Annotated in this window: 54 protein-coding genes, 2 tRNA genes and 2 pseudogenes (1 of these 58 only partly in view); 28 read left to right on the plus strand and 30 right to left on the minus strand. The window is 46.8% G+C overall.

The genetic code is table 11. The annotated features are described in order from the left end of the window. From ACKRDP_RS03890 to ACKRDP_RS03910, 5 genes are all read left to right on the plus strand, one after another. Window positions 1–285 (plus strand): Uma2 family endonuclease (locus ACKRDP_RS03890; RefSeq protein ID WP_409153446.1); only part of this gene is annotated, 285 nt, incomplete at its 5' end. A 38-nt stretch (window positions 286–323) separates the two neighbouring features. Continuing rightward, window positions 324–1202 carry a universal stress protein gene (locus tag ACKRDP_RS03895; protein ID WP_409153447.1) on the plus strand — a complete coding sequence of 293 codons (879 nt, stop codon included), beginning with the start codon at window positions 324–326 and terminating at the stop codon, window positions 1200–1202. Beyond that, window positions 1199–2836, plus strand: a complete 1638-nt coding sequence (locus ACKRDP_RS03900) for a tetratricopeptide repeat protein (RefSeq protein WP_409153448.1) — start codon at window positions 1199–1201, stop codon at window positions 2834–2836. The genes ACKRDP_RS03895 and ACKRDP_RS03900 overlap by 4 nt, the downstream gene beginning before the upstream one ends. Continuing rightward, window positions 2833–3681 carry an LptF/LptG family permease gene (locus ACKRDP_RS03905; RefSeq protein WP_409153449.1) on the plus strand — a complete coding sequence of 283 codons (849 nt, stop codon included), beginning with the start codon at window positions 2833–2835 and terminating at the stop codon, window positions 3679–3681. Before ACKRDP_RS03900 ends, ACKRDP_RS03905 begins: the two co-directional genes overlap by 4 nt. Window positions 3682–3752: 71 nt before the next feature. Beyond that, complete coding sequence (locus ACKRDP_RS03910; protein ID WP_409153450.1) at window positions 3753–3986, plus strand: hypothetical protein; 234 nt, start codon at window positions 3753–3755, stop codon at window positions 3984–3986. Between the two features lie 23 nt (window positions 3987–4009). Here ACKRDP_RS03910 and ACKRDP_RS03915 read toward each other — a convergent pair whose 3' ends face one another. Genes ACKRDP_RS03915 through pdo form a run of 3 tightly spaced genes read right to left on the minus strand, consistent with a single transcriptional unit; the run spans window position 4010 to window position 5719 of the window. Continuing rightward, window positions 4010–4771 (minus strand): DUF3108 domain-containing protein, encoded by a 762-nt coding sequence (locus tag ACKRDP_RS03915; protein WP_409153451.1) that lies wholly within the window; start codon window positions 4769–4771, stop codon window positions 4010–4012. Further along, window positions 4735–5058, minus strand: a complete 324-nt coding sequence (locus tag ACKRDP_RS03920; protein WP_409153452.1) for a tetratricopeptide repeat protein — start codon at window positions 5056–5058, stop codon at window positions 4735–4737. Before ACKRDP_RS03920 ends, ACKRDP_RS03915 begins: the two co-directional genes overlap by 37 nt. Then, the gene (pdo, locus tag ACKRDP_RS03925) at window positions 5045–5719 is read right to left on the minus strand and encodes a protein disulfide oxidoreductase (RefSeq protein ID WP_409153453.1); all 675 of its coding nucleotides are present in this window, start codon (window positions 5717–5719) and stop codon (window positions 5045–5047) included. Before pdo ends, ACKRDP_RS03920 begins: the two co-directional genes overlap by 14 nt. 146 nt (window positions 5720–5865) lie before the next feature. Here pdo and ACKRDP_RS03930 point away from each other — a divergent pair. The 3 genes and pseudogenes from ACKRDP_RS03930 to ACKRDP_RS03940 form a co-directional block, all read left to right on the plus strand. Next, window positions 5866–6444: pseudogene (locus ACKRDP_RS03930) on the plus strand (SDR family NAD(P)-dependent oxidoreductase); the annotation flags it as partial. Between the two features lie 59 nt (window positions 6445–6503). Further along, entirely contained in the window at window positions 6504–7406 is a 903-nt protein-coding gene (locus tag ACKRDP_RS03935; RefSeq protein ID WP_409153454.1) for an MASE3 domain-containing protein, read from the plus strand. After that, a complete protein-coding gene (locus ACKRDP_RS03940; protein WP_409153455.1) occupies window positions 7381–9381 on the plus strand; it encodes a putative bifunctional diguanylate cyclase/phosphodiesterase in 2001 nt (666 codons plus the stop codon). The genes ACKRDP_RS03935 and ACKRDP_RS03940 overlap by 26 nt, the downstream gene beginning before the upstream one ends. On the opposite strand, the gene ACKRDP_RS03945 is transcribed toward ACKRDP_RS03940, so the two are convergent. From ACKRDP_RS03945 to ACKRDP_RS03960, 4 genes are all read right to left on the minus strand, one after another. Beyond that, window positions 9356–9994 carry a lipoprotein intramolecular transacylase Lit gene (locus ACKRDP_RS03945; RefSeq protein ID WP_409153456.1) on the minus strand — a complete coding sequence of 213 codons (639 nt, stop codon included), beginning with the start codon at window positions 9992–9994 and terminating at the stop codon, window positions 9356–9358. The two genes, ACKRDP_RS03940 and ACKRDP_RS03945, sit on opposite strands and share 26 nt — an antisense overlap. Before the next feature lie 15 nt (window positions 9995–10009). Continuing rightward, window positions 10010–10978, minus strand: coding sequence for a hypothetical protein (locus ACKRDP_RS03950; RefSeq protein ID WP_409153457.1), 969 nt, complete (start codon window positions 10976–10978; stop codon window positions 10010–10012). A gap of 117 nt (window positions 10979–11095) precedes the next feature. Continuing rightward, a tRNA-Pro gene (locus tag ACKRDP_RS03955) sits at window positions 11096–11168 on the minus strand. Beyond that, window positions 11169–12464, minus strand: coding sequence for an amidohydrolase (locus ACKRDP_RS03960; RefSeq protein ID WP_409153458.1), 1296 nt, complete (start codon window positions 12462–12464; stop codon window positions 11169–11171). Here ACKRDP_RS03960 and ACKRDP_RS03965 point away from each other — a divergent pair. The 7 genes from ACKRDP_RS03965 to rpmI are packed head-to-tail and all read left to right on the plus strand — an operon-like array spanning window position 12463 to window position 18566. Next, window positions 12463–13191, plus strand: coding sequence for a zinc ribbon domain-containing protein (locus ACKRDP_RS03965; RefSeq protein ID WP_409153459.1), 729 nt, complete (start codon window positions 12463–12465; stop codon window positions 13189–13191). The two genes, ACKRDP_RS03960 and ACKRDP_RS03965, sit on opposite strands and share 2 nt — an antisense overlap. Beyond that, window positions 13175–14284, plus strand: a complete 1110-nt coding sequence (rodA, locus tag ACKRDP_RS03970) for a rod shape-determining protein RodA (protein WP_409153460.1) — start codon at window positions 13175–13177, stop codon at window positions 14282–14284. Before ACKRDP_RS03965 ends, rodA begins: the two co-directional genes overlap by 17 nt. Next, a complete protein-coding gene (hemW, locus tag ACKRDP_RS03975) occupies window positions 14277–15380 on the plus strand; it encodes a radical SAM family heme chaperone HemW (protein WP_409153461.1) in 1104 nt (367 codons plus the stop codon). The genes rodA and hemW overlap by 8 nt, the downstream gene beginning before the upstream one ends. Further along, window positions 15377–16639 carry a M48 family metalloprotease gene (locus ACKRDP_RS03980; protein WP_409153462.1) on the plus strand — a complete coding sequence of 421 codons (1263 nt, stop codon included), beginning with the start codon at window positions 15377–15379 and terminating at the stop codon, window positions 16637–16639. The genes hemW and ACKRDP_RS03980 overlap by 4 nt, the downstream gene beginning before the upstream one ends. Window positions 16640–16648: 9 nt before the next feature. After that, the gene (gene argJ / locus ACKRDP_RS03985; protein ID WP_409153463.1) at window positions 16649–17779 is read left to right on the plus strand and encodes a bifunctional glutamate N-acetyltransferase/amino-acid acetyltransferase ArgJ; all 1131 of its coding nucleotides are present in this window, start codon (window positions 16649–16651) and stop codon (window positions 17777–17779) included. Between the two features lie 31 nt (window positions 17780–17810). After that, window positions 17811–18329 (plus strand): peroxiredoxin family protein, encoded by a 519-nt coding sequence (locus ACKRDP_RS03990; RefSeq protein WP_409153464.1) that lies wholly within the window; start codon window positions 17811–17813, stop codon window positions 18327–18329. 33 nt (window positions 18330–18362) lie between these two features. Then, complete coding sequence (rpmI, locus tag ACKRDP_RS03995; protein ID WP_409153465.1) at window positions 18363–18566, plus strand: 50S ribosomal protein L35; 204 nt, start codon at window positions 18363–18365, stop codon at window positions 18564–18566. On the opposite strand, the gene ACKRDP_RS04000 is transcribed toward rpmI, so the two are convergent. From ACKRDP_RS04000 to ACKRDP_RS04010, 3 genes are all read right to left on the minus strand, one after another. Continuing rightward, the gene (locus tag ACKRDP_RS04000) at window positions 18563–19819 is read right to left on the minus strand and encodes an NAD(P)/FAD-dependent oxidoreductase (protein ID WP_409153466.1); all 1257 of its coding nucleotides are present in this window, start codon (window positions 19817–19819) and stop codon (window positions 18563–18565) included. The two genes, rpmI and ACKRDP_RS04000, sit on opposite strands and share 4 nt — an antisense overlap. Beyond that, window positions 19794–20513 (minus strand): Rieske (2Fe-2S) protein, encoded by a 720-nt coding sequence (locus ACKRDP_RS04005; protein ID WP_409153467.1) that lies wholly within the window; start codon window positions 20511–20513, stop codon window positions 19794–19796. Before ACKRDP_RS04005 ends, ACKRDP_RS04000 begins: the two co-directional genes overlap by 26 nt. A gap of 151 nt (window positions 20514–20664) precedes the next feature. Then, entirely contained in the window at window positions 20665–21993 is a 1329-nt protein-coding gene (locus tag ACKRDP_RS04010) for an FAD-dependent oxidoreductase (RefSeq protein WP_409153468.1), read from the minus strand. Between the two features lie 203 nt (window positions 21994–22196). On the opposite strand from ACKRDP_RS04010, the gene ilvB reads away from it, so the two are divergent. The 3 genes from ilvB to ACKRDP_RS04025 are packed head-to-tail and all read left to right on the plus strand — an operon-like array spanning window position 22197 to window position 26036. Further along, window positions 22197–23951 (plus strand): biosynthetic-type acetolactate synthase large subunit, encoded by a 1755-nt coding sequence (gene ilvB, locus ACKRDP_RS04015; protein ID WP_409153469.1) that lies wholly within the window; start codon window positions 22197–22199, stop codon window positions 23949–23951. Window positions 23952–23973: 22 nt separating this feature from the next. Further along, complete coding sequence (ilvN, locus tag ACKRDP_RS04020) at window positions 23974–24549, plus strand: acetolactate synthase small subunit (protein ID WP_409153622.1); 576 nt, start codon at window positions 23974–23976, stop codon at window positions 24547–24549. Window positions 24550–24572: 23 nt separating this feature from the next. Then, the gene (locus ACKRDP_RS04025; protein WP_409153470.1) at window positions 24573–26036 is read left to right on the plus strand and encodes a leucyl aminopeptidase; all 1464 of its coding nucleotides are present in this window, start codon (window positions 24573–24575) and stop codon (window positions 26034–26036) included. On the opposite strand, the pseudogene ACKRDP_RS04030 reads toward ACKRDP_RS04025, so the two are convergent. After that, window positions 26019–27151 (minus strand): annotated as a pseudogene (locus ACKRDP_RS04030) (DNA/RNA helicase domain-containing protein). The gene ACKRDP_RS04025 and the pseudogene ACKRDP_RS04030 sit on opposite strands and share 18 nt — an antisense overlap. Window positions 27152–27916: 765 nt before the next feature. Between ACKRDP_RS04030 and ACKRDP_RS04035 the strand changes: the two are divergent. After that, the gene (locus ACKRDP_RS04035) at window positions 27917–29302 is read left to right on the plus strand and encodes an NAD(P)/FAD-dependent oxidoreductase (protein ID WP_409153471.1); all 1386 of its coding nucleotides are present in this window, start codon (window positions 27917–27919) and stop codon (window positions 29300–29302) included. Here the strand turns inward: ACKRDP_RS04035 and ACKRDP_RS04040 are convergent. Both ACKRDP_RS04040 and pdxA read right to left on the minus strand, forming a co-directional pair. Next, entirely contained in the window at window positions 29299–30747 is a 1449-nt protein-coding gene (locus ACKRDP_RS04040) for a GGDEF domain-containing protein (RefSeq protein WP_409153472.1), read from the minus strand. The genes ACKRDP_RS04035 and ACKRDP_RS04040 overlap by 4 nt on opposite strands. Further along, the gene (gene pdxA / locus ACKRDP_RS04045; protein WP_409153473.1) at window positions 30738–31700 is read right to left on the minus strand and encodes a 4-hydroxythreonine-4-phosphate dehydrogenase PdxA; all 963 of its coding nucleotides are present in this window, start codon (window positions 31698–31700) and stop codon (window positions 30738–30740) included. The genes ACKRDP_RS04040 and pdxA overlap by 10 nt, the downstream gene beginning before the upstream one ends. 25 nt (window positions 31701–31725) lie before the next feature. Between pdxA and purS the strand changes: the two genes are divergently transcribed. From purS to ACKRDP_RS04070, 5 genes are read left to right on the plus strand one after another with little or no spacing between them, the layout of a single operon-like run. Next, a complete protein-coding gene (gene purS / locus ACKRDP_RS04050) occupies window positions 31726–31938 on the plus strand; it encodes a phosphoribosylformylglycinamidine synthase subunit PurS (RefSeq protein ID WP_409153474.1) in 213 nt (70 codons plus the stop codon). Next, window positions 31935–32615, plus strand: coding sequence for a phosphoribosylformylglycinamidine synthase I (gene purQ, locus ACKRDP_RS04055; protein ID WP_409153475.1), 681 nt, complete (start codon window positions 31935–31937; stop codon window positions 32613–32615). The genes purS and purQ overlap by 4 nt, the downstream gene beginning before the upstream one ends. Before the next feature lie 15 nt (window positions 32616–32630). Next, window positions 32631–34199: an MlaD family protein gene (locus ACKRDP_RS04060; RefSeq protein WP_409153476.1), complete on the plus strand. Its 1569-nt coding sequence runs from the start codon at window positions 32631–32633 to the stop codon at window positions 34197–34199. A gap of 32 nt (window positions 34200–34231) precedes the next feature. Then, entirely contained in the window at window positions 34232–35308 is a 1077-nt protein-coding gene (locus ACKRDP_RS04065; RefSeq protein ID WP_409153477.1) for an aminopeptidase, read from the plus strand. After that, on the plus strand, window positions 35266–35985 hold the full coding sequence (locus ACKRDP_RS04070; RefSeq protein WP_409153478.1) for a Crp/Fnr family transcriptional regulator: 720 nt from the start codon (window positions 35266–35268) through the stop codon (window positions 35983–35985). Before ACKRDP_RS04065 ends, ACKRDP_RS04070 begins: the two co-directional genes overlap by 43 nt. Here the strand turns inward: ACKRDP_RS04070 and ACKRDP_RS04075 are convergent. From ACKRDP_RS04075 to ACKRDP_RS04095, 5 genes are all read right to left on the minus strand, one after another. Then, window positions 35983–36055 (minus strand) — tRNA-Lys (locus ACKRDP_RS04075). The genes ACKRDP_RS04070 and ACKRDP_RS04075 overlap by 3 nt on opposite strands. A 32-nt stretch (window positions 36056–36087) precedes the next feature. Continuing rightward, the gene (gene glmU, locus ACKRDP_RS04080) at window positions 36088–37473 is read right to left on the minus strand and encodes a bifunctional UDP-N-acetylglucosamine diphosphorylase/glucosamine-1-phosphate N-acetyltransferase GlmU (protein ID WP_409153479.1); all 1386 of its coding nucleotides are present in this window, start codon (window positions 37471–37473) and stop codon (window positions 36088–36090) included. Between the two features lie 10 nt (window positions 37474–37483). Then, on the minus strand, window positions 37484–38275 hold the full coding sequence (gene lpxA / locus ACKRDP_RS04085) for an acyl-ACP--UDP-N-acetylglucosamine O-acyltransferase (protein WP_409153480.1): 792 nt from the start codon (window positions 38273–38275) through the stop codon (window positions 37484–37486). 1 nt (window position 38276) lies between these two features. Then, window positions 38277–38942, minus strand: a complete 666-nt coding sequence (locus ACKRDP_RS04090) for a CinA family protein (RefSeq protein WP_409153481.1) — start codon at window positions 38940–38942, stop codon at window positions 38277–38279. Continuing rightward, on the minus strand, window positions 38939–40519 hold the full coding sequence (locus ACKRDP_RS04095) for a dehydrogenase (protein ID WP_409153482.1): 1581 nt from the start codon (window positions 40517–40519) through the stop codon (window positions 38939–38941). The genes ACKRDP_RS04090 and ACKRDP_RS04095 overlap by 4 nt, the downstream gene beginning before the upstream one ends. Before the next feature lie 127 nt (window positions 40520–40646). Here ACKRDP_RS04095 and ACKRDP_RS04100 point away from each other — a divergent pair, with 127 nt between their 5' ends. The 3 genes from ACKRDP_RS04100 to ACKRDP_RS04110 are packed head-to-tail and all read left to right on the plus strand — an operon-like array spanning window position 40647 to window position 42911. Further along, on the plus strand, window positions 40647–40904 hold the full coding sequence (locus ACKRDP_RS04100) for an AbrB/MazE/SpoVT family DNA-binding domain-containing protein (RefSeq protein ID WP_409153483.1): 258 nt from the start codon (window positions 40647–40649) through the stop codon (window positions 40902–40904). Further along, window positions 40864–41538 carry a flagellar hook assembly protein FlgD gene (locus ACKRDP_RS04105; RefSeq protein WP_409153484.1) on the plus strand — a complete coding sequence of 225 codons (675 nt, stop codon included), beginning with the start codon at window positions 40864–40866 and terminating at the stop codon, window positions 41536–41538. The genes ACKRDP_RS04100 and ACKRDP_RS04105 overlap by 41 nt, the downstream gene beginning before the upstream one ends. A gap of 2 nt (window positions 41539–41540) precedes the next feature. Further along, window positions 41541–42911 (plus strand): flagellar hook protein FlgE, encoded by a 1371-nt coding sequence (locus ACKRDP_RS04110; RefSeq protein ID WP_409153485.1) that lies wholly within the window; start codon window positions 41541–41543, stop codon window positions 42909–42911. A 43-nt stretch (window positions 42912–42954) separates the two neighbouring features. On the opposite strand, the gene bioF is transcribed toward ACKRDP_RS04110, so the two are convergent. From bioF to ccsA, 5 genes are all read right to left on the minus strand, one after another. Further along, the gene (bioF, locus tag ACKRDP_RS04115) at window positions 42955–44070 is read right to left on the minus strand and encodes an 8-amino-7-oxononanoate synthase (RefSeq protein ID WP_409153486.1); all 1116 of its coding nucleotides are present in this window, start codon (window positions 44068–44070) and stop codon (window positions 42955–42957) included. Between the two features lie 48 nt (window positions 44071–44118). Then, a complete protein-coding gene (locus tag ACKRDP_RS04120) occupies window positions 44119–46725 on the minus strand; it encodes a hypothetical protein (protein WP_409153487.1) in 2607 nt (868 codons plus the stop codon). A 69-nt stretch (window positions 46726–46794) separates the two neighbouring features. Then, window positions 46795–47538 (minus strand): DsbC family protein, encoded by a 744-nt coding sequence (locus ACKRDP_RS04125; RefSeq protein WP_409153488.1) that lies wholly within the window; start codon window positions 47536–47538, stop codon window positions 46795–46797. A gap of 20 nt (window positions 47539–47558) precedes the next feature. After that, window positions 47559–48074 carry a shikimate kinase gene (locus ACKRDP_RS04130; RefSeq protein WP_409153489.1) on the minus strand — a complete coding sequence of 172 codons (516 nt, stop codon included), beginning with the start codon at window positions 48072–48074 and terminating at the stop codon, window positions 47559–47561. After that, on the minus strand, window positions 48064–48822 hold the full coding sequence (gene ccsA, locus ACKRDP_RS04135; protein WP_409153490.1) for a cytochrome c biogenesis protein CcsA: 759 nt from the start codon (window positions 48820–48822) through the stop codon (window positions 48064–48066). The genes ACKRDP_RS04130 and ccsA overlap by 11 nt, the downstream gene beginning before the upstream one ends. Window positions 48823–48837: 15 nt before the next feature. Between ccsA and acpS the strand changes: the two genes are divergently transcribed. Next, window positions 48838–49191, plus strand: coding sequence for a holo-ACP synthase (gene acpS, locus ACKRDP_RS04140; RefSeq protein ID WP_409153491.1), 354 nt, complete (start codon window positions 48838–48840; stop codon window positions 49189–49191). Here acpS and thiD read toward each other — a convergent pair. The 7 genes in view from thiD to ACKRDP_RS04175 are tightly spaced (each overlapping or abutting the next) and all read right to left on the minus strand, a layout consistent with a single transcriptional unit that may run on beyond the window. After that, window positions 49173–49973: a bifunctional hydroxymethylpyrimidine kinase/phosphomethylpyrimidine kinase gene (gene thiD / locus ACKRDP_RS04145; RefSeq protein ID WP_409153492.1), complete on the minus strand. Its 801-nt coding sequence runs from the start codon at window positions 49971–49973 to the stop codon at window positions 49173–49175. The two genes, acpS and thiD, sit on opposite strands and share 19 nt — an antisense overlap. Continuing rightward, window positions 49973–52306 carry an outer membrane protein assembly factor BamA gene (bamA, locus tag ACKRDP_RS04150; protein WP_409153493.1) on the minus strand — a complete coding sequence of 778 codons (2334 nt, stop codon included), beginning with the start codon at window positions 52304–52306 and terminating at the stop codon, window positions 49973–49975. Before bamA ends, thiD begins: the two co-directional genes overlap by 1 nt. Continuing rightward, window positions 52290–53291: a phosphoribosylformylglycinamidine cyclo-ligase gene (gene purM / locus ACKRDP_RS04155; protein ID WP_409153494.1), complete on the minus strand. Its 1002-nt coding sequence runs from the start codon at window positions 53289–53291 to the stop codon at window positions 52290–52292. The genes bamA and purM overlap by 17 nt, the downstream gene beginning before the upstream one ends. Beyond that, the gene (gene thpR, locus ACKRDP_RS04160; RefSeq protein WP_409153495.1) at window positions 53284–53841 is read right to left on the minus strand and encodes an RNA 2',3'-cyclic phosphodiesterase; all 558 of its coding nucleotides are present in this window, start codon (window positions 53839–53841) and stop codon (window positions 53284–53286) included. Before thpR ends, purM begins: the two co-directional genes overlap by 8 nt. Beyond that, the gene (mepK, locus tag ACKRDP_RS04165) at window positions 53841–54386 is read right to left on the minus strand and encodes a peptidoglycan L,D-endopeptidase MepK (protein ID WP_409153496.1); all 546 of its coding nucleotides are present in this window, start codon (window positions 54384–54386) and stop codon (window positions 53841–53843) included. The genes thpR and mepK overlap by 1 nt, the downstream gene beginning before the upstream one ends. Beyond that, complete coding sequence (locus ACKRDP_RS04170) at window positions 54383–55612, minus strand: L,D-transpeptidase family protein (protein WP_409153623.1); 1230 nt, start codon at window positions 55610–55612, stop codon at window positions 54383–54385. The genes mepK and ACKRDP_RS04170 overlap by 4 nt, the downstream gene beginning before the upstream one ends. After that, on the minus strand, window positions 55498–55668 hold the 3' end of the coding sequence (locus ACKRDP_RS04175) for a hypothetical protein (RefSeq protein WP_409153497.1). It continues 228 nt past the right edge of the window; the window shows 171 of its 399 coding nt (coding positions 229–399); its start codon lies beyond the right edge, outside the window; its stop codon occupies window positions 55498–55500. Before ACKRDP_RS04175 ends, ACKRDP_RS04170 begins: the two co-directional genes overlap by 115 nt.

Raw genomic sequence — 55668 nt, forward strand, 5'->3', positions numbered from 1 at the left:
CTCATGGTGCTGTGCGGAGAGATTCCTGAAAGGGTAGAAAGACCTCCAGAAATGGTTGTGGAGATAGTTTCACCCTCCAGCAGGCAAATGGATGAAGGGTTAAAGTTTGAGCTCTGCGAAAGGGAAGGTGTGAAGTATTTTGTTTTGGTTTATCCCGATGAGAAGGAGGTTAAAGTTTTTGAGCTTTCTGTGGGTAAATACAGAGAAAAGATGGACAAGAGATTTAGCCTTGGCAGGTGTGAAGTTGAGATAAATTTTAAGGAGGTCTTCGGTGGGTCTGGCTGAGAAGTATCCGGTAAGTTATTAAGCTGGAGGGAATAGATATGAAGTTTCTTGTGCCCGTTGACTTTACGGAGATAACTAATCCGCTGCTCAGAACTGTTAAACTGTTCGGTCAGGCCCACTCTGCAGAGGTCCATCTTCTCAATGTGGTCTCTCCAGTCCTTTACCTTCCATATCCGGAGAGCTTTGGGATGAGCACAGTGGACCTTCAGCTGCTTGCAGAACTTCAGGAGAGGAAAAAGGAGGAATCAAAAGAAAGGTTAAAGGCTCTTGCAGAGTTCCTGAAGCCTCTGAAGGTGGAAGTCTCTGTTGAAGTAGGAGATCCGGCGGAGGCGGTGCTTGAAAAGGAGAAGGATTTTGACCTTGTTTTTATGGGTAGCCATAAAAAGGGTCTTGTGGAGAGGATAATTGTAGGCTCAACCACAGAAAAGGTGGTAAAGTATTCCAGAAGGCCTGTGTTCGTGCTGAAAGGGAAAGAGCCTGAGAGCATAAAAAGGGTTCTGGTAGGATACGACTTTTCAGAGTATGCCAGAAAAGCCCTTGAATTTGCAGTAAGGCTTTTAAAGCCTCTTTCTCCACACATAGTCCTCCTGCACGTGGAAGAAACCATAGAGCTTCCCGTAGTTGAGGGTATAAGGGATGTTCTGAGTGAAAGATACAGGGAAGAAAAGATAAAACATATGGGGGAAATTGAGGGCTGGTTGAGAGATTCTGGGTTTGAGGTTTCTTCCTATGTGCTTGAAGAAAGGTCGCCTGCGGACGGCATAAAGAACTTTTTGAAGGAAAATCCCCATATTGACATGGTGGTTCTTGGAAGCAGGGGCCTGTCCGGTCTAAAGAGAGTGCTTCTTGGAAGCACATCCTCAGAGCTTTTGAGGTCTCTTGACATACCACTTCTTATACACAGGAGTATGGAATGAGATTGTTCTTTTTTTTGATATTTGCCAGCATATCGCTGGCTTACAATCCCTACACCGATTATGTTTTCTGCAGGCTGTATCAGGAGAGAGAGCCTTCAAAGGCAGAGGCTTACTGCCTGAGAGCTCTTGAAAGAGCACCCACACCTTCCCTGTATGTAGATACAGTAAGATTACAGCTTCAGCTGAGAAAGAGCAACATGGCCCTCAGGATTGCCAGCGAGTTCAAGTCAAAGTATCCCAACATACCAGACCCATACCTTCTCCTTCACAACGTATACAGTTTGAGAAGAGAAGGGGATAAAGCTCTAAGGGTGCTTGAGGAGGGATATTCAAAGAATCCTGAATCAAGGGAGATAATGGTTTTTCTGGCGGAGGAATACCTGAGAAGAGGTGAGCTTGTGAAGGCTCGCAGTGTGCTTCTTAAGCTGGCTAGTATTAGCCCTGACAACCCGCTGCCTTACTTTATGCTTGCGCGCATTGCCCTCTCTGAAGGTAAACAGCAAGAAGCCATAGACTACCTTGAAAAATCCCTCAAGGTAAAGGGCACCTTTGAGGCTGGCTTTATAACCCTCGGTAGCATATACGAGCAGAGGGGTGAATACTCAAGGGCTGAGGACCTTTATAAAGATATACTCAGGCAGGACCCCAACAACCGGAGTGCCCTGGAGAGGCTTGCAAACATATATACAATAACAGGGAGGTTTCAGGAAGCGAAGGAGGTCTACCAGAAGCTGGCTGAGCTTTATCCAGATGGGGGCTACCTGTATCAGTATAGCCTCCTTCTCATAAGGTCCGGAGAAGCAAAAAGGGCAAAGGAGCTTCTGGAGAAGCTATACAGGGAGAACCCGGACAATCCGGACATTGCTTACACATACGCACTTCTTCTTGAGTATGACAGGGAGACAGATAAAGCCCTGAGCATATACCTTGACCTTCAGAGGAAGGTTGGAAACAACCCCAAAATCATAGAGAGACTGGCAGGCATATACATAGATAAAAAGGAATACTCTAAGGCGGAAGAACTGCTCAAGACTGGGCTCGCAGTAGAGCCAAATAGCTATCAGCTCAATCTTCTCATGGCTAGCCTATACAACGAGAGGGAAGAGTTCCAGGAAGCCCTCAGATACATAAACAAAGCTCTGCAGATAAATCCTCAGGATTACAGGGGCTATTTTCTCAGAGCCATAGTTCAGGACAAGGCTGGCAGGATTATCTCCGCAGAGGAAGACCTCAGAAAAGCTCTTGAGCTCAACCCTGACGACCCGGAGCTGTTGAACCATCTTGGATATTCACTCCTTCTGTGGTATGAGGGTGCAAGGGTTGATGAGGCGGAAAAGCTCATAAGAAGAGCTCTGGAAAAGGAGCCTGAAAACCCAGCATACATAGATAGCATGGCATGGGTGCTCTATTACCGCGGAGATTACCTCAAGGCAGAGGAACTACTTCTCAAAGCTCTTGAAAAGGAAAAGGAAGACCCTGTGCTTTACGAACACATGGGAGATGTCCTGGTTAAACTTGGAAGGGAAAAGGAGGCTCAGGAATACTACAAAAAAGCTTATGAGCTTCTTATGGGGGGTAAGAAGGGGGAGCCAAACCAGAAGGAAAGGCTAAAGGGAAAACTCAAGCTTAGATGATATTCCGCTGGTTTTTCTGGAGGTTTTTGAGGCTTGGGATACTTATCAGCTTTTTGCTTACCTTTCTGTTCCTAATATTCCAGATAATCAGACTTGACCAGATAGTGTTCCAGTTGCCCTTAAGAGATTCCCTTCCCTTTTTTTTCCTTTGGTTTTTATTTTACTTTTCCTACATGCTACCGACTGCAATTTTCATATCCTTTGCCTTCAGTCTTTTTGAACTCAAAGAGAGCAAAAAGTTGCACATAATACAGTCTTTTGGACTCAGCCCCGCCAGCATCTATAAAAATAGCCTTTTAATGCTCTCCCCCCTACTGCTTGCCCTCTCTTTTGTGTTTTACATGCTTAGAGAGGAGGATATAGGCTTTGTGAGGAGACAGCTGATGCTGAAATACTATGCCCTGATAATAACCTCCATACCCCCAAAGAGCTTTCAGAGCTTTGGACAGTTCACACTGTATGCAGAGAAAAGAGATGGAAACCATCTTGAAGGAATATTTTTCAAATTTAATGAAGGCGTGGTCATAGCAAAAAAGGCAAAGGTGGGGGGTGGAGAAATAACCTTTGAGGGGGGGTCGCTTCTGACGCAGAGGGAGGGGAAAACCTTCGCCACAGACTTTAAGACTTACAGGCTGAGCCTCAATACAATAGTTAATGAAAGCAAAAAAACTTCTTCAAGAGACTACATAGCCGGAATCCTGAACGCACTGTCTCCCCTCTTTCTTATGGGTATAGCTTACAGGCTCGTGTGGTTTCTGGAACACCATCACAGTTTCTACTATTTTGTGGGTTTGACCTCCATACTCTATCAGATATCCCTTTTACTCCTCAAGCAGAAGCTGTAGAGTTTTCATGAAATTTTCATCTTCTTCCGTGTATTCTTTTAATCATCAAAAATCTAAAAGGAGGTTCAACCATGAGGAAGGTCCTTTCACTACTGCTTGCAGTAGCCTTCACAGGCGCAGCCATGGCACAGCAGGCACAGCCAGCAAAACCTGCCGAGCAAAAGCAGGAGCAAAAGCAAGAGCAGAAGCAGGAGCAGAAGCAGGAGCAAAAGGCAGAGCACAAAAAGAAAAAGAAGGCTCACAAGCAAGAGCACAAGAAGGAAGAGAAGAAGGAAGGAGCTGCTCCTGCAGAACAGAAGAAGTAATCTTATCTGGGGGCGCAAGCCCCCTACCTTTTTGCAGTCAGAAGATTTTTCAAAAGGTCTTTATTCCCTTCTAGCCTTTCAAGCCTTGCAGTGGCAGAACCTATAAGGAATTTAAGCTCCATCCTTACGGGCACCTCCGTCTCTTCATCTATCCAGAGATACCATACGCCCTTTGGTTTTAAAAGCCCTTTTGTTTCTATGTTTGGATGGACCTCCAGCTTCCTTGTATTGAAGGAGCCAATGGGGGTTTCTAATCTTTCTCTGCCAACCACACTGTAAGGTAGCCAGTATTCTTTATCATCGTAGAACATTTTTATAGTGCCGGCAGGGTTGACAGAGCTATCTCTGTAGAGAATAAGGCTTGCAGTGTATGGGTCTACAAAACCCCTGTATTCGTATTCCTTCTCTTCTTTCTTTTCCACCTCATCGCTTAACTTTACATACTTTATCTCTGTGACCTTAATCCTGCCATTGCCGAACCTGTATTCCTGATACCTCTTGAACTCACCCTCCTCCTGATAGTAAACAAAGTGTTTTGGTTTAAGTTCTGGCAGCTCTATAACTGCACCTCCCCTGTTGTAAACCCTCTTTACCACCTTTCCAACGTTTATCGTCCTTACATTGCTGTTTATCTTCAGGTTGTTGTTTTCCTGCCTGTATGTTATGCAGGTCTCAGCCACGGGAAGAAACAGAAGGTAAGCCCTGTAGCAGGCTTTAAGCTCCTGAGATATGGATAAACCGGCAAGTCCTAAAAGGACTGCAAGGACTTTAACTGCTCTACCCAAGACCTGAACTCCTCCGCCATACTGGGATGTTTGTATTTAAGGGCTTTCTGTATGCCTTCCTGGAGCACCTGTATAGCTTTACTGTAATCTCCAAGCTCTTCGTAGCACTTTGCCAGAATGCGGTAGCCTGCACCTTCATCCTCTTTCAGGCTAAGATATCTCTCCATGTGCTCAATGGTCCTCTCGTAATCCCTGAGCCTGTAGTATTCAAGGGCAAGGGAGTAGTGAATCATAGGATTTTCTGGCTGTTTTTCAAGAAGGCCTCTGAAGTATTCAAGCCTGTCCATTTTCTCTCCTCAGCTTCTCGTAGGCGGATATCACATAACCAAGAAAGTTGTTCTCCGGCTGTGCACCCACAAACTCAGCAAGCCCCCTGTTTATAACTATCTTTGGCACTCCTACCACCTGAAACCTCTCAGCCAGGTCCATGTTTTCGCTGGCGTCCACTATGAGTGCCTTTATGTTTTCGCTTGCCATGGCAAAGTTCATGGCGGTTATGGCTGCAGAGGGGCAGTATCCGCAGGATGTGGTGACAAAGACCATTATTTCCATGGGAAGGTCTATGCTTTTTAGCATCTCCACAGTTCTTTCTGAGAGCTTTGGCTCTCTCTTTGAGACCTGAACCACACCCTGAACAAGAGTGGTAAACTCAAGCCCTGCGGGAAGCCCTATGTATCTTATCCCGTAGTCTCTGTCGCCCTCTATCACTATGGTGGGCACTCTCTCAACGCCATACTGCTGGCTGATTTCTCTGTCCACCAGTGGGGAGTAAATCTCCAGCTTTATCTTTTCAGGCTCCACATCAGCAAGTTCTTTCAGAAGGTCCTCTGCAATCTGACAGGTTTCACATCCTATTGCCTGAGAAAAGAGCTTGAGATTTACCGGCTCTTTCAGTTCCTTGGAGAATATGTCTCTGAGCTGAGTTCTCACTTCAAGGTTCAAGAGCATGCTTTACCTCCTTAAGGTCTTTATTATATCCTTAAAATATAAGCATGGAGAGGAAAAGGGCGATAGTGACAGGTGGAAGCAGGGGCATAGGAAGGGCTATAGTGGAGAGGCTTTTAAAGGATGGCTGGTAGGTTTGCACATGTTCAAGGAGAGAAGAGGACCTTAGGAGGCTGAAGGAGGAGATTGGAAATCCTGACACCCTCTACATAAAAGCCTGCAATGTAGCAGACAGGGACTCCGCCAGGGAGTTTGTGCTTTTTTGCGTGGAGAAGATGGGCGGTGTGGACCTTCTTGTAAACAACGCAGGCGTGCTGGGCGAGAGGGTTCCTCTTCAGGACTATCCGGAGGATGTGTGGGAGGAGGTTATAAGGGTTAACATAAATGGCGTCTTTTACATAACAAAATACACCCTGCCATACATGATGGAGGACTCTTTTATTGTCAACATGTCCTCTGGAGCCGGCAAAAGACCAGCACCTTACTGGGGAGCCTATGCGGTATCCAAGTTTGGTGTGGAAGGTTTGAGCCTGCTTCTTGCTGAGGAGCTCAAAGATAGGGGCATAAAGGTCTATGCCCTGAATCCCGGCGCCACAAGAACCCAGATGAGGGCAAGGGCATACCCCCAGGAGGACCCAACAACTCTGAAGCCGCCAGAAAAGGTGGCAGATTTTCTTGTAAAATTGCTCAGGCATAAACCTCCGAGTGGTTCTTACGATTATGTATAATTGTCCCCATGGGCAAACATATAAGTATAGTTCTTATTCTCGGAGGGGTTTTTGTCTTCATGTTTTCCTATGTATACAGAGACCAGCTTGTCCTTGAAAGGACTGACTTTGCCTTCTGGATAGCAACTCTTAGAATAAGCTCTTTTGTGCTTCTTTTGTTCTTGATTATAACCCTCATCGCTCTAGGCAGACGATTCATATGTGAAAGGCTCTATATTCTCGGACTTTTTCTTATACCTTCCCTGATACCCGACCTTTTCCACATACTTTCTTTCGTTTTCTTTCCAGATTTTATAACAAAGAATACAAGAAATAAAGTTGCTTATTTGTTTCTCCTTTCAAGGACTTTAGTCCTTTTTGCATTTTATGCCTCCATATTCCATAAACACATATTTCAGCGCATTCCATTAAATTCATACAGATACTTGACTCTTTTTTCTGTTCTTGCTTCCTTTCTTATAGTATTGTTTCATCATAATTTACCACCGCTATACATTGAGGGCATAGGTCAACCGTGGTATAGAGATATGTATGATTTGGTAACAGTGGTTTTATATGCTTTTCTTGCCTTTTACACATTTAAAAATAGTATATTTGGGAAAGAAAACCGCCTGTATATGCTTACCGTCTTTGTGTTTTTGAGTCTTTCCTCTTTAAGTCTGGCTCTTTACAAGCATTTTTATGATTTTCTGATTGTTTTAGCCTCTGCCTATAGGCTTATCGCCTACGGGATTATCCTGTATGTGGTTCTTTATAAAAATATTAGGGAGGAGGCTGTAAAAATTATGGATGCATCTCGTAGACTCTTAACAGAAATGCCTAGGAAAAAGCCTGTGAAGGAAGACCATATTCTTCTTGTGCAGGTGGAAAAATCTCTTTCTTATTTAGTGACAGCTTTATTTCTTTATGACCTTAGAGAGAATAAGCTAGTAGCGATTGTTTGTAAAAATAAAGAAAAATAAAGAATGTAAAGCTCCTAACATTAACCTTTCTGAGGTAAAAAGGTTTGTCAGAGAACTTGGAGGGCAATACTTTGGCAGGGATTTTCACTACTACATATACGACGATTTTTTAATAATTAGTAAGCTTGAAGAGTATCCAGAGAGCCCTATAGGCAGATTGCATGTAATAAATGTGGAGAGAATCATACTTGATCATCTTCTGAATTGGATAAACTTCGAGAGGATTATAGAGGAAAAAAGCAAGGAACTCCAGAGGCTATACCTTCTTTTAGAGACTTCCGAATACGCCACTCAGGCATACAACAACATAGACACCTTTTCAAAACAGGTTCTTGAAAGGCTTGATTACACGCTTAAAATGGATGGGAGCCTTTTCTACATGTGGAACAAAAACGCAGAGCTTCCTGAGAGAGTGGTATTTTCAGGCGGTTTTATACAGAACTTTCCCGAATTCAAACTGCATCAGCTTTTGGAAAAGATAATGGAAAGCCCTGAGATGTATGGAACCGGAAACAATTACCTTTACTGCAAGTTTGAAAGCAACTCATATCAGTCAGGGGTGGTCGGGCTCAGAAGGGAGAGGGGTTTTGACAGGGAAGAACTGCTCTTTTTGAAAACTGTCAGCAATCAGCTCTTCCATGTAGTCAAGCTCATGAAGGTAATAGAAGACCTGGAAAAGGCTCAGGCAAACATAAAATTCCTCACAGAGTATGACCCACTTACCATGCTATACAACAGAAAAAGCTTTGAAAAGCTCCTTAAAGATGAAATGGAAAGGTCTGACAGCTCTGGAGAGCCACTCTGCATGCTCTTAATAGATGTGGATAACTTCAAGGTGATAAACGATACCTATGGCTACCATGTGGGTGATATGGTGCTCAAGCATGTTGCGGAAATTCTCAGAAAAAGGATAAGAAGGCTTGATACGGCGGGCAGGCTGGGTGGGGATGAGTTTGGGGTTATACTTCCAAAATCAAACAAGACTGTAGTGGAATACATAGCTGATAGGCTCAGACAAGAAGTCTTAAACACACCTCTTATCGTAGGCGATATGGAGGTTCATGCAAGCTTAAGCGTAGGTATAGTTTGCTATCCGGTGGATGCAAAAAGCAGGGAGGAGATGCTTTCTCTGGGAGAGGCTCTTATGCATGCCATAAAGAGGGAGGGTAAGGGAAAGGTCAAAATGGTGGAGGAATCCGTAAGAGAGCTATACACAACCTTCAGAAGGGTTGAGAGGGAAATACTGGAGAGCTTTGAGAAAAGGTCAATAGAGGTTTTCATGCAGGATATCGTTAACCTCAGCACTGAGAGGGTGGAAGGCTTTGAAGCCCTCATGAGGCTCAGAATAAAAGATGAACTCCTGCCTGCAGGCAGGTTCATACACATAGCGGAAGAGATGGGTCTCGTTCAGAAGCTTGACCTTGTCATGGTGGAGGAGGTTTTCAGGCGTGTATCTTCCTATAACAACCATAAGGACGTGTTTATATTTCTGAACCTTTCACCTCAAGACCTGACAGGGGAGTTCATAGAGGATGTAATACGCAAAGCAGGCGTATACAATGTAAAAGCTCAGAACATTGTTTTTGAGATAACAGAAAGGGAGGCAATACAGGACATAGGAAAGCTCAGCAGTTTCATAAAGGGGATGAAGGAAGCCGGTTTTAAGTTTGCCATAGATGATTTTGGTTCTGGCTATGCCTCTTTTCTTTACCTAAAATACATGCCCGTGGACTTTCTCAAAATAGAAGGAGAGTTCATAAAGAGCATGAAAAAATCCCATGCGGACAGAACCTTTGTAAAAAGTATGGTAGACGTGGCAAGGGGCCTTGGCATAAGGACAATAGCCGAATACGTGGAGGATGCAGAGACTATTGACATACTTCTGGACCTCGGTGTGGACTACGCACAGGGCTACTACATAGGGAAGCCTGGACCCGCAGAGGAAAAACTCAGGAGCTTTTTCTCCATAGAATAAAGCCAGTAACCTGAAGAAGGATATTTAAGCAGAAAACTCCAAAGGCGGTGTAAAGAGTTGCCTTAAACCAGAAATCCATGGGATAGACTCTCAGAAGCATATCTTCATCCCTGAATCGCCAAGAGTAAGGGTCAAAGAAAAGGTTGTGAAAGGCCTCAAAAAGCCACTCATAACTTATGGCAGAGAGGATTATCACAAGGATGATAAAAGCCTCAAGGAGAAGGCTTCCAAAAAAGAGAACCTTTCCCATTTCCTTCTTGCTTCTTATGGCGAAAAATCCCACAAGCCAGAGGGGAAGCCCCAGGTAGAGAAAATTAAAGAAAAAGCTAAGAAGCCTTTTCACATCCTCCATATGTCTTATTTCTCTCTGGTTAAAAAGTCCGGAGCTTCTAAACTCCTCCATACCCTCATCAGAAAGCACTGAACGCAATCCCATCTTGGCTATGCTCAGCCTCAGCTCATAGGGCATGGGGTCTGGTGGAAGGTCAACCTTTCTGTAGAGAAACCCCACAAAGGCTTCTGTAAAGGCAAGGCGAACAAGGAGGAGCGTTATAAAGAGAGGAAAGAGGGCCACCAGCACAGCCCTCAGAAAAAAGCCTTTACCCAGAGCCATAGGCTAAAGTATAAACTACTTGTAGCCCCTTATGCTCGTTGGTCCTGCATGACAGGCTACGCAGGACTTTTCCGTTCCAACAACCTTCACAAGTCCAAAACTCTCTGCTATCTGTTGGTGTCTGGCATGTATGCTCTCTACGGGTTTGAACCTCCTTACCTGAGGCACATTTACGCCCTGATGGCACTGATAACAGGTAAACATGGCCTCCTTCCACAGGGCTACAGCCTTTTCCTTGTCCTTTGCCTCTAAGGCTTTCGGAAGCTCGTTGTAAAGTATGTTGTTCCTGTGCCGGACAACGGCCTTGAGGTCATCCCCCCACTGGGCTACCATGGGACCGGCAAGAGCCATGTTCTTTCCACAGGCGGAGAGTCCCATGGGGCTTCTAATCAGTCTGAGACCGGCATCAAACTCTCCCTTTTCAATGTAGCCTCTGAGTGCAACAAAGGAAAAGAATGTCCTGTATGCCCCTGCCTTGAAATTGAGCCTTACATCTGCAAGGTATCTTCCTGCCTGAAGCACCTGCTCCTTGTTGGCACCACCCACTACAAGAATGTTTTTCCCATCCTTCTGCAGGAGCTTTACGGTGGGTTTGTCAAAACTGAGCCCAAGCTCCTTCACTATATCGTTGTTTGTCCCAACCACGATGAGGTTTTGGTAGTTGAGAGCCTTCAGTCTCTGGTCGCTCACGAGAAGCTCCGGCATCCTTGACTGCTTTACATCCTCAGCAGTGAAGCCTATGTCCTCAGTCCACTGACCAAGGTAGTAAGCTATCCTGCCCGCAAGGGCAACCACCTCAGGGTCTTCCTTTGAGCCATAGGCTACAAGGGTGTTGGGAATTGTGGCATCTTTTATCACCGCAGGCGTGCCAGTCCACACCTCCCCGTAGGTTACAAAGGGAAAGAGCCTGTCGGCAAACTGCGGGTCAATTACCGGCTGCGAGAATGCTACTCCCACTGTGCAAAGAATAAGAAGCCTCCTCATGCCGTTCCTCCTGTGATTTTTCAAAAAGATTTTATCCGCACGGACGAAGGACAACCATAAAAGTTTGTTATGTAGAAGCTAAGGCGTGTTTATTTAAGCATATAAGAATTTTTTAACTCGGGGTGAGGGGACTTGAACCCCTGACCTTCGGCTCCCGAAGCCGACGCTCTGCCACCTGAGCCACACCCCGTTATCTTAAAATTTTATCTTTAAGGAACTCCTGTATCTTCTCCTTCCATTTATTCGCGATGAATTTCACCTCTTCCTGGTCGATGGTCTTTAGCTCCCTATTCTCCATAAGCACCCTTCCTCTGCATATGACCGTGTCTATGTCCGAAGATTTGGCTGAATAAACAAGCTGCGCAACAGGGTCGTAGAGTGGTTGCAGGTGTGGTCTGTCTGTGTCAAGGAGTATCAGGTCTGCCTCATATCCCACTTCAACCCTTCCCGCCCTGATGCCAACGGCTCTGAAACCCTCTTCTGTGGCTATTTTGAAAGCCGTTCTTGCATCCATAGCCTTTGCATCAAGGTTTGCCCCCTTCTGAAGTTTTGCCATGGTGCTGAGCTCTTCCATCATGTCAAGGTTGTCGTTGGAGGCAGGTCCGTCAGTGCCCAGGCACACATGAATGCCCCTTTTCACATAGTCGCTTATGGGTGCTATGCCAGAGGCGAGTTTGAGGTTACTCTCTGGACAGTGCAGAACCTTTGCACCTTTCTCCTTTATCATTTCTCTCTCCTCTTCTGTTGTCCATACCACATGCGCCATGAGGGTCCTGTCTGTCAGAAGCCCAAGACTGTGAAGATGTTCCACTGGACGCCTGCCAAATTGCTGGAGGGATGCCTCCACCTCCTGCTGGGTTTCTGCGGTATGAGTGTGTATGTAAACACCCTCCTCAAGGGCAAGCTCAAGGGATTTTCTGAGGGTGTCCGGAGAGCAGGTATAGACTGCATGTGGGCAGATGGTAGGAAAAACCAGTTCTCTGCCCTTAAACTCCCTTACGAAATCTTTTGCCCTTCTTAGATACTCTTCTGGAGTTCTTGCCACCTTTGTAGGAAAGTCAAGGATACCAAAACCGAGCCCTGCCCTTATGCCTGCCCTCTGGGCAACCTCTGCCACACTCTCTTCAAAGAAATACATGTCCATAAATAGGGTTGTCCCTGAGCTTATGGCTTCCGCAATACCTATGAGGGCACCGTCTCTGACAAACTCTGGCGATACAAACTCGCCCTCAAGCACCCATATGACCCTCTGGAGCCAGTCCATAAGGGGCAGGTCTGCACCCAGCCCTCTGAGAAGGCTCATGGATATGTGAGTGTGCATGTTGGCAAAGGATGGAAAGAGAACCTTCCCCTCAGCCCTTATGGTGTGTCTTGCTTCCTCTTCCAGACCCTCTCCTATCTTTACTATCATTCCATCCTTTATGCCTACATCTGCCGGCTTGCCCCTTTCTGGTATCAGGGTGGACTTAATCAAAAGGTCAAGCATGGCTTATATTATATTCTCTGTGAAACCTGACAGGCTTCAAAGAATGCTTGAGCTTCAGAAGATTGAACTTGAAATGTTAAGAACAAGAACGGCCCTCAAAAAGCTTCAGACCCAGATAGAGGAGGTGACTAAAAGGATTGAGGAGCTTAGGAAAAAGAGGGAAGACACAAGGAGAAAAATGGAAGAGTTGAAAAGGGAAATAAAGAGGCACAGGGAAATGATTGAGGAGTGTAAAGATGGTGCAAAAAGGGCTGAGGAAAGGCTGAGCCTTGTCAGAAAAGCTGAGGAATATAAAGCACTTCTGAGGGAAAAAGCCAGACATGAGGATTGTGTCATAAAGCTGACAAACAGTCTTAAGGAGCTTGAAATTGAGCTGAAAAAACTTGAAGAAGGAGAGGAAGATAGAAGTCTGCTCAGGGAAATGCAAGAGCTTGAAGAGGAACTTACCGACCTTAGATACTCTCAGTCAAGACTTGCCAGCAGAATTGATGAGCTTGAAAAAAGGCTTCAGGAAATAAGGGAAAGCACAGATGTAGAAATAATTCAGGAATATGAAATGTTGAAGAAGAAGCACGGTCTGCCAGTAATACTTCCCGTTGATTCCTTTGGAGCCTGCACCAATTGCGGAACAAGGCTGCCCTCCGCTCTCTACTCAAGGCTTATAAAAGGAGATGTAGTGGTATGTCCAAGCTGTGGAAGGCTGGTTTACAATGAGGGGGAGACTTAAAAAAATCATAAAAGATTACGACCCTTACGTGATTTTATCCCTCTTTTTCATATGCCTTGTTGGGCTCGTGGGTATTTACAGCGCAACCTTCAAGGGTAGTCCATCACCTCTCTTTATAAAGCAGTCTCTTTACCTTGTTATGGGTTTGTTCATAATGTTTTTTCTCTCCAGACTGAACTTCAGAACTATCCTTGACATGGCACCAGCCATATACTTCCTCAATCTTCTTCTTCTGGTGCTTGTGCCCCTTGTGGGAAAGACAGTTTACGGAGCGAAGAGATGGATTGACCTGGGTCCAGTAAGTGTTCAACCTTCAGAGTTCATGAAGTTTTCCTTTCTGCTTTTTGCCCTCTACACTCTGGAACACACGAAGAAGTTCCTGAGCAGGGAAGGCTTCATACTTCTCATAGCCTTTCTGTTGCCGGCTGTTCTTACTCTAAAACAGCCCGACCTTGGCACCGCCGTGACTTACGGTCTTATACTTTTTCTTGTTCTCTTCCTTGGGGGAATAAGGCTCAAATATTTCATTCTTTCTGGCATTTCTCTTTTTCTCGTATCCCCCCTTCTCTGGCATTTTCTGAAGGACTACCAGAAAGCACGAATACTTGCAGTCCTTGACCCCTATGAGGACTACCATGGCAGTGGTTATCAGCTGATTCAATCGGTAATAGCCATTGGCTCGGGTGGTTTTCTGGGGAAAGGCTTTCTGCAGGGCACCCAGTCCCATCTTCTTTTCCTTCCGGAGAAACATACGGACTTTATATTCTCCGTTATAGCAGAGGAGTGGGGCTTTCTGGCTGGTTCTATTCTCCTGCTTGCGCCGTTTGTTCTCTTTTATAGGATTGTCCACTACGCTCTGGATGTGCCTCATCCTGCTGAGAGGCTATACCTCGGTGCCTTTGCCGGGCTATGGCTCTTTCAGACAGGCGTGAATCTCCTGATGACTATGGGATGGGCGCCTGTGGTTGGCATACCTCTGCCCTTTGTCAGCTATGGTGGTAGCAGTATACTCACCTTTTCTCTTCTTTTTGGTTGTGCTCTTTCCATAATCAGAGAGCACATGAACAGACCTATAAGGTTTGAGAATGGTTAAGGGTTTATACTTCCACATCCCCTTCTGCTCTTACAAGTGTCCCTATTGTGATTTTGTATCTGTGGTAGACCCGGTCCTTGACCCTTCAGAATACATGAACATGCTCCTTAAGGAACTTGAGCTATACAGAAATCTGCACATAAAACCCCAGACCCTTTACTTTGGAGGTGGAACGCCCTCTCTTATAAAGCCCGAACTTTACGAGTCCTTTTTTGAAAGGCTCTTCAAGTATGTAGATTCCTCTAACCTTGAAGAGGTCTCTATTGAATGCAACCCAGAAAACTACATCCTTGAGGACTACAGAAGGCTCAAAGACGCAGGCTTTAACAGGGTCAGCATCGGTGTGCAGAGCCTGAGAGAGGAAGGGCTTAGGGCTCTTGGCCGGCTCCATTCTGTTGAGACATCACTCAGGGCCGTTGAATTTGCCAGAGTGGCAGGCTTTGAAAACATAAACATAGACCTCATATACGGCTATCACGGACAGAGCCTCAAAGACCTTGAAAAGGAACTGAAAATCCTCAGAAGCCTGCCAATCAGCCATGTTTCCTTCTACCTTCTTACACCTTACGAGGACACACAGCTCGGAAGGCTGTATGAAAAGGGTCTTCTGGAGCTTCCAGAAGAAGATACTATAGGTGATATGTATGAACTCATATGTGAAAGCCTTGAAGGCTTTGGCTTTTTGCAGTATGAGGTTTCCAACTTCTCCCTGCCTGGCTACCAGTGCAGGCACAACATGCTTTACTGGAGCTATGAGGAGTTTCTCGGACTTGGTGTGTCCGCCTGGAGCTTTGTTGACAGGGTTAGGTTTGGAAACACGAAGAACCTCAGGCTATACGCCGAAAGGGTCAGCAATGGAGAAAAGCCCGTGGAATATGAAGAAAAACTTGAAGGTGATGAGCTTCTCTATGATTATCTGTTTGTTGCCCTGAGAACCTCAAAAGGTGTGGAAAAAAGCCTTCTATCAAGTATACCGCGGGAGCTTGAGGAGTTTTTTGAGGTTAACGAAGACAGGCTGAGGCTAAAAAGGAGGGGCTTCCTTCTCATAAACGAAGTTCTGTGGAGGCTCAGGCAGGCTATATTATTAAAAGCATGAGGCTTCTTTTTCTTTTGCTCCTTTCAGTCCTTGTTAGCTGTGCGGAAGTCAGTGCCAGAAGACCACTGCTTAACCTTCTTCCAGAAAGCAGGGAGATAGAAATAGGAAAGGCTTACATTCCATATGCCATAGAGGAGTTTGACGGTCTTTATCCGGACAGGGAGGTGCAGGAATATGTGAGAAATGTGGGGCTCAGCCTTGCAAGACATACAGAAAGAAGACTGCCCTATGAGTTTTATGTGGTGAATTCCTCAAAGATAAACGCCTTTGCCCTGCCTGGAGGACCTGTGGTAATAACAAGGGGGCTTCTTATGAAGCTCTCTTCTGAGAGCGAGCTTGCAAGCGTCCTGGGGCATGAACTGGGACACATCAACGCAAGACATCATGCAAGATTTCTTGAAAAGCAGTTTGGGCTGAGTCTTCTCCTTAACATAGGGGCGCTTCTCGTAGGGGACAAGCCCTATGGGCAGGCGTTGCTTCAATTCGGTCAGGTTGGCGCTGGACTTCTCAGTCTAAAGTTTAGCAGAGACCAGGAGAGGGAGGCAGACCAGTATGGCATACTCTACACCTACAGGGCGGGATACGACCCAATGGCAATAGTCAGGGTTTTTGAAATGTTTAAATCTATGGAAAGAGGGGGAAGACCACCTGAGTGGTTGTCTACTCATCCCCTTCCAGAGACAAGAATAAAGGAGGCAAACAGAGAAATAGAGAAGTTAAGACCCAGCGGTGCATTCATAACCGATACGGAGGATTTTCAGAGGTTAAAGGAAAGATTAAAGAAAACCCAGCATTCCTTTGAAGAGTTTGATAAGGGCAAGAAAGCTTTTGCTAGCAACAATCACAGGCTTGCTCTTGAGCACTTTCAGAGAGCACTTGAATTATACCCGGAAAACTATGTGGCAAGGGCTTATATGGCATATCTTCTTGCGGGAGAAGGAAAGCTTGAGGAGGCGGACAGAAACTCAAAAAGGGCTCTTCAGGCAATGCCCCATGTGTTCCTGACCAACTTTGTTCACGGTTATGTGAAGTTCCTGCGAAGAGAATATCAGGAATCTATCAGGCACCTTGAGAGAGCAAGACAGCTCATACCCGACCATGCAAGCACTCATTATTATCTGGGGAGAGATTATGAGGCGCTGGGGCAGTATTCCAGGGCTGTGGAACACTACAGAGCTGCCCTTGAACTCTCTCAGGGAAGGGCACCATGGGCAGAGGATGCAAGGGAAAGGCTCAGAAGGCTGGGAAGTATGTGGTAGAATTTTTACATGGATATTCTTATGGGAGTTGGAAGGGCAGGTTTAAAATCTGGAGGAAAGCCAGACCTTCTTGTTGTTCTCCTTCCGCAGACTTGCAGGGCTTCCTTTCTCTTTACAAGGAATCACTTCAAATCTGCGAGTGTCCTGTATTCTCAGAAGGTCTTTAACGGAAAAGTCAGGGCAATGGTGATAAACAGCGGAAACGCCAACTGCGGGGTTGGGAAAGATGGTCTTCTCCATGCAGAGCTTATGGCAAAAAGAGTTGCGGAAAGGCTTGAAATTCAGGAGGAAGAGGTTCTGGTCTTTTCCACAGGCGTAATAGGCAAGCCAATGCCAATAGGAGACGTTCTTAATGCAATAGATTCAGCCTGTTCGCTTCTTGAGCCTCTTGACCTCAAAAGAGCAAGCGAGGTTATATCCACAACAGACAGCTTTCCCAAGTATGACTTTGTAAAAAAGGGCAAGCTGGAAGCCTTTGGCTTTGCAAAGGGTGCTGGCATGATACACCCCAGCATGGGGACAATGCTTGCCTATGTGTTTACCAACGCAGACCTAGATGAAAATGTTATTGAGAGGTTACACAGAGACATAAACGAGAGAACCTTTAACTCTATTAGCGTGGATGGATGCATGAGCACCAACGACAGCTTTGGTTTAATTAGCCTTGGGCTTTTGAAGGAAGACCTGCAGGCAGTCAGCGATGCCATAGAGGAGGTTTCTCTCAGCCTTGCCAGAAAGATAGTGCAGGATGGGGAGGGTGCCACGAGGGTTATAAAGGTCCATGTGAAGAACACCTCCATACAGCTCAAGGCAAGGCTAATAGCCCAGGCCATTGCCACATCAAACCTTGTCAAGACAGCCATATTTGGAAGAGACCCCAACTGGGGAAGAATAGTGGCTGCTGCAGGCTCCACGCCCTTTCCAATAGACCAGTTTAGACTAAAAGTTTACATGGGAACCCATCTCCTCTACGATGGAAAAGTCCATCCCAGAGCTCTGGAAGGGGCAAAAAGGTATCTTGAAGAATCTCAGGAGGTGGAGATAACCCTTGACCTGATGGAAGGAAAGGAAAGCTGGACCTACTACAGCTCAGACCTAACATACGATTACATAAAGATAAACGCCGAATACACCACTTGAAAAGTAAAAGCACCATGGTAAATTAATAGACATGACGAAGTATGTTCCCTACATACTTGCGGGCATACTCTTTTTTATGGTTCTTTTCTTCGGACTCAAGCATAGAGAGGAAGAGCTTCTTCAGAATTCTTACAGACCGCCTGTGGAACAGTCTCTGCCAGACTTTACCTTTAAAACAACTGATGGCAAAGAACTAAAACTCTCCCAGCTTCGTGGAAAGGCAGTTCTTCTTAACTTCTGGGCTACCTGGTGCCCACCCTGTAAGGAAGAGATGCCAATCTTTGAGAGGGAATACAGGAGGTGCAGGGATAGAGGCTTTGAGGTGCTTGCGGTAAACATGGACAGCTCAGAAGGAGCTCTGGAAAAGTTTTTGAGGGAGAACAGATACTCTTTCACCATAGTAAGGCCATCGGAAGAGCTTGAAAAGGAGTTAAAGCTTATGGGATTTCCTACCTCCTACCTGCTTGACAGGAACGGTAAAATCTATCGTATAAGGCTTGGTGTCTACAGGGAGCTGGAAAAGGACCTGAAAGAGCTTCTTGGATGTTAACTGTGGTATAATGCTCTGTCTGGAGGTCTGCATATGGCAAAGGTGAAGATGAAAAGCAACAGGTCGGCAAAGAAAAGGTTTAAGGTTACCGCAACAGGAAAGATAAAAAGACAGAAGGCTGGCGGTTCACACTACAACACCCACAAGGCAAAGGACAGGAAGAGAAGGCTAAGAAAGGCAGCCCTTGTCCACCCCAGCTGGGAGGACAAGGTCAGGGGTATGCTAAAGGAGTTTTAGCCAAAGAGGTCTCTCCATAGGCCTCTTGCCCATTCTTCATACCTTTTTGCAGTGCTTTCCTTTCTCTGATTGTCCTCTCTGTGAGTGGGGACAAACCTCTTTGATACCGCGTCGTATCTGAAGGCAGTTTCCGTCATTATGGCTTCCCTGTCGCTCACCATTGCGTAGCATATCATCTGCAGATATTCTTCTTTGACTTCTTTACCCTGAATCCTTGCGTTTATGAGCTTTGCCACCATTTTACCTTCAGAGTGTGCCGCATAACCGCTCTTTGGAAGGTAGCTCTGACAGGCATCTCCTATGACAAAGACATTCTTCACGGAGGATTCAAAGGTGAGCGGATTGACCTCCACCCATTTCTGACCCCTTTTCAAAAGCCCAGCCTCTTCAAGAAGCCTGTTTGCTTTCATTGGCGGGATTATGCTGGCAAGGTCATACTTGAAGTCTCCGTGGGAAGTCTTTACCACCCTCTTCTGGACATCTACTTCCCTTACCTGTGCAGAGGTTATGTAGGTAGCTATATCCTTGTAGAGGTCGTAATAGGCGGATAGGAAGCCTTCGGAGTTTATTATAGGTCTTTCGTTGGCATCAATAAAATACATGTGGGCTTTGAGCTTGTTTCTTTTTATCATGCTGGCTATAAGGGCGGCACGCTCATAGGGTGCAGGAGGACATCTAAAGGGAGGTGGTGGGACGGTTATCACAATATCACCGCCCTCAAAATCCTCTATTAGCCTTTTGAGGTATATGTGCTCTGAGCCTGGTTTGAAGGCTGGAGGGTTGTAAACAAGGGATTCTCTGTAAAAGGGCGCATCTTCTATGTCGTAATCTATGCCAGGAGAAAGCACCAGATAGTCGTAGGCTATGTATCCTGATGATGTTCTTACAGCTTTTCTGTCAAGCTCAATTCCAAGGACTTTGTCGTTCAAAACTTTAACTCCATGCTTCACTTCCAGCACATTGTAAGAAAAGCAAAGGGGTGTAAGCTCCATGAGACCGGCCAAAAAGTGGTTTGACATGGGACAGGACATGAAAAAGGGCCTTTCCTCAATCAGTATTACATCAAGCCTTGGATTTTCCTTCTTCAGATACTTGGCGGTCGTCACACCCCCATAACCACCACCCACTATGACTACCTGAGCCTTCTGCCTCCTTGGGGTTTTTGCGTATACCATCATGGGTGCAGTCAGGCCAAGGGCTACAACCCCACTCAGCAACTCTCTTCTGTTAACACTTGACAACTGCCTGAACATATTTATCCACCTCCATAACAGTGCAATTATCTACAAGCTCTCTTGCCTTTACGGTGGAGCCATACTGCTGTCTTAACTCTGTCCTGTAGTTGTCAAAAAACTGCTGAAACTGGTCTTTGCCCAGAACGCCCACTGCGTAAATCTTACCTTCCTCTTCCTGAAGCACTATTGAGGCGAGAGGGAAGTCTGCCGGACCATCTATAACACTACCCCCATTTCTGGGGTCGTATAGGGCAAGATGGGCACAGCACTGGATTATACCCGCTTTCTTTGTGGTTTCTGAAGGAGCATCGGGTGGATAGTAGTTTATGAAGGAATACTGGGGAGTTGGATAGCTCCACTGATGGGCGCAAATGGCGGAGTATGCTACTATGCTCTTTCTGGAACCAATCCCACCACCCCACCTGTAGCTTTTACCGTCTTTGAGCCTTATCTCCGCAGGTGGGACCGTTTCACCGAGGTTAATTAAATAGCAGGGTGTGGCAGTATGAGGGTAGAAAAAGATGTAGTTTACATGAGGCCTTATATCCTCCTCCTTGAGAGGGGAGCCATCCTGCTTTACAAGCAACGCCTTTTTGTAAGCCTGAAACATACCATCCTTTTGCTGTGCAAGCACCTGAGAGAAAAAGCTGGCATCTAACATTGAGGCCACCGCTACAGTGCTGCAGGTTTTTATGAAATCCCTTCTGTCCATGTATTACACCTCATATTTTATTTTAAGTGTCCTCCTAAAGTGTATGCAAGCTGAGTGCCATAGAAAAAGCATGAAATATCCTTATTTTCAATAACCCATAATTGTTTTCCGGTGCAACATATGTTGCAACGGGGCGGCTGCCCCGCCCTCATCAGGAGAACATGTCCTTATACATGGCCCTTGCCCATTCGTAAGTTGCTTTTGCAAGAGCTTCCGACCTTTCGTTTATTGTTCTTGGTTTTGGGGTTATCTTGTTTTCTTGCCTGTTATACTCGTAGGTGACGTTTATAACAATTGCTTCCTGAGGTGAGCCGTTGACCATAGAGTAGCATGTGTTATCTGGCAACGCAAGAGGAGCCTCTTTACCCGCTATCCTTGATGCGATAACCTTTGCCACAATCTTACCCTGAGAGTTGCCCATATGTCCGCTCTTTGGATAGGCTACCCCAAGGGCTGGAGATATAACATCACCCACCAGAAAGACGTTGGGGTCAGCCTTTGCCTGGAAGGTGAGCGGGTCCTGGTCTGCCCAGCCGGTGGGCTTGCCCTCCTTGTCCTTTGCTATCAGGTCTGCCATCCAGACGAGTTCTCCAGCCTGCTGGGGTGGTATTATGTTGGCATCAGCAAACTTGAAGTCTCCAGCAGTTGTCTTTATAACCTTCTTTACGGGGTCTATCTCTTTTATGGATGCTTTTGTAACCACCTCCACTATGCCAAGATAAACCTGTTCATATGCCATTCTGAAGCCAGGACCCTTGGGGGCTATATCTTCCTTAGGGTCAAGAAGTATTACCCTTCCCTTCGCCTTGTTTCTCTTGAAAACTTCTGCCACCATACATGCCCTTTCGTATGGGGCGGGTGGGCACCTGTATGCTCCAGGTGGAACTGTTATGATGAAGTCTCCCTCTTCAAACTCCCATATTTTCCTCTTGAGGGCGAGGTGTTCTGAACCCGGTATGTATGCGGGAGGAAAGTTCATCTTTGTAAACCTTATAAGGTCCGCGTTGTCTCCAAACCAGGGAGCGTAGTTATAGCGTATACCGGGGGCAAGAACAAGGTAGTTATACTCTATGAATCCCCTTGTGGTATAAACCCTTTTTCTATCCCTTTCTATGCCTATAACCTTATCGTTTACAAACCTGTAGCCATACTTAGTAGCAGGCTGGAGATAATCATGGGATATAAAGTCCAGGTTTACCAGGTTGGCAAGCCATGGGTTGGATATGGGGCATGAGAAGAAGTTGGGCCTCTGTTCTATGAGGACCACATCTATGTTAGGGTTTTCCCTCTTGAGATACTTTGCTACAGTGAGACCAGCCCATCCACCACCGCAGACTACCACCCTGTTGCCTTTTGGTGGAGGCATGAGAGCTTCCATCTTTACAACCCTTTCTGCCGCTGCAAAAACAGGTTGTGATGAAACTCCGAGAGCAACAGCCCCTACTCCTACAGACTTTAAAAGGTCACGCCTTGTAACCATGCTTTACCTCCCTTAAAAGGTTTGATTAAAATCATAGCCTCTGAAAAGCAGGCTTGTCAATAAGAAAATGTTTGGTGAGTTATTAATTATGCTTATTTAAGCTAATTCTTATGGGCTTATACTTCAGGTGAAGAAGACTTAACAAAATTTAAACAGATGCGTATATTTTATATCCTTACAGATTTTTTTTATGGAGGTAAAAGATGCCTAGAAAGGGTGCAGATATTGTAATAGAGGCTTTGAAGGAAGAGGATGTGGAGTTGATATTTGGTCATCCTGGCGGTGCCATAATGGAGGTATATGATGCTCTTTACAGGGATGGGGGAATAAGACACATCCTGGCAAGACACGAGCAGGGTGCAGGTCATATGGCAGAGGGATATGCCAAGGCAACTGGAAAGGTTGGCGTTGCCATGTCCACCTCTGGACCAGGTGCAACCAATTTAGTGACCGCCATAGCAGACGCATACATGGACTCTGTTCCTGTGGTCTTTATAACAGGGCAGGTCCCAACCCATCTCATAGGCAACGATGCCTTTCAGGAGGTGGACATAGTAGGAATAACGAGGCCCATTACCAAGCACAACTTTCTTGTCAAAAGTATAGAAGAGCTCCCCCTTATAATCCGTCAGGCCTTTTACATAGCAAGGACCGGCAGGCCTGGGCCTGTGCTCGTGGACATTCCCAAGGACATAACCCAGAAGCTGAGCGATGTAAGGATTCCTTCCTCTGAAGAGGTCAAAGAATCACTGCCCGGTTACAGACCCCATCTTGAGGGCAATCTTCAGCAGATAAGAAGGGCAGTGAGGCTCATGATGGAGGCAAAGAGGCCCGTGCTCTATGTGGGGGGTGGTGCAGTTCATGCAGAGGCTCAGAAAGAACTTGTGGAGCTTGCCGAGCTTATGAAGATTCCCGTGACTACCACAAACATGGGCAAAGGTGCCTTTCCTGAGCTGCATCCTCTGTCTCTGCACATGCTTGGCATGCACGGCACCTACTATGCCAACATGGCTGTTTACAACTGTGACCTTCTGATAGCAGTGGGTGCGCGTTTTGATGACAGGGTGACAGGAAAGGTGGAAGAGTTCGCACCTCAGGCCAAGATAATCCACATAGACATAGACCCTGCTTCCATCTCAAAGAACATAGTGGTGGATGTGCCTATAGTGGGTGATGTGAAAATAGTGCTCAGAAAGCTTCTTGAGGAGCTGAAAAGAGAGGGTGCAAAGCTCTTTTTCCCGGAGGAAAGGCAGAAGTGGATTGAACAGATTGAGACATGGAAGAAAAAGCACCCACTCACCTACGGAAATTCCAGCACCATGATAAAACCCCAGTATGTGATAGAGCAGATATACGAGGCAACAAGGGGTGAAGCCATAATCACCACTGGTGTTGGACAGCACCAGATGTGGTCTGCCATGTTTTACAAGTATTCTTTCCCGAGGCAGTTTATAAACTCGGGGGGCCTTGGGACAATGGGCTTTGGCTTTCCAGCAGGTATAGGAGCAAAGCTCGGAAGGCCAGAGAGGGAAGTTTTTGTGATTGATGGAGACGGCTCTTTCATGATGACCATGCAGGAAATTATTACCGCAGTGCAATACAGAGTGCCGGTCAAGGTTGCCATAATAAACAACGGATACCTTGGTATGGTGCGCCAGTGGCAGGAGCTTTTCTATGACAGAAGATACTCAGAGGTAGACCTTTCCATCCAGCCAGACTTTGTAAAGCTGGCGGAGGCCTGTGGTGCGGTTGGCTTCAGGGCAGAAAAGCCTTCAGAGGTCAGAGAAATCATAGAAGAAGCACTCAAGGTTCAGGACAGGCCTGTTATCATGGACTTCCACGTGGACAGGGAAGAGAATGTGCTTCCCATGGTGCCCGCAGGAAAGTCCTACAGAGACATGATACTGGAAGATGGTAAGAAGTCTGTAGAGGCTGAGACCATGTATCTGGTAGGATAAAGTCCCAAAAGGAGGCATGAAGATGGCAGATACTCTTGGCACTGCACAGCTTGATGCAGTAAAGGCTCCCCTTTTCAGAGAAGTCAAAAAGGGAGAGGTTCGCAAGCACATAATAACTTTAACAGTCCGGAATGAGCTCGGAGTTCTCGCGCGCATAGCAACCCTTATAGCAGGCAAAGGCTACAACATAGAGGGGCTTTCCGTGGGAGAAACCCACGAGAGGGGCACCTCCCGCATGACCCTTGAGGTTATAGGCGACGATGTGGTCATAGACCAGGTGGTAAAACAGCTCAGGAAACTAATAGATACCATAAAGGTAAAAGACCTAACAGACACGCCTCACGTGGAAAGAGAGCTTGCCCTCGTAAAGGTTCACACCGCAACGCCAAGGGCAAGAGATGAGGTTCTCAGGCTTGTGGAGATATTCAGATGCAGGGTAGTGGATGTCTCTCCTGAGACATACACGGTGGAGATAACCGGCACAGAGGACAAGGTAAACGCCTTTATAGAGCTAGTCAAGCCCTTTGGGATAAAGGAAATGGCAAGGACTGGCAAGGTTGCCATGAAGAGGGAAAGCTCCTCTCAGGAGGAAGAGTGAAATAGCATAGTGGAGGTTTTGAGATGGAAGTAAGAACTGTCAGTTTTAAAGCGGAAGAGGTAAAAGAACCCCTTGCTATTTTTGTCTTTGAAGATAGTATGGAAAACCTTAACTTTCTGGGAGAGTTAAAAGAGCCAGTGGAAAAACTCCTCTCTGCAGAGAACTTCAAGGGCAAGGAGGAGAGCCTTTCAAAAGTAAGCCTGCTTGTGAATGGTCAGGTAAGGGTTTTCTATGTAGCAGGCCTTGGCAAAAGGGAAAAGGCGGGAGAGGACTCTTACAGAGTGGCATCAGCTCTGGTGGCAAAGAGGGCGGGCAAAGACAGGGTGAGGAGTCTTTACATATATGCTGGAAGCCTTGACTACAGGCTGAGCAAGGCAATAGCGGAGGGTGCAATCCTCGGGAGTTATCGCTTTGACAAATATAAGACAAAAAGGGAAGAAGAGAACAGCTTAAAACTAGAGGAGGTATTCATACACGGGGCTGAAGGGGAGGCCGTCAGCGTGGGGAAAATCCTCGCAGAGGCTCAGAACTTTACGAGAGACCTTGTGAACGAACCCGGTAACGTGATAAACCCCATAACTCTTGCAGAAATTGCCCAGAGAGTAGCTCAGGAACAAGGGCTTGAGTGCAGGGTATACGACGAGAGGGAAATACAGGAGATGGGTATGCAGGCCCTCTGGAGCGTGGGCAAGGGCTCTGCCACACCCCCAAGGTTTGTTCATATGGTTTACAGACCAGAAGGTGAGCCAAGGGCAAGGATAGCCATTGTGGGTAAGGGTCTTACCTTTGACAGCGGTGGTCTTAACATAAAGACGGGAGATTACATGAGGACCATGAAGATGGACAAGTCGGGCGCATGTGCAGTGATTGGTATAATGAAGGCTCTTGCCCAGCTAAGACCTCAGGTGGAGGTGCATGGCATATTTGGTGCTGCGGAGAACATGCCCAGCGGAACCGCCTACAGACCTGACGATATAATCAGGGCGATGAACGGAAAAACCATAGAGGTGGACAACACGGACGCTGAGGGAAGGGTCACCCTTGCAGATGCCCTTTCTTACGCGTCAAACCTCGGCGTCTCAAGGATAATAGATATGGCAACGCTGACTGGGGCCTGCATGGTCGCACTGGGCGAATACACAGCAGGGCTCTTTACCAACGACGAGGAATTTGCAGAAGAAATCCTTGCACTATCAAAGCTAACTGGAGAGAGGCTCTGGAAGCTGCCCATGGATGACAGAAGGCTCAGGGAAAAGATTAAAAAAGGAGAAGGTGATGTGCTCAACTCTGGTGGTCGCTATGGGGGCGCCATAACCGCCGCCATGTTCCTGGAAGAATTTGTGGGTGAAGGGATAAAGTGGGTGCACCTTGACATAGCCGGACCTGCACATCTCAGAGAGGAGTTCTCTTACTACTCAAAGGGTGGAACGGGCTTTGGAGTAAGGACATGCGTGGAGTATATAATGAAGTTAGACGGCTCCTCCTAAAAGTTTTCGCAGGTAGGATGCCGTTTCTGGGTTTTCGCAGAATATGTATGTTCCCCTTATACCTCTCGTGAGAAGTATTCTGTAGCGGTTTTTCAGAAGCTTTATGGCAAGGTTTGCTGACTCCAGGTCTCCTCTTTTACCTCTGTAGAAAAGGTCCTTTAGTCCAGCCACACTGTCCTCACAGTTGTCGCCCAGACTCCATACACCGTCCCTCCAAACCAAATCTCTACCCCATACGATGCCTGCATACTCCGTCTCAAAGCCCTGACATCCGTATATGGATGCACAATGCGTGAGATTGTTGGAATGTCCTTCAAGCCAGAATTTTGGATACTGGGTTTTTTCGTCCATTAACCAGTATATGTCTACATTACAGTTCCTATAGAGTTCAAAGTCTGTGTTGTAGAGTGGATAACCTATTCTTCTGTTCTTTAGAGTTTTCCTGTTTTGTTTTTTCTGTCCCCCGGTGATTCCGTAAAGGCGGCGATGAGTGCAACTCTGTAGCCTTCACAGGCCTTTTTTCTCAGAAGACTCAGCATTTCCTCTATTCTTTCAAATAGTTTTAACTCGTAGTCTCCAAGGCTTCTTGGGTCTATATGGAGGTCACTTTCCAACAGGCCCTCCACAAAGCTTGTATAGACATGTCCTCCCCTTACTCTGTAGCTACCCTCCAGCTGGAACTCCTCAACTTTCAGACTACTTAGCCTTGCTTCTTCAAGAAAATTCTCCCTCCACCCCTCTTCATCTGCATTAAGAATTTGAGAGTCGTCGTAAAAAAAGAGGTTAATCTTCCCTTTCTGCATTGCAATTCTTATGTTTTCCCTCCTCATCCTTTGAGCCTCATCGTATATCACAAACTCAAAGTTGCAGTTTCCATACTGCTCAGCGATTCCATCCCTCCTACCCGTAGAATAAAACTTTACCAGCCCTGACAGACCCCTTTCCACGCTATCCAGAAGCTTTCTTAGAGAATTCACGAATCTGTTGTTTCTGTATGCTATAACAGTTCTGTATCCTCTTCTTACAGCTTCAATCATCAAAATAAGGGCCAGATATGTCTTACCGGACCCAGGCCCACCCTTTACCAGAAAGTTTACCCTTTCACCCCTTTCCATTGCCCTTATAACCCTTTCAATAAGTTTTGCCTGTTCCTCACTCGGAGAAAAGGCGGTTTCCACAAGCACGTCAAGGCCTCTCTGTAAGATATCTTTACCCCTTTCTTTCACGAAGCTGAAAAGACTGCTGGACTGAACGTATTCGCCACAGAGAAAAGCCCTTATACCCCCTTCATCCAGCGCCGAATGTAGGAGAGATGCTACCCTGTTAGAAAGTAGATTGTAGCAGGGGCCGACAAATGTGTATTCAGATTCTTGGGCGGCAGGCTCTACTCCATAAAACCAGAGAAGCCCGTCAAAGTCAAAGGCTTGAGAAGCAGAGTGAAAAAAACGTAACTTTTCCACATAGCTTTGAAGCTGCAAGTGAGGGTCATATCCCTCTTCCTTGTCTACTTTCACAGTCCACTTACCTGATTTAAGACCGGTAGTACCCCAGCCCTTGAGTTCAAGGATCAGTGCTTTGGCTTTGCTCTCACTTTTCCCAAGAATTATGAGGTCGATTCTTTCCTGAGAGGTTGGCAAAAAGTATTCAAAAATACAGTAAAGGTTGGCAAGGCCTTTGTTTATGAGCCGCTCAAAAAGTTTATAAATGTGTGAAAATGACTCTTCCTAGGCATTGAGTTGTTCTATGCTTGCATCCTCACCATGAAACATCCTATGCTGTCGGCTTATGAATGCTCTGAAATCTTGGGCGTTGCCAAAACTCTTTGTAAAATCTTCAATCCTGCCATGATAATACGCCCTCATGGAATATAATTTAACCTTATGCGTGTTGTAATAGTAGGCAACGGGCCTGCAGCCGCCAGTGCCATAGAAGCCTTCAGGAAAGTGGACAGAGATTCAGACCTTATAGTCCTGTCTGATGAGGAGTTCCCCACCTACGCACCCAACTGTATGGAAAATGTCATAAGGGGGGACATCTCAGAGGAAGCCCTCTTTTACAAGGGCGGCTTGTCCTTTTATGAGAAATACAGGGTGGACTTCAGACCAAAAAAGGAAGTGGTAGGCGTAGATAACAAAAGAAAAGTGGTTATTGTCAGAGGGGGAGAAGAAGTGCCCTACGACAAATGTCTTCTTGCCGCCGGAGCTTATGCCTTTGTCCCACCCATACCCGGCGTGGAGCTTGGGGGTGTGACCACTGCCAAGAACCTCTACGATGCAAAAAAGATAAGGGAGTGGGTGCTTTCTGGAAGGGTAAGGAGCGCCGTAATAGTGGGCGCGGGTCCTATAGGTGTGGAAGATGCGGAAACTCTCAGGCACATGGGGCTTGAGGTGCATGTGGTGGAATTTTTTGACAGAGTTCTGCCAAGGATGTTAGACAAGTTTATGGCAGAGAGGTATTTAAAGCCCCTTGAGGAGGAGGGGATTCATTTCTATCTGAACCATCAGGTGGTTACCATACACGGTGAAGATGGCTGGGTGGAGGCTGTGGAGATACGTCCTAACGGTGCTGACAGGAGCAGGTTCATAAGGACGGACATGGTCATTCTCTCCACTGGCGTCCGACCGAGAACTAACCTGGTGGCGGACACGGATATAAAGCTTCACATAAATGAAGCCACAGGCAGGGTTGTGGGTGGTATTCTTGTGAACGAATACCAGCAGACCTCAGACCCGGATGTTTACGCCGCCGGTGATATATGCTCTGGAGTTGATGCATGGGGTAATCACAGATGGATTGCCCTTTTCCCGCCGGCACAGCAGGCTGGAGCGGTAGCAGGTTTTAACATGGCAGGACTGAAGGTTAAAAACCCGGGTCTTGTAGACTACAATGCGGTAAAGACAAGGTCTGTCACCGCCGGAAGCGGCGGGACCTTTGAAGACTCAGACAGCTCCTTCAGCTTTGAATGGGAGGGGAAGCTGGTAAAGGTTTTTATGAAAGATGGAAGCGTGTGTGGATACCAGTTTGTAGGGCTTGAGAAGAAAAGAGAGCTGAACCTCAGAAACAGGTTCTTAAACTCTCAAAAGATAAAGAGCTGGTCTGAGAAGCTACTCCTTGACAGGGGGCTTGGTCTTGAGGCAAGTGGTGTTCTCTTCCATCACTTCATAAGGTTCAGAGAAAGGAAGCTGGAAGAGGAGGTAATCAGGGCAATAAGGCTTGGCATGTTGAGGTCTCTATCCAATCCAGCCCTTGATGTTCCCATATTTTAAGGCTTATAAACCTCTATTCTGTTCCTCCCTAACTCCTTTGCCCTGTAAAGGGCCTCATCTGCCATTCTTATAAGGTCGTCAATGCTTTCAATGCCTGGAGCAAAGCTGGCAAGACCGCCGCTAAGTGTTGCCCTTATCTCCCTTTCTTCATAAACTATAAGACTGTTCTGGAAACTGACCCTTATCCTCTCTGCAACAACCTTGCCCTGCTGGAGGTTTGTGTTGGTCATTAGAAGAACAAACTCTTCTCCCCCAAGCCTTGCTGGCAGGTCTGACTGTCTTATGCTCTTTCTCACAATATCCGCAAAACTTTTCAATACAAGGTCGCCGGCTTCGTGACCGTAGGTGTCGTTTATCTTCTTAAAGTGGTCTATGTCCATGACCAGAAGGCTAAGGGGATTTCCGTATCTTTTTGAACTCTCAAGAATCAGGCTTGCGTGGTCAAAGAAAAATCTTCTGTTGGGAAGCCCGGTGAGTGGGTCGTAGTATGCAAGTTGTTCAAGTTCAGACTTCTTTTCTTGGAGCTCCTCAAAGGCAGATTTCAGGCTCAGAGCCATGTTGTGTATGCTATGCTTTAGTTCATAGACTTCATCTCTCAATTTCTCCTCTGAGTTCTCAAGAAGGTGCACTACAGAAAAGTCCTTCTTCTCTATTCTTGCTGTTATGTTTTTCAGAAAAGCTATCCTGTTTACAACCCCTGAAACAACCCTGAAGAGCATAAGGGCTAAAAAGGACGCCATGAAGGCTGAGTAGATGGCAAGCACAAGAAAAACCATGTAGGCTTCCCTGTAGAGCCCGGAAACATCCTTTATAAGAATTATTCTGCCCACAGGCAAACCTTTCATACTGGTAAGGGGGATTTCCATAAGCAGATTCTTTTCAAGTAAACCACCATACAGCACGTAGCCCTTGACGTTGAGGGGTAAGGTAAGCACATCCTGTCTGGAAAACCTGTCTATAACCACATCGCCGATAACCACCTTATCCTTCATAAAGGCGTCAAGATCTCCCCTTGCAAAGTCAGGGACAAACTCTCTATCGTAGTATACCACCCAGTCCACACCCATCATGCTTTCCATAAATCTGAGTATTTCCTCAAGGTTTATACCTACAAAGAAACAGCCCTCAGAATACTGCCTGTTTATACCATAGTAGGGTCCTGCAGAAGTTACAGAGTAGTATGATACTTCCTCACATTTTGTTTCTGAGATTTTTTCTTTGTAGTAGTAAGTGGAAGGAAGTGGCGTGTAGCCAGCGAGAATTTTGAGGTTTTTCTCCTCTCTCTTTAAAAGCTCTCTGTAGTTATCATAAATAAGCCTGTAAGTTTCTTCAATCCTTCTTTCAAGAATCTGAGAAGATATAAAGTATAGAAGGACAAAGGCGACAGAGAGGGTTATGGCAAGAGAGACGATGAGGCTGAGTGCCACCCTCCTTTTTATTGACATGTTTTCCCTGCAAGCTTTTCACACAGCCTGAGAGCACTAAGAGATGGACCCTCGTCCGCTATGCCCTTCCAGGCTATATCGTAAGCAACGCCATGGTCCGGGGAGGTTCGCACAAAGGGCAGCCCAAGGGTAAGGTTAACACCTTCTCTGAAAGCAAGCAGTTTGAAGGGTATAAGACCCTGGTCGTGATACATGCAGAGGTATAGGTCGTAGCTGGGGTTTAAAAAGGCGCTGTCTGGGGAAAGGGGTCCGTCAACTTTGTAGCCCTCCTCCTTCAGGACTTCCACCGCAGGGGCTATTTCCCTCATGTCTTCCTCACCTATGGCTCCCATATCTCCTGCATGAGGGTTAAGTCCAAGAACACCGATGGAAGGCTCAATTTCAAAAAGCCTCCTGAACTCCCTGCTTATGAGTTTTACCTTTCTGACTATCTCATCCCTTCTTACCCTTTCTGGCACATCCCTCAGGGGTATATGTGTGGTAAAAGGCACTACTTTTAGCTTTTCTGAGTGCATGAACATGGCGTATTCCCTCACATTGCAGGCCTGAGCAAGAAACTCCGTCTGCCCCTCGTAGGAAAAGCCAGCAAGCCTTGCCCAGAATTTGTTTATGGGCATAGTTAATAGCCCATGCACCTTTCCATAGACTGCATCCACCACAGCCCTTCCCAGGTAGGCAACCGCCACTTTGCCGGAGGTGAGGGAAGGCAGGGGTCTGTCCGTCTCGCTTATGTTCAGGTCTGCTATGTATACGCCGGGCTCTTTTACCTCATCCACTGTGAACACTTCCCTCAGCTCAAGGTCTACACCAAGCTCTATCTGAACCGCTTCTATTATCTTTTTCTCTCCGTATATGACGTAGGCCTTTTCAGGGTCAAAGTATCTTGAGAGCCTGACTATCAGCTCTGGTCCCACACCTGCAGGGTCACCTATGGTTATACCTATTTTGAGCATGTTAAAATGATATAATACACAGGCGATGAAGGTAAGAGTTCTTATACTTCCCAAGAGAGGGCTCCTTGACCCTGAGGGCAGGGCAGTGAAGGAGATGCTCCTTGATGGTGGCTTTGATGTAAAAGATGTAAAGGTGGGAAAGGTTGTGGAGCTTGAGGTTGGAGAAGGAACGGATATAAAAACACTTGTTGAAAAATATCTTGTAAACCCCCTTGTAGAGGAGTATGTTATAGAATGAAATTTGCTGTATGTGTGTTCCCGGGCTCCAACTGCGACTACGATACTTTCTATGTGATAAGAGACCTTCTGGGGTGTGAAGTGAGTTTTGTTGACCACAACACGGGGCATTTGGAGGGCTTTGACTGTGTGGTGCTTCCAGGTGGCTTTTCCTTTGGTGATTATCTGAGGGCCGGTGTGCTTGCCAGCAAGACACCCCTTGGGAATGCGGTGGTAGAGTTTGCACAGAAGGGTGGCCTTGTGCTGGGTATATGCAATGGCTTTCAGATACTCACGGAGCTTCACCTCCTGCCGGGAGCCCTGCTAAAGAACGAGAACATGAGGTTTGTGTGCAGGGATGTCTATCTCAGGGTTGAGAACAACTCTCTGCCCTTTACCAGAAGCTTTGAAAAGGATGAGGTCATAAGGCTACCCATTGCCCATGGAGAGGGTAGATACTATGTGCCTGAAGAAGAGCTGAGCAGGATGGAAGAGAGGGGTCAGATTGTGCTCAGATACTGTGATGAGAATGGGAACGTATCCCCGGAGTCAAACCCTAACGGTTCTGTGGGTAATATTGCAGGGGTGTGCAACAGAGAGGGAAATGTCTTTGGTCTCATGCCCCATCCAGAAAGGGCCTGTGAGGATTTACTTGGCTATCGGGATGGCATAATTCTCTGGCATTCTCTTGTGGCCTGAGGCTATAATTTAAGCATGAAGATTTCCAGCGAAGCCAAGGTGGGTTTTCTGGTCCTCGTATTTTCCCTTGGCTTTGCCTTTCTTATACTTACCTTTGGAGAGGTGCCCTTTTTCAGGCCTGCGGTAAAGACCTACAGAGTCTACTTTGACAACGTGGCGGGGCTGAGCGTGGGTGCAGAGGTAAGGGTGGCGGGTATAAAGAGCGGAAAGGTCAGGTCTGTGGCTCTCAGAGAGGGTAAGGTGGAGGTGGTTTTTGAGCTTCAGAAAGACATCCCTATCTACAGGGATGCTCAGGCGGAGATAGGAACGCTGGGTCTCATGGGAGACAAATACCTGAACATATACCCGGGAAATCCGCAGGCAGGTGTGCTTCAGGAGGGTCAGGTTATAAGCAGAACCCTTGGCTATGCGGATACGGACCTTCTTATAAAGCAGATGACAGACGCCTCCGAGGCTCTGAAGCTTATGGTGGAAAACTTCCAGCTTATACTCTCAGAAAACAGAGAGGATATAAGGAAGGTGGTTCAGAACCTGGAGGTGCTCACCCATAACCTCAATCTGATAGCCCTTGAAAACAGGGAGGCTCTGAGGGGAGCCATACAAAACATAAACTCCCTTGCCTACAACCTTAACAGAACGCTCCCACAGACCATAGAGAGCATTGACAGGCTTGCAAGGAATCTTGATGCCATAGCCAGTGAGAACAGGCAGGACATAAGGGAAACAGTGGCAAACCTCAGAAGGCTAAGCGACGACCTAAAGATCACACTTCCAGAGCTCTCAAGGAATATGAACGAGCTTTCAAAGAACCTGAACGCCCTTGTGGTGGAAAACAGGCAGGACATAAGGAGCACCACTTCCAACCTCTCCGAGCTTACAGCATCTCTCAGAGAGAGCTCCGAAAGGCTAAACCGCATTATAGCTCATATAGAAAGGGGTGAGGGAACACTTGGAAAGCTCATAAAAGACGAGGAGCTTTACAGAAACGTAACCTCTGGAGTAAGAGTTCTTGGGAAAACTGGTGAAGTGGCGGAAAGGACAAACCTCCACATTGGCTTCAGGGGCGAGCTATACAGGGGCGGCGATTCTAAGGGTGTTCTGACTTTAAAGCTACAGCCAGACAATGAGAAGTATTACCTTTTAGAAGTGGTGGGAGACTCAAGGGGCAGGGTTTACAAGGAGGAAATACTTCCCAATCAGTGGATAGTAAAAAAGGAGTTCAAGCCAGAGGTTACACTTCAATATGCAAGGATATTTCCTCTCTTCGGCAGGGAGCTGGTTCTCAGGGGTGGTCTGAAGGAGTCCACTGGTGGTATAGGTGCCGACCTTGTGTATTCAGAAAGGCTCACCTTTACCTCAGACCTGTGGGACTTTGGAAGAAAAGACAGACCTCAGGACAAGGACCTGAAACCCAACCTTCAGGTGGGTGTAAACTACAGGGTAAGCGGCCCGCTGTATGTAAGGTTTGGGGGTGATGACCTACTAAATTCAAAGCTAAGAGGTGTTTTTGGTGGGGCTGGCCTTATGTTTACCGACAACGACCTCAAATACCTGCTTGGCGGTTTAAGACTTCCCTTGCCATGAGATAAATTGAAATAAATTTATGATTTAGAGCCATGCACGAGGAGTATATTTACAGGCTTTACAGGGTGAATATGAACCTGAGGGAAGAGGAATCGCTTCTTCTTCTTACGGATACAGAGAAAGACTACCTTGTGGAGCTTATGGATGAATTTGTCAGCGTGGCAGAGGGTTTAACCAGAAGGGTAAAACACTTCGTCTATCCTTCCCTGAAAGGTCATGGTAAGGAACCGCCTGAGGAGGTCTGGAGGCTTGCCTTTGGAGAGAGAGCGGTGGAGGAGCTCAAAAAAAACCGTCTTCTTGAAAGAGTTCTTCTAAAGGAAGAATACTCAGAACCCGAGGTTATGCACATACTCAGGACCTATTCAGAGGATGTGCCCCATGTGGTGGTTGCCTTCCCCTACTATTCAACTACCCATACCTTTTTCAGAAAAGCTCTCACAGAAGGCTTTGGCTGTAGATACGCAAGCATGCCCCTCTTTGAACCGCATATGTTCACAGGTCCAATGCAGGTTGACTGGAATTATGTGGCCAGTCTGAGCATTGATGTGGCGGACATGCTCTCAGAGGCGGAGTGGGTCCATGTGGAAGGTGAAGGGACGGACATGGAATTCTCTGTAAAGGAAAGAAGGGCGATAGCGGATACTGGGCTTTTCCACCTCAAAGGTCAGTATGGAAACCTGCCTGCCGGTGAGGCCTTTGTTGCACCCATTGAAAACTCAGCCTTTGGAAGGCTAACCATAACCTACGGTCCTGACAGGAGGCTTGAAAGACCCATCACACTAAAGTTCAGAAATGGCTGTGTGGAAGAGATTGAAGGCTTTGAGCCATACAGATATTACCTTGAGGAAGTTTTCAAAACCTACGATAACGCTCGTATAATTGCAGAGTTTGGTGTTGGGACAAATCCTGGCGCAAGAAGGCCAGACAATGTGCTAGAAGCTGAAAAGATTCTGGGCACGGTGCATATAGCCATAGGTGACAACCACACCTTTGGAGGAACAAACAGAGTTTCCTTTCACACCGATTATGTAGTATTTGAACCACAAGTAACCATAGGAGGTAAGGGATGGCAAAAGAGGCTTTTAGAGAAGGGCAGGCTCAGGACCTAAAGCTGGAAATGCTCAGAAAGGTTCACATCTTTGAAGACCTGTCAGAGGATGAACTCAGGGATGCTCTGAAATACATGCAGGTAAGGGACTTCAGAAGAAACGAATACCTTTTCTTTGAAGAAGAGGCGGAGCCTGGTGTTTATATCCTCATAGATGGTCTTATAAAGCTCCTGAAGGAGACCCATGACGCAAGGATTGTTATAGTGAGGCTTGTGTATCCTGGAGATATATTTGGCTGGATTGAGTGGGGGAAAAAGGTGCCCAGAAACACATACACTGCCAAGGCAATGGTGGAGAGCAAAACTCTTTACATTTCCAACAAGGACTTTATAAACCTCTCCATAAAACATCCGGCCATTGCCATAAAGATGACCTGTGAGGCTACTGCCACCCTTCTTCACAGCTACGAGACCCTCAAGAGCATAGCAGGAGGTAAGGTAGAAGAGAGGATTGCAAGAGTCCTCCTTGAGATAGCGGACAGAATAGGCAAGAAATACGAGGATGTTATCGTAATAGACGCACCTCTTACAAGGCTTGACATAGCGGAGATGACAGGAACAACTGTGGAGACCACCATAAGGGTCATGAGCAAGTGGAAAAAGCAGGGTATAATAAACGCAGAACGGGGATACATTGAGATAATAAAGAGAAGGGAGCTGGAAAGGCTTGCAGTATGAGCCGGGCGGGAGTCGAACCCGCGACCCACGGATTAAAAGTCCGTTGCTCTGCCTACTGAGCTACCGGCTCTAAAGCTTATTATTATAGCATCTTCTCAACTATCAGTCAACAAGTTTTTCTCTGCCCTTACCCTTGAGAATCCTGAGCCTTGGTCTGCTTATGGCAAGGTCATTGTCGGGCACATCCCTGCTTATTATAGAACCTCCAGCCACGAAGGAGTAGCTCCCTATCCTAACAGGCGCGATTATAAGAGAGTTGCTGCCTATGAAGGCCCCCGCGCTCACATAGCTGGGATGCTTCTTCTTTCCGTCAAAGTTGGCAAAGACAACCCCCGCTCCCACGTTCACATCCTCTTCAAGGGTTGCGTCGCCTATGTAGGCAAGGTGCTTTGCCCTTACCCTCTCCCCAACAAAGGATTTTTTAACTTCCACAAAGTTTCCAATGTGGCTCTCTTTCCCTATAAGGCTGTTTTCCCTGATGTGGGCAAAGGGCCCCACAAGGGCCCCCGATTTTATGTGTGAACTCCTGATTATAGAATAGGCTTCTATTACTGCATTCTCTTCCACCACAGAGTTCTCAAGCAAGCTCCCTTTCCCCACCACAACACCCCTGCCAAGTCTCGTGTTCCCCCTGAGCATAACATCCGGGTGTATTTCCACTTCTCCCTCCAGCACCACATCAGGCTCAATCCAGAGGCTCTCGGGCTGATGGAGCGTATTGCCCTTTTCTGCCCACCCCTGAAGTATTCTAAGCCTTATCACATTCTCCGCTATTGCCAGCTCCCATCTGTTGTTAACCCCCATTGCCTCAGCGGGGTCCTCTGCCATAAAGCTCCTTACCACATATCCCTGCTGGTGCATGAGATTAAAAACCTCTGTCAGATATACCTCACCAGTTGCAGGGCTGGGACTCACCCTGAAAAGGGTTTCAAGAAGATGTGGGCAGTAAAATATGTAGACCCCTCCGTTTATCTCTCTTATGAGCTTCTCTTCAAAACTGGCATCCTTTTCCTCTACCACCCTTATCACACTTCCTTGCTGGTCCTTTACCACCCTGCCATAGCCTGTTGGGTCTGGAAGCTGTGCGGAGAGCAGAAGGGCACTTAACTTTATGCCCTCGTATTCCTCCACCATGTGTATATATCTCTGCATGTTCTTAAGAGTCTGTGGTCTTATAAGCGGGGCATCACCGTTTATTACAAGAAGATAGCCTTCATAATCTCTCCAGAAGTCTATTCCAGAAAGCACTGCATCTCCCGTGCCTCCCTTTGGATTTGACTGATAAAAGTATCTGTAAGCATCTCCAAAGTATGACTTTATGTCCTCAGCTCTGTATCCTACCACAAGAGCAATCTCTGAAAGATTGAGCTCTTTCAGGGTCTTCAGCACATACCAGAGCATGGGCTTTCCAAGTATGGTATGCATGACCTTTGGCTTTTCGCTTTTAAAACGCGTTCCAAGACCTGCTGAAAGAACAAGGGCTCGCATGAGAAATATTTTACCCCCTTCCGGCGTCTCTTGCTGTGCCCCTCTTCGAAGTTCTTATGAACTCCGCCAGCCTTCTTACCTCCTCATACTCGCCATACTCCTTGAGGATTAACTCCACTGCCTCCCCTTTGAGCATACCGCTTCTGAAGAGAATTCTGTATGCCCTTTTGAGGGCGGTGATTACATCCTTTGGAAACCCCCTTCTTTCAAGCCCAACCGTGTTTATACCATACAGATGGGCGTGCTGGCCCGAGGCTCTTGTAAAGGGTGGGACATCAAGGGATACACCAGAGAGCCCGCCAACCATAGCATAGGCTCCAACCCTTGCCCACTGGTGAACGGCAGAAAGCCCCCCTATGAAGGCATACTCTCCCACCTCCGCATGACCCCCCAGAGTGGCACAGTTTGCCATTATAACACCCCTGCGGACGATACAGTCATGGGCTACGTGGGCATAAGCCATGAGCATAACATCGTCTTCAATGAGCGTTTTCATCTTGTCTATGGCCGTCCCTCTGTGAATTGTTGCGTATTCTCTTATTATCACATTGTTTCCCACAACCACCTCGCTCTCTTCCCCAGCATACCTCAGATGTTGTGGCTCTTCCCCAATGATTGCTCCGTCATAAATCCTGCAACCTGAGCCTATAGAGACCTTCCCCCTTATGGAGACCCTTGCACCTATCCTTGTGCCCTCACCTATTATTATTTTACCTTCTATTATGGTGTAGGGACCCACCTCCACATCTGCTCCCAGCTCTACCTCTCCCTTTACTATGGCTGTAGAATGCACCTTTGCCATCTTAAACCCCCTTTAGAAGATATTGCCTCAGCACCTCAAGGGCCCACTGGGTAGCCATGAGACGGTTCTCATTCCTTCCGGCTTCAAAGACAAACTTTTTGACTACAACCTCCCTGTCTGTGGCAAGAGCTATAAAGGTGAGTCCCACAGGCTTATCCGCCGTGCCACCCCCCGGTCCAGATATGCCCGTTATGGCAAGAGCCACGTCTGCATCGGTTTCCTCAAGGGCACCTACTGCCATCTGTCTACAAACCTCCTCCGATACGGCGCCATGCCTTTTTATAGAGCCTTCTTCAACTCCAAGCAGCTTTGTCTTCAGTTCGTTGGCATAAACCACAAAACCACCCACAAAGTAATGGGAAGAGCCTGCAACGTTTACGATTCTTGCAGAGAGAAGTCCTCCGGTGCAGCTTTCTGCTGTGGCAAGCTTCAACCCTTTTTCTCTTAGGAGTCTTCCCACAACTTCTTCCATGCTCTCTTTTCCAAGGGCGTAGACAAAGTCCCCGTATTTTTCCATAAAAAGCTTTAGCTCTTCCTCACTCCTGAGGAAAAAATCAACTCCGCCAGCCCATCTCCTGAATCTGTATCCTTCAAGGTCCTTCAGACCTATGGTCCTTACCAGAAAGCCTTCAAACTCAACAGGGTCCTCGCACAATCCTACCATCATGGGAGGACCTCATACCTGTAGAAGGGTCTTTTCAAAAAGGCCCCCACCCTGTGACCCGGGTCAAAGGGCTGAAACTCCTCATATTCAGAAGGGACAAAAATCACGCCCTCTGCCACGTTTTCTGTAGTTAGTAGTTCAAAGCTGACACCCCCAATCTCTATGTTTTCGCGCACACCCAGCCTTTTTGCCGTATGGGGGTTTACATAAGCCCTCTGGAGCCTTTCCATCTCATGAGTCCATGGATTCCAGTGCCCCATGTCTTCCACAAGGGTGCTGTCCGTGTAGAGGAAAACATCTCCCTTCTGTATCTGTTGACCTTCGGTCTCTATGGTGCTTATTTCCTCCATCTTAAGAGCTGCTTCACCTTCTGCCATGAGTTTTTGGTAATCAACGCCGTATTCTCTGAGGAAGTTTTCAGGGCTTACGCCTGTTTCAAAAATATCTTCAAGCACACTGTAGGGGGCGTAAACCCCTTCCTGCTGGAGTGTCCTGGGCGAATATACAAGGTATCCAAAGCCATGCCTGTAGTTTACAAATTCTCTCTCATGAAAGAGCTTCATTGCAAAGAGCAGGTCTGAGTAGTTAGCTGTTATGTTGGGAAAAACCTGGAAGCTTACCACAAACTTCTTATGAAGTGCCTTCAGATGCTCTTCCTTTAAGTATCTGAAGAGATTTCCTATCACAAGCAGGTTTTCAAATTCTTCAAACCTTTCAAAAAACTCCTCAAGGGATTTTGCCGGGAAGGGCATCACATCTCCCACAAAGCTGTAATGCACGCCAAACTTGCGTCTAAGCCCTGAAAGTAAGTTAAGAAGAACTTTTCTGAAGGGAGAATTGAGAAGATGTGCCCCTACAAGAACCAGAGAACCCCTCATAAGAAACAGGCTTTTTTTCACAAATTCCACTTTCTCATCACCCTTCTCTGGACTGAGAAGGGACTGCAGGAACTGCATCATAATATCTGGCTTCACAAGGAGCCTTTCCCTTGCCTTTGCGCACAGGGTTTCATATCTGCTGGAGAGGCAGAAAATGTATGCTCCACCCTCCACAGCATCCACAAGCCAGCGCGTTGCCATCACTTCTGAGAAAACTGGCTCAGCGTCAACAGATAGTATGAACCTTACCTTCTTCCACTGGGTGGGCTCAAGAGTGGAAGGCATAAAGTCCACAACAGGTGCATCAACAAAAACATCTTCTGAAACTTTCTTTGCCAGAATATATTCCTCAAGCCCTGTCTGCCTTCCAAGCAGAAAGGCAGTTTTACCTTTCAGAAGTTTTTCTTTGAGAATTTCAAGAGCCTGGGTATATTCAATAGGGGTAAACTCCTCCTCTTTTTTCATGAATATCCCCCTTAACCTCATTTGATTGCCGGGTATTTCCTGTATGTATGTTATTCCCTTGGTGCAGAGACTTCCCATTCCTCTCGGGTCTGCTGGGTGGCCGTAAAGGTCTACGATTTTGCCTTCTCTTTCGTAAAGTATGTATCCGCAGCCGCATCCACAGCCTGCACAGAAGCCTACCTTCTGTCTGTCAAATTCCTTTACCGTAAGAGGTATTCCTGTGGGCTGAAGGCTCATTGAACAGAGAATTATACAACATTTTCTGCAGGTCTATTCTCTGGGTTTCTTGACGGTTCATTACTGTTTGACAGTAAAAAATATCAAACCTCTTGACATTTTCTAATTGAGGTATATAATCATACCCATGGACGAGGTAGCCAAAATAATGGCAAGAGGTCTGCTGGCATTGCCCAGCGATGTGAGAAAGAGGCTGGGTCTAAAGGAAGGGGACCTGGTAAGGATTGAAGTTAAGGACGACCAGCTCATAATAAGGAAGGAACAGAGGGTCTACGACCTCAAAGGTAGCCTTCAATCACAGCATACCCAGCAGAAAACCTTTGCCCAGATACTGGCGGAGGAGTATGAAAAACACAAGGGAGGGAAGAAAGGTGGCGGAGTTTAGAGCTACAGACCCCTACCATATAAAGCCCCCAGAACCAAAAGTTCTGCCCAAAAACTACACTCAGGGCGTTGATAATCTTTCTTCCGATGATTTCCTGAAAATATACATGGAAACCCTCAAATATCAGGACCCTTTCCAGCCTCAGGACCTTTCAAAGATGCTTGAAGACATGACAAGGCTCAATCAGGTCAAATACATGAACGACATGAGGAGTTTTATGGAGGGTCTTAAGGGATGGTTCAACCAGATAACCCTTCTTTCAGGCCTCAACTTGATAGGTAAAGAGTTTGTCTTCTCCACTGACAGGGTAGACACTCTGAAGGGCGGTCAGTATTATCTTCTGTCCTCTGAGGAAATGAAAGGAATTACCATGAAAGTTATGGATGGGGATGAGGTGGTAAAGGAGCTTCAGATAGACATAAAAAAGGGACTGAACCCTCTTGACCTAAGCGGACTGCCAAAGGGTCAGTTCGGCATAAAGCTTTATAAGAATGGTCTACCCCTTGAAGGGGTCAGCCTTGGCATTATGGGTAGAGTGAAGTCTGTCAGTGTTTCTGGGGGTGAGCTCCTTTTTGAGCTTGAAAATGGCGAGCTTGTATCTCCTTCAAGACTAATATATGCAGGAGGGATGTGACCATGATGAGGAGCTTTTTCAACGCAGTAACAGGAATGAACGCCTACAGGACATGGATGGACATAACCGCCGACAACATGGCAAACGTAAATACCATAGGCTTCAAGGGAAGCAGGCCCATCTTTCAGGATGTGATATCCTCCGTTACCATAGGACTCAACACTGTAACCAACACGGTAAAATCAACCACCTACGGAGCAGGTGTTCTGGTTGACAGCACGCAAAAGCTCTGGACCATAGGCAACTTTAAACAGACGGGCATAAACACAGACCTTGCCATACAGGGCAGAGGGCTTTTCATAATAAAAGACCCCATCTCCGGAACTAATTACTATACGAGGGATGGTCAGTTCAGGCTCAGCAGGGATGGATACATGGTAAACTCAGGCGGTCTTAAACTGCAGGGCTTCAGAGTTGATGAGAGGGGCAGAACCGTAGGAACAGGGCTTGAGGATATTCATGTGATACCTCAGCTTCCTCCCAAGGCAACTGGTCAGATAAAGTTCCTTGGTCCCACCAACCTGAACGCAGACGCTGGAGTTCCTGCTGCCACCTTTGACCCCAACGACCCGGCAAGCTACAACTACAAATACACCATAACCATATACGACAGCCTTGGCACACCCTATCAGGCTGACCTCTTTTTCAGAAAGAGCGGGACAAATACATGGGACATATACCTGAGAGCGGACATTGACCCCAACAATCCTGGCTACGAACTCTCTGGTGACTGGACGGGTGTTCAGTTTGATGCCTCTGGTAAGTTAATCTACGATGGAACGGTGGTCACAAGGGAACCGTCTCCCGATGGAAAAAGTTTCTACTACTACCTTGACCCGGGTGGTCTCACCGTGCCTGCAACCACGCCCAGCGGTGGCACCTTTCCTGCAAACACTGACTGGAGAATATACGTAGGTGAGTCCCTTCAGTCTGTGACAGTGAATAATGGAGACCCAATTCCCAATTCATACGTAACCCAGTATTCTGCAGACTTTCTTGTCACAGCAGACCAGAACGGCTATGCAAAAGGGGACCTTGTGGATGTGTACGTTCTCTCTGAAGATGGTGCCGTCGTGGGTGTTTATTCCAACGGTAAATCCCTGCCTCTTTACAGGGTTGCTGTGGCTGTTTTTTCTGACCCTGAAGAGCTTACAAAGAAAGGCTCAAACCTGTATACCTCCATATCCACGCCCACCATAATGACACCTGGTGGTGCGGAGAAGGTGAGGTCTGGCATGTTAGAGATGTCCAACGTGGATATAGCCGCAGAATTCATAAATCTCATATCCGCCCAGAGGGCCTATCAGGCAAACACAAGGGTGATAACTTCTTCCAATGCAGTGCTTGATGATACAATAAACCTGGTAAGGTAATTTACAAGATGGGCGTGGGAGGGACTGAAGGGGTGGGAGGGGGTTAAAGGCTTTCAAAAGCTCTGAAAAGTCTTTCAAGGTCTTCTTCTGTGTATCTGAGGCTTGTAGTAAGCCTTAGTCTCGCCTTTCCCCTCGGAACTGTTGGATACCTTATGGCCTGAATAAGTATCCCATGTTCAAGTAGTCTGTCCCTCAGGCTGAGTGCCTTACCCTCTTCATACACCATTATGGGTAGGATAGGGGTTCCATAAAATGGCACTTCAAAGCCCAAAGAAGAGAGCCTGAAGTAGATTCTTCTGCTTAATTCCTTTAGCCTCTCTACCCTCCATGGTTCTCTCTGGATTATTTCAAGAGCTTTGCCCGCACCTGCACATACCGCTGGGGGCAGGGATGTGGAAAATATAAGACTCCTCGCCCTGTTTACAAGATACTCACACAGCACTACAGAACCGCACACAAAGGCTCCATAAGAACCTATCGCCTTTGAGAGAGTTCCCATGATTACCATGTATTCTTCCCACTTCTCCCCGTATTCTTCAAGTCCACCCCTCCCAGTGGCACCAAGCACGCCTGTCGCATGGGCTTCGTCAAGATAAAGCATACAGTCAAAGCTCTCCGAAAGTCTTTTGAGCTCTCTAATGTCCGCAACATCTCCGTCCATGCTGAAAACCGTGTCCGTCACTATAATACATCTTCTATGACTTTTTCTGAGCTCTGCGAGAAGCTCCCCAAGATGCCCGTAGTCCCTGTGACGGAACACAGATACCTTAGCCTTTGAAAGCCTGCAGGCGTCTATTATGCTGGCATGGTTTAGCTCATCGCTCAGTATAAGGTCTCCTTCACCTGCAAGGGACGGAATAGTGCCTAAGTTGGCAAGGTATCCTGAGCCAAAAAGCACACAGCACGGTGTTCCCTTGAACTCCGCCAGCTTCTCCTCCAGCTCCCTGTGATGTTTTGTATAGCCAGATACGAGTGCAGATGCTCCAGAACCAAGACCATACTCTTTCAGAACCTTTATCGCCTCTTCAACCACCTCCGGATGGTCTTTCAGTGCGAGATAGTCGTTGGAACAGAAGTCTATAAGACCCTCCTTCAGAAACCTATATCTGAAGAGCTTCTCTTCCTTTATCCTGCTGAGTTCCCGCCTTACCCAGTCCATGAGAGGTCTTAAATTTTAAATTTAACAGGATGTGCTTAATTTTTTGAGTTACTTTTCCGGTTCACACACATACTCCATATCCTGTTGAGGTGTGGCCACTTTTGCCTTTGCTGGCTTTTTCTTTGGCTTCTGTGCCACTGGTTTGCCTGCATCCTTCTTGGGCTTCTGTGCCTGAACAGAGGCCTTTTTTGAAACTGCGGGTTTTGTTGGAGGCTTTTGAGTTGCCTCTAAATGTTTCTGCTTTGGTCTCCAGTAACATCTCTGTTTTGCTTCGGGAAGGATTTGAAGCTGACCATCTTTTTCTACTACTTGAGCGCCGCCAGCAGTTGGAGGATGCACAATTGCTCCACTGGCTCCAGAACTGCCTGTTGAAGGAAGAGGTGATGGGGTAAGAAGTATTCCGGGTCCTGCCCCTGTGCTGGAACTGCCCGAACCTCCTCCTGTCTGACCAACTGTTCCTCCTGCACCACTGGAAGGACCGCTTCCGCCAGTTCCACCACCAGGCCCATTACTTCCAGCACCCTCTCCCAGTACAGGACACTCCTCTGGCTTGGTAAGTTCCACCTCTACCTTCGGTTGCAGGCTTACCTGTTGCCCTGACACGTTTACAGGGTTCTTTATAGCATCTTGGAGACAATCATGTCTACTTTTAAGACAGAACTCCAGAGGTGATGCATGATAATAAGCTCTTATTTCAAAGCTTTGAAGATTAACGCCAGAGGATAGAGCATAAAACACTTCTACATTCAGCGGCTGTCCACTGGTCTGAGCTGATATACCTGAGAGGTTTGCAGAAAGGCTGCTGTTTGTTAGGCAGTCGTATACAAAAATAGTGTTGTTAGAGCTGTCCTTAATTCTAATCTCAAGTTTACTGAAGTCGGAAAGACTGGCATTGGCTACGTCTACCCTGAGCCATAAGAAGGGCTTTGGTCCAGAGCAGTATTGCCATGGCTGAAAGGTTTGTTCAAACTTTCCCTCTCTTGATTCGCATTTACCTGCATGACCGTTCCTGTCAGGTGGTTTTGCTGGGTCAAAATACCACATGGCAGGAGCATTATCACCAACCACCCATATACACCCTTTATCGTCCACGTTAACTGTGTAGTCTCTCGGATTACCCTTTGTAGGATGTGTCCAGCTTTTGTATTCCCAGGTGGGAGCACAGGGCGCGCCCGTTGACCAGTCCCAGCACAGAACTCTACCAGGGTTAGAGCTCATTGCTTGATACATGAAATCTGGAAAATAGCTCCTTGAACCCATTGTAATCTCTGAGCCGAAACCAGTGTTTAGAGACAGCCCAGAGAAAACTACCGGCGGTGATGAAGGAAGACCGCTGGATAGGCTGAAGCAGTACTGGGAAAGACCGTTGAGCCTTGCGCAGATGTGCACTGGGTTCATTGCATTGTTGTAGTATATAAAGGAAGACCATACCCTCGGATATGTCATTGGGGTGCCATGAGTCTGTGAGGATACTGTCCAGCCAGCGCAGGGTGATTTTGTAACAGTATCAAAGCAAAAAGACCTCAATGTTTTTGGTATTGCATTTGCGTGGCTGTCGGTAATAAAATAAATCCTGCTACCAACAACTTCTCCAAATACACCGGGACCAAAGCTCATGTTTGGTGACATTGTTGTGCCTGCCGTATTAGGGTCAAGAAAAGCACCGGCTGGAAAGCTAAAGCCTGTGTAATAACCACTTAATCCCATGCAGAAGTTTGCAGGGTTAGTGGCATCAAGGCAGTAAAGCTTCCTGTCACCACCTACCATGTATAACTCATTTCCCACCTTCCACGGACCCTTTACGTAAGACCATGTCTTGGTTGGGTTAACACCAAGCTTGTAAAAACCACACTCTGTGTCTGTTTCAAGATTGTAACATCCAAGACCAAATTCCTTATCATTGGCGGTAACCGCATAATAAAGTCTGCCTGAACTATCAATGTAATACTCTTCATCATACATACCCGATGAGGAGAACTTTCCAGAGCCATCACCCTTTGGGAGGTTTTTAGGAAACCCAGAACAGTAATTACCGGTTAAAGTGTCTACGCATTTAAAAATCTGTCCTGTGCTTGTATTGTTGAACATGGGCTCATGATGATTAATGAAGTATATTCTTAGCTTTCCACCCGAAGCCATATGCCTGTAGGGGAAAGCTCTGTAGCCATCTCCCCCACCTGTTACATTGAAAGAGGAAGCCATGCCTGTGTTGACGTTTGCACTCATGTAGCCGTTCACTGGGGGCGCATTACCTGTCCATGTTGCCACCGTATTTGTAGAGTTCAAGGAACCAGACCAGCCAGAAGGCTGTTGAAGGGAGCCTGGCACTATGGTGTTTAATGGACCTTCTGTTATTGTAATACCATTCTGTGTGCTATTGGTATTGTTTGCATAGTAAATGACCCAGTCCACCGTATAGGTATTTCCGCTCTGAGATATGTTTAGTGGCTTTTTGTCAAGGACGGGATATGTAGGAAGCTCACCTTTTTCAGTGAGCTTTTTTATGATAGCTGGTATCAGCATGAAAGGGATTATTATGGAAGGACCCACCTTAACACCGCCTCCTTCCTTTTGTGGTATAGGCCCGCCTTCCTGCCCATAGGTTCTTGCAAACAACAAGGAAAGAGATACTAATATGATGGCTAAGACAGCCATAGCCCACCTCCTTTCCCCTATTTACAGGGAGTCAAAAGGGTATGTAATATCCTCCTGCCAGAAAGTTCACTAATTCACCAGCTTGTTTAGGTCTTCCTCTGTGGGCAGTCCTGAGTGCATCTTACCGTTCATACCTATGAAGGTGGGCGTTCCACCTATTCCAAGTTTGTTCATAAGCTCAAGGTTTGACTGAACTGCCTTTTTACCCTCTTCACACTGGTTCTGAGAAGTGTATCCCTCCGCATATTCCTTAAAGCCCTTTTTATCGCATATGACCGCCACAGCCTTGCCAAAAGCTTCTGGATGTATGGGAAGTGGGAAGAAGATAAGCCTTACCTGAACGTTGTTTTTCTTCGCCCACTCTTCTACTACTGGGTTGCTTCTCTTGCAGAAGGGGCAGTCCGGGTCGGTTATGAAGTAGACATACTTGCTCCCCTCTCCGAGCCTTACATTCACATGTTTTTCAAGCTCCTTTAGCTGTTCTGCAGATACCTTCATAAATTCCTGCTGTCTGTCCCTTGTTATGTTCTTTTTGTCCTTAAGACTTATGAGATTGCCCGCAAGCAGATATTCCCCCTTCCCATCCATGTAGAAAACAAGGGGCTGTGCGCCAACTTTTACAACTACCTCACAGAGATCCCTTATGTTCTGAAGCTGGGATACGGACTCAACGGTAAAGTCCTGAGGTATAAGTTCTTTTACTGAGCTTTTCACCTGTTCCTTTGTAGGGCACTTGGCTGAACCCTGCCCGCAGGCACCGAGGGCAAAAGCCGCAACTAAAACTGATGTGAAAAGGCTTAACTTTCTTAGCATATTACCTCCTTTTCAATTGATTATAAGGCAAGGGGCCAATTTTTGCAAGCATGGAGTATCTGTTCTACAAGCAGGTTAGCCTCCAGTGTGCCATCCAGCTCAACATGGGCATGCCTGTAATTTTCAGACCTTTTCTCAAAAAGCTTAAAAAGCTCCTCCCTGCCCTTTTTCAGAAGTGGTCTTGATAAGTCTTCACCGCACCTTTTGAGGAAGGTCTCAAAGTCTATTCTGAGCCACACAACAAGTCCTGAGCTTTTCATGAGATCCATAGCCTGTGGGTTTGCACCAAGTCCACCTCCAGTGCTTATGACGAGCTTCTCTCCTTCTGTCAGACTCATAAGGATTTCCAGCTCGCGTCTTCTGAAGTATTCTTCGCCCTTTGTCTCAAAAATCTGAGGTATACTCATCCCCTCCACTTTTTCAAGCTCCCTGTCCACGTCCAGAAAATTCCAGCCCAGCCTGCTGGCAAGAAGTTCTCCCACAGTAGTCTTTCCACTGCACATAAACCCCACAAGAAAAACCCTCTCACAGTTCATGTCTGACAAAGAGTATGTTAAGTAGAGTGAAGAACATACCCAGTATAATGGCGTAAGAGAGCGTCTTTGGCTTTATCCTCTTAAGGAGATTAAGATGAACCACAACCGCATAGTATGTCCAGAGATACAGCACAAAGATCAGTTTTGGGTCGCTTACCCAGTGCTTTCCAAAAAAGCTCCTGCTCCAGAAACTTCCAAAGATAAGGGTGAGGGTAAAGAATAGAAAGCTAAGGTTCATAGAAAGTCTCTCAACTCCCCTCAGAAGACTGAGGGGCATAAAGAAGCCCGTAATGCTTTTGTGCTTCAGTCTGCTCTCAAGGAAGAGTTTAAGTATGGAAGAAAGCCCACCGAGGAAGGCAAAGGCATAGGATGCAAGGGCTGAGGTTATATGAAGAGAATAAAGAGGGCTTCTGTAGGGTGATGGCTCTGCAGGCATGGCAAGGAGCGTTGAAAGTATGCCCAGTATGGCAAAAAAAGCGGAAAATTTCCAGAGATAGTCATACTTGAAGGATACCAGCACAAGAACGCCCAGCATAAGGTTTCCCAGTAGGGAATAAAAGCCATGAGCGTCCGCAAAGGGAAAACTGCGCACTTTAATGGACAGCATTGTTATATGAAGCATGTAAAGTAGAAGTCCGAGGAAAATCACAAATCGTGTGAGCTTCTTCAGTGTGTTAAAAAAATGGGAAAGTAAAGAGGATACAAAGGCTAAGAAGTAAAATACTATGCTCAGCGTAAGCAGGGACATGTAAGATAGTTTATCATGGTAGGCGTTGATATAGTCAGCAACAAAAGGATAAAGGAGGCAGTAGAAAGGTTCGGAGAAAGGTTTCTCAGACGAGTTTACACAGAGGAGGAACTCAGATACTGTATGGGTCAGCAAACTTTTTATGAATGCCTTTCAGCAAGGTGGGCATGCAAGGAGGCGGTGCTGAAGGCTTTTTATCAGGTTTACGGAGTTGTGCTGAGATTTTCAGAGATAGAGGTCCTCGGAGACAGAGGAAGACCAGCGAGGGTAAGAATATTGAGAGAAGGCTTTGAAGAAGCGAAGGTTCTGGTTTCTCTCTCTCATGAGAGAGAGTTCTCCGTTGCGGTGGCTTATGTTTTGAAAGAGTAGAAGGTCCACATGTGGTTGAGGGGTCCATGCCCTCTGCCAAGATTTAGGGAGTTTTCTATAGCTCCCTGGATGTATTCTTTTGCTTTGAGAAGGGAATCTTTAAGGCTGTAGCCCTTTGCAAGATATGCAGTTATCGCAGATGAGAAGGTGCAACCGGTGCCGTGAGTGTTCTTTGTCCTTATAAACTTTCCCCTCAAGTATTCAAAGGATACGCCGTCGTAGAGCACATCCACGGACTCCTCGTCCTCCATATGACCCCCTTTCACAACAACCGCAGAGGGACCGTATGAGATTATTTTTCTGCATGCCCTCTCCATGTCCTCAAGGCTCTTTATCTCAAAACCGCACAGCTCCTCTGCCTCTGGCACGTTGGGGGTCACCACAAGGGCGAGGGGAAGGAGTTCTTTTATGAGGGTCTCTCTGGCGGATTGTTTCAGAAGGGGGTCTCCTGACTTTGCCCTCATGACAGGGTCAACCACAATCCTTTCCATCTTCAAATCCCTTATTGCCCCCGCAACAGCCCTGATGATTTCCTCATTAGATAACATGCCCGTCTTGCACGCATCCACACCAATGTCCTCTACCACGACCCTAATCTGTTCGTAGACCACATCTGGCGGAAGGTCCACAACTCCGTAGACGCCCTGCGTGTTCTGCACGGTTATTGAGGTTATGGCGCTCGTGCCGTATACACCAAGAACGGTGAAGGTCTTCAGGTCAGCCTGAATGCCTGCACCTCCACCGCTATCAGAACCCGCTATTGTCAGAGCTCTCGGCACCATCAGAAAAACACTCCAAGAACAAAATGTATCCTGCTTCTTGAGGTGTCGCCGGGCACTTTTTTCGTTTTGACAGCCCAGTCTAACTTTATGGGTGCGAAGGGGGTTATGAACCTTATACCTATGCCAAAGCCACCCTTAAGGTTTTGAGTTTTTAGCTCGCTCCAGTCGTTAAAGCCAAGACCTGTATCGTAGAAAACTGCACCGTAGAGTATGTTCTTGTAGAGGGGGTAGTTTGCCTCCGCTGATAAGATTAGCTGTCTTTTTGCTCCTATAGGGTCCTTTGTATTGGGGTCAAGGGGTCCTGCGTAGCCGTATTTGTAGCCCCTTACGGTGAAGTCTCCGCCTACAAAAAACCTTTCATCAAGGGGCACTCTTTTGCCACTGTAGGGTTCAACCAGTCCAAGAGAGCCCTTAAAGGAGAGTATGAGACCTGTGTCCAGCCATCTATCCTTGAAAAACTGCTGGTGGGAAAGGGTTATCTTGTTGAACCTCTCATTACCCCCGAGCACTGGCACAGCCACTGAATAGCCCAGCTCTGTAAGGGCACCCGCGGATGGAAAGAGGTAATTGTCCCTCGTATCCCTTGTCAGACCAAAGAGCAGTTTTCTTGACTGTCTGGTTCCGGCTTCTTCTTTGATGAGGGGTGAGGCATCGGGTGATATGTTTGTATACCTTACCCTCTGAAGACTTACCCCTGCGCTTGCCTTCCAGAACTCTGCAAACTCCCTTGAGAATATGAGGTCTATACCCGTTCTGTCTACCGTGTAGGTGGTGTATTCTATCCTTCTGTCATAAACTGAACCCGTGAGGTCTATGGGCTGGTTTAGAAACCACTTCTTAGTGTAGGAAAGGGAATTATCCTTATATTTGCTTCCGTAAGATATGGAAATACCCGCTATGTCTCCTGTCCCGCGAAAGTTACCCTTACGGAGGGATATGAAGCCGGAAACGCCTGTCACCTGATTGTATCCAAGGCCTATGGAAAACTGCCCTGTAAACCTTTCCCTTACCTTTGCCACAAAATCCCAGTTTTTGCCCTCTGTAGGAAAGGGGTCTATAGAAACATCCTGATAGTAGCCAAGATTAAAAACCCTTGTCCTTGACCTGTCTATCTCCCTCTGGTTTGCCAGCTCACCCTCCTGAAATCTTAGCTCCCTTCTTATCACATAGTCCCTTGATTCGTAATTGCCCTGCACTTCAATCCTGCTAACATAAACAGGCTCACCCTCCTGCAGCTGGAGGTTTACGCTTACCCTTTTACCCTCTCTGTCCACACTCTCTCTTTCCTCTACGAAAACGCCCAGATAGCCAATCTCCGAGTATCTCCTCCTTATGTTCTCCTTTATCCTGTCAAGAATTTCCCTTCTGTAGTATCCTCCCCTGTTCTTTTTGAGTATGTCCCCGACGAGCTCTGAGTAGGCAAAGAGGCTGTTGCCCTCTATTTTCAGCTCCGATAACCTGTATCTTGGTCCCTCTTCAATCTTTATGTTTATCTCGTATCTGTTTCCCTCCTTCTTTACAGAGTAGTCAACCTTAGCCTCAAGAAAGCCCTCAGAACGGTAAAAGTCTCTTATCTTTCTCACGTCTTCCCTCAGAACATCCTCACTGAAGGGGGGCTTTAGCCTGAAGGCAAGAAGGCTCACAGGTTTTGTCTCCATAAGCCCGAGCAGTCTACCTCTGCTGAAGGTCCTGTTCCCTGTAAAGTTTATACTTCTTACATACTCTGGCTCTCCCTCCACTATTCTGTAAACAACCTTTGAAGCACCCTTCCTGGGCACAAGTTCGTAATCTACCTGAACGTTTGTGTAGCCCTCCTTCGTGTATGCTTCCACTATTTTTCTCTTTATGAACTCGAGCTCTTCACGGGTGAGAACCCTTCCGAGCCTCAGCCTTCTCTGTATTTCCAGTCTTTCTTCTACAGCCGGCGCTGAGGTAAAGCCCTTTATAAACTCTTCTGGCTCAATCTTGCCCACCTCCGTTTCTATTCCTATCTTTTTCTCAAGCTCGTCGGACTTTATCTTCCTGTTGCCCACAAACTCTATTCTGTATATAACAGGAAGGTCCTTAACTCTGTATGTGAGCACCACATCCTCACCCACCCTTTCTTCATAGACCTCCACCTCGTCAAAAAAGCCTGTTCTGAACACGCGTCTTATGCTCTCACGGACCATATCGGGGATGTATAGGCTTCCCTGTCTTATGTTTATGAGACCTATTATTACATCCTCTGGCACATACCTGGCTCCTTCAACCCTTATCTCTTTCACCACCTGTGCGAAGGAAAGACCCAGCAAGAGAAAAACTGGCAATAAGACTCTAAACAATAACCACATCCCTTTTACCCTCCTCAATAAAGCCACATACAAAGGAAGAAGGGACAGCTCTCAGAGCTGTGTCCAAATCTTTTCCTTCAAGAACTACCATAAAACCCACGCCCATATTAAAGGTTCTGAACATCTCCTCAGAGGATATGTTGCCCAGCCTCCCTATCCAGTCAAAGATGGGGTTTACTGGTATTTTCCCCTTTTCCACTACCGCTCTCAGACCCTCCGGCAATATCCTTATAAGGTTTCCCGGTATGCCACCGCCCGTTATATGTGCCATCCCCCTTATACCTATTCCACAGTATTTCAGAGCACGCACCTCCTGCAGGTATATTTTAGTGGGTTCAAGGAGTATCTCCCACAACTTTCTGTCCTCAAATTTATCCTCATAGCCTATACCTTTTGCCTCAAGCACCTTTCTTATAAGGCTGTATCCATTACTGTGAAAACCGCTTGAGGGAAAACCCAGTATAACATCTCCGGGTCTTATACGCTCACCGGTAATAAGCTCCTCCTCCTCGCACACGCCCACGCAGAAGCCTGCAAGGTCATATACACCCTCGGGATAAAAGTCTGGCATCTCAGCCGTTTCTCCACCCACGAGGGCAACCTCTGCAAGCCTGCACCCCTCCACTATACCATCCATAAGCTCCTTCATAACCTGAAGTTCTATCCTGCCTGTGGCTATGTAATCAAGAAAGGCGAGAGGTTCCGCACCTGTGGTGAGGAGGTCGTTTACATTCATGGCAACCAGGTCTATGCCCACTGTGTTATGAACACCCACAGCCTGAGCCACCTTAAGCTTTGTTCCAACCCCGTCTGTTGTAAGCATAAGAACCGGCTTCTTGTATCCCTCAAGCCTGAGCCCGCTGGCAAAGGATCCAAAGAGGAGAGCTTTTTTTGGTAAGGTCTTTACCTTTTCCCTTATGTAGTCCACAAAGGCTTCAGCCCTTTCTATGCTCACTCCTGCTCTTTCGTAAGTCCATTCACCCATGGAAGTAAAACTCCTCTATTACAGTGTATATGGGTCCCACAGAGGTCAGAGAACTCTTAACAAGAGCCACTCTGTCCACAAGGTCTTCCCCATAGAAGGTGTTTTCATGCTGACGCAGTATTTCTTTGAGGGCTTTTTTGTCAAACTCCTTTATCCTGCATATGGTCACATGGGGATGGAAGGGCTTACCCTCGTCCCTTATACCCACCTGCCTGTTAGCCCTTACTATGCTTCTGGCAAGGTCTATAAGCTGTCTATGACCTTCCGATACACCAATCCACAGAACTCTGGCTCTGTCAGGGCTCGGAAAAACACCAAGCCCCCTGTATTTTACCCTTATGGCTTTGCTACTTTGGGCAATTTCCTGAAGGTTTTTAAGAAGGTCAGCCAGCCTTTCCTGCTCCACATCCCCTATAAACTGGAAGGTCATATGAAAGTTCTGAGGCTCAACCCACTTGCCCTTTATGAACCTCTCGCTCTGTGACTGGAGCTTTTCCACCGCTTCCTGTATCCTTTTCGTGACAAAAAAACCCACAAAAACCCTTATCATTACCAGCACCTGAAGGGTCCAGTATCAAGATGCACAAAACCAGACCTGGGATAGTATCCAACACCACCAGCACGCAGGTTTATTGCCAGATCTCTGAGACTGCTCAGGCTCATGCCCTCCAGCCTTATGTCAACAGCCCTCCCGCGCGTGTGGTAGCTGTCTTTTGCTACGCCCCTTTTTGTCCTGTGAAGGTAAGCGTTTGTAGATGGTGACCTGTAGCCAGATATTACCTCTATCCTTTCCCTGTTAGAAAGTCTGGTTATGAGGAAAAGAAGGTCAAGAAGCTTTAAATCTACGGGAGCTACCTCTCCACTTCTGTAATCCCTCAGAAGCCAGTTTATTTCTTTCAGAGAACTATCTATATACTCTCCATCCACCCAGTAGGCAACCTTAAGGCTCTCCCCGGTGTTTACAGAGTATAAGTTGAGGGACCTGGCTCCTTCTGAAAGACCCCTAATTCCAGAAACTGAGGCGTAGGAAAAAGAACCTGTCAGAAGCATGCATCCTATGTATCCCATTGACCTTAGAAGTTCTCTCCTTGTCATTTCCTGCCTCCAACTTTTGAAAGTGCACGGGACAAAATTGTATCATACCCGTATATGTCTTCTCTGAAATGAAGCTCGCCATCCCTTTCAAAGGCGGTAAGGTAGAGTATGTATATGGGTATAGGGTTTCTGAGGCTGAGGGTCTGGGTCTGCTGTTCTTTTATGAGGTTTTCCAACTTCTTTGAGTTCCATCCCTCTCCAAGAAGTGCCAGAGCAAGCTCCTTTGCCTTTTCTACCCTTATACATCCTGAGCTAAAGGCTCTTTTTGGCTTTTTAAAAAGTTCCACATCAGGCGTGTCGTGCAGGTAGACATCAAAGGGGTTCTGGAAGTTGAACTTTATCCTGCCAAGGGCGTTCTGTGGTCCTGGGGACTGCACAAGCCTGAAGGGAAAATTTTTCTCACTGTATAAGCTCCAGTCTATCTGCAGAGGGTCAACCTCCTCACCTCCAAGAAAGACTCTGAAGCTCTTTTTTCTGAGGTAATCTGGGTCCTTTCTCACTCTGGGTAGTATGTCCTTGACGGAGATGCTTCTGGGAACATGCCATGAAGGATTTATGGTGAGGCTCTCTATCCTGCTGTAAAGTATTGGCGTAGGCCTGAAGTCTTCTCTGTAATTCCTGCCCACTATCACCTTAGAGTGCAGCTCCACAGAATTTTTGTTTATCAGAAAAAGCTCAAAGGATGGTATGTTTACCACCACGGCTCTTTCAAAGTCTTCTGGCAACCATCTGTGCTTTTCAAGGTTCAGGTATACCTGCATCAACCTCTCTTCTGGGCTGATGTTGAGCTCGGCAATGGTCTTTGAACCAATTGTTCCCGTCTCTGGCAGCCCGTGTCTTTTTTGAAATCTTTTTACTGCCTCAAGCAGTGTATGGTCAAAAAAATCAGAGGGGGTGTATTCTCTAATGTCTCCAAGAAGAAAGAGCCTGAACCTTATCTCCTCAAGGCAGGTGCTTCTGTCTCCATGACGCAGGTGTCTTGACAGCCTTATGGGCTTCCATTCAATGGAAGATAGCTCTTGCAGAGACTTTGCCTGTTCTACAAGGAACCAGTATTCCTGGCTCTTGGGTGTGATTTCCCTCAGCAAGTCCCCCAGTCTCTCTTCCCTTATCAGAGCTGCAACCTTTTCAACAACCCTGTCCTGCCTTTTTGGAACGCTCCAGCCCCTGTAGAGTTCTGAGGGTCTTGTCCTACCATAGTAGAGGTCGTATGCAAGCCTGAGCAGGCTGTCGCTTGTGGCAAGCTCTGGGTCAAGGTCTTTAACCGGTCTGTAATCTCTGG

The organism is Pampinifervens navoyensis, from assembly GCF_046159715.1.
Lineage (GTDB): Bacteria > Aquificota > Aquificia > Aquificales > Aquificaceae > Pampinifervens.

What these genes read in the sequence shown, in the direction of transcription:
- ACKRDP_RS04040 (WP_409153472.1), bottom strand. Translation starts at nt 30,747, where the DNA reads ATGTCAATAAAAAGGAGGGTGGCACTCAGCCTCATCGTCTCTCTTGCC.
- ACKRDP_RS03895 (WP_409153447.1), top strand. Translation starts at nt 324, where the DNA reads ATGAAGTTTCTTGTGCCCGTTGACTTTACGGAGATAACTAATCCGCTG.
- purQ (WP_409153475.1), top strand. Translation starts at nt 31,935, where the DNA reads ATGAAATTTGCTGTATGTGTGTTCCCGGGCTCCAACTGCGACTACGAT.
- ACKRDP_RS04105 (WP_409153484.1), top strand. Translation starts at nt 40,864, where the DNA reads ATGAAAAACACAAGGGAGGGAAGAAAGGTGGCGGAGTTTAGAGCTACA.
- ACKRDP_RS03990 (WP_409153464.1), top strand. Translation starts at nt 17,811, where the DNA reads ATGACGAAGTATGTTCCCTACATACTTGCGGGCATACTCTTTTTTATG.
- ACKRDP_RS04095 (WP_409153482.1), bottom strand. Translation starts at nt 40,519, where the DNA reads ATGAGCCTTCAGCCCACAGGAATACCTCTTACGGTAAAGGAATTTGAC.
- bioF (WP_409153486.1), bottom strand. Translation starts at nt 44,070, where the DNA reads ATGGACTGGGTAAGGCGGGAACTCAGCAGGATAAAGGAAGAGAAGCTC.
- acpS (WP_409153491.1), top strand. Translation starts at nt 48,838, where the DNA reads ATGGTAGGCGTTGATATAGTCAGCAACAAAAGGATAAAGGAGGCAGTA.
- ccsA (WP_409153490.1), bottom strand. Translation starts at nt 48,822, where the DNA reads ATGTCCCTGCTTACGCTGAGCATAGTATTTTACTTCTTAGCCTTTGTA.
- thiD (WP_409153492.1), bottom strand. Translation starts at nt 49,973, where the DNA reads ATGGTGCCGAGAGCTCTGACAATAGCGGGTTCTGATAGCGGTGGAGGT.
- ACKRDP_RS03950 (WP_409153457.1), bottom strand. Translation starts at nt 10,978, where the DNA reads ATGAGGAGGCTTCTTATTCTTTGCACAGTGGGAGTAGCATTCTCGCAG.
- ACKRDP_RS04060 (WP_409153476.1), top strand. Translation starts at nt 32,631, where the DNA reads ATGAAGATTTCCAGCGAAGCCAAGGTGGGTTTTCTGGTCCTCGTATTT.
- ACKRDP_RS04065 (WP_409153477.1), top strand. Translation starts at nt 34,232, where the DNA reads ATGCACGAGGAGTATATTTACAGGCTTTACAGGGTGAATATGAACCTG.
- ACKRDP_RS03960 (WP_409153458.1), bottom strand. Translation starts at nt 12,464, where the DNA reads ATGCTTGACCTTTTGATTAAGTCCACCCTGATACCAGAAAGGGGCAAG.
- lpxA (WP_409153480.1), bottom strand. Translation starts at nt 38,275, where the DNA reads ATGGCAAAGGTGCATTCTACAGCCATAGTAAAGGGAGAGGTAGAGCTG.
- thpR (WP_409153495.1), bottom strand. Translation starts at nt 53,841, where the DNA reads ATGATAAGGGTTTTTGTGGGTTTTTTTGTCACGAAAAGGATACAGGAA.
- ACKRDP_RS04130 (WP_409153489.1), bottom strand. Translation starts at nt 48,074, where the DNA reads ATGAACTGTGAGAGGGTTTTTCTTGTGGGGTTTATGTGCAGTGGAAAG.
- pdxA (WP_409153473.1), bottom strand. Translation starts at nt 31,700, where the DNA reads ATGCTCAAAATAGGTATAACCATAGGTGACCCTGCAGGTGTGGGACCA.
- ACKRDP_RS04110 (WP_409153485.1), top strand. Translation starts at nt 41,541, where the DNA reads ATGATGAGGAGCTTTTTCAACGCAGTAACAGGAATGAACGCCTACAGG.
- hemW (WP_409153461.1), top strand. Translation starts at nt 14,277, where the DNA reads ATGGTTAAGGGTTTATACTTCCACATCCCCTTCTGCTCTTACAAGTGT.
- ACKRDP_RS04070 (WP_409153478.1), top strand. Translation starts at nt 35,266, where the DNA reads ATGGCAAAAGAGGCTTTTAGAGAAGGGCAGGCTCAGGACCTAAAGCTG.
- ACKRDP_RS03900 (WP_409153448.1), top strand. Translation starts at nt 1,199, where the DNA reads ATGAGATTGTTCTTTTTTTTGATATTTGCCAGCATATCGCTGGCTTAC.
- ACKRDP_RS04125 (WP_409153488.1), bottom strand. Translation starts at nt 47,538, where the DNA reads ATGCTAAGAAAGTTAAGCCTTTTCACATCAGTTTTAGTTGCGGCTTTT.
- ACKRDP_RS04010 (WP_409153468.1), bottom strand. Translation starts at nt 21,993, where the DNA reads ATGGTTACAAGGCGTGACCTTTTAAAGTCTGTAGGAGTAGGGGCTGTT.
- rodA (WP_409153460.1), top strand. Translation starts at nt 13,175, where the DNA reads ATGAGGGGGAGACTTAAAAAAATCATAAAAGATTACGACCCTTACGTG.
- ilvB (WP_409153469.1), top strand. Translation starts at nt 22,197, where the DNA reads ATGCCTAGAAAGGGTGCAGATATTGTAATAGAGGCTTTGAAGGAAGAG.
- ACKRDP_RS03905 (WP_409153449.1), top strand. Translation starts at nt 2,833, where the DNA reads ATGATATTCCGCTGGTTTTTCTGGAGGTTTTTGAGGCTTGGGATACTT.
- purS (WP_409153474.1), top strand. Translation starts at nt 31,726, where the DNA reads ATGAAGGTAAGAGTTCTTATACTTCCCAAGAGAGGGCTCCTTGACCCT.
- ACKRDP_RS03935 (WP_409153454.1), top strand. Translation starts at nt 6,504, where the DNA reads ATGTTTTCCTATGTATACAGAGACCAGCTTGTCCTTGAAAGGACTGAC.
- ACKRDP_RS04090 (WP_409153481.1), bottom strand. Translation starts at nt 38,942, where the DNA reads ATGATGGTAGGATTGTGCGAGGACCCTGTTGAGTTTGAAGGCTTTCTG.
- ACKRDP_RS04000 (WP_409153466.1), bottom strand. Translation starts at nt 19,819, where the DNA reads ATGTTCAGGCAGTTGTCAAGTGTTAACAGAAGAGAGTTGCTGAGTGGG.
- ACKRDP_RS03920 (WP_409153452.1), bottom strand. Translation starts at nt 5,058, where the DNA reads ATGGACAGGCTTGAATACTTCAGAGGCCTTCTTGAAAAACAGCCAGAA.
- bamA (WP_409153493.1), bottom strand. Translation starts at nt 52,306, where the DNA reads ATGTGGTTATTGTTTAGAGTCTTATTGCCAGTTTTTCTCTTGCTGGGT.
- purM (WP_409153494.1), bottom strand. Translation starts at nt 53,291, where the DNA reads ATGGGTGAATGGACTTACGAAAGAGCAGGAGTGAGCATAGAAAGGGCT.
- ACKRDP_RS03980 (WP_409153462.1), top strand. Translation starts at nt 15,377, where the DNA reads ATGAGGCTTCTTTTTCTTTTGCTCCTTTCAGTCCTTGTTAGCTGTGCG.
- ACKRDP_RS03965 (WP_409153459.1), top strand. Translation starts at nt 12,463, where the DNA reads ATGGCTTATATTATATTCTCTGTGAAACCTGACAGGCTTCAAAGAATG.
- ACKRDP_RS04100 (WP_409153483.1), top strand. Translation starts at nt 40,647, where the DNA reads ATGGACGAGGTAGCCAAAATAATGGCAAGAGGTCTGCTGGCATTGCCC.
- argJ (WP_409153463.1), top strand. Translation starts at nt 16,649, where the DNA reads ATGGATATTCTTATGGGAGTTGGAAGGGCAGGTTTAAAATCTGGAGGA.
- glmU (WP_409153479.1), bottom strand. Translation starts at nt 37,473, where the DNA reads ATGCGAGCCCTTGTTCTTTCAGCAGGTCTTGGAACGCGTTTTAAAAGC.
- ACKRDP_RS04035 (WP_409153471.1), top strand. Translation starts at nt 27,917, where the DNA reads ATGCGTGTTGTAATAGTAGGCAACGGGCCTGCAGCCGCCAGTGCCATA.
- rpmI (WP_409153465.1), top strand. Translation starts at nt 18,363, where the DNA reads ATGGCAAAGGTGAAGATGAAAAGCAACAGGTCGGCAAAGAAAAGGTTT.
- ACKRDP_RS04025 (WP_409153470.1), top strand. Translation starts at nt 24,573, where the DNA reads ATGGAAGTAAGAACTGTCAGTTTTAAAGCGGAAGAGGTAAAAGAACCC.
- ACKRDP_RS04005 (WP_409153467.1), bottom strand. Translation starts at nt 20,513, where the DNA reads ATGGACAGAAGGGATTTCATAAAAACCTGCAGCACTGTAGCGGTGGCC.
- ACKRDP_RS03945 (WP_409153456.1), bottom strand. Translation starts at nt 9,994, where the DNA reads ATGGCTCTGGGTAAAGGCTTTTTTCTGAGGGCTGTGCTGGTGGCCCTC.
- ilvN (WP_409153622.1), top strand. Translation starts at nt 23,974, where the DNA reads ATGGCAGATACTCTTGGCACTGCACAGCTTGATGCAGTAAAGGCTCCC.
- pdo (WP_409153453.1), bottom strand. Translation starts at nt 5,719, where the DNA reads ATGCTCTTGAACCTTGAAGTGAGAACTCAGCTCAGAGACATATTCTCC.
- ACKRDP_RS04120 (WP_409153487.1), bottom strand. Translation starts at nt 46,725, where the DNA reads ATGGCTGTCTTAGCCATCATATTAGTATCTCTTTCCTTGTTGTTTGCA.
- mepK (WP_409153496.1), bottom strand. Translation starts at nt 54,386, where the DNA reads ATGACAAGGAGAGAACTTCTAAGGTCAATGGGATACATAGGATGCATG.
- ACKRDP_RS03910 (WP_409153450.1), top strand. Translation starts at nt 3,753, where the DNA reads ATGAGGAAGGTCCTTTCACTACTGCTTGCAGTAGCCTTCACAGGCGCA.